This window comes from Streptosporangium sp. NPDC000509 (assembly GCF_042898365.1).
Lineage (GTDB): Bacteria > Actinomycetota > Actinomycetes > Streptosporangiales > Streptosporangiaceae > Streptosporangium.
This window is the reverse complement of the sequence record NZ_JBIAYX010000014.1, coordinates 228,861-285,437: the sequence shown is the minus strand read 5'-3', so window position 1 is coordinate 285,437 and position 56,577 is coordinate 228,861. Positions and strand designations below refer to the sequence as shown.

Here is a 56,577-nt window from a genome sequence, read left to right as displayed (position 1 = left end):
CGGGGAGCCGACGACATCGGCGAGGGAACGTGGATCTCGGTCGACGGCCAGCTGGGCGAGGTGGAGGTCGGCATCGGCGAGGAGGCCGCCACCGCGGTCCAGCGCCGGGCCGAGGAAGACCGCCTCAGGAAGGCCACCAGCCGTGGCCCCGGGCGGACCTCCGACGGCCACCCGGTCAAGCTGCTGCTCAACGTCGGCTCGGCGGCCGACCTCACCCCCTCGGGCCACACCCCTTCCGCGGAGGGGGCCGGGGGATTCGACGCCGAGGGGGTGGGGCTGTTCCGCACGGAGTTCCTCTTCCTGGACCGGCGCGAGGAGCCGACCTACGAGGAGCAGGTGGCCGCCTATGCCGCGGTCCTCCGTGCCGCACCCGGCGGCGGGCACGTCGTGGTCCGTACCCTCGACGCGGGCACGGACAAGCCGCTGCCGTTCCTCGGACTGGCCGAGGAGACCAACCCCGCGCTGGGCATCCGGGGACTTCGGGTCTCCCGGGTCAGGCCGGAGGTGCTCGACACCCAGCTCGACGCCATCGCCGAGGCCGCCCGCGCGACCGGGGCCGAAGCGTGGGTGATGGCACCGATGGTGACGACGGTGGCCGAGGCCGCCGACTTCGCCGCGCGGGCACGCGCCCGGGGCATCGCGCGGGTCGGGGCGATGATCGAGGTTCCCGCCGCCGCGCTGCGCGCCGGACGCCTGCTGGAGGAGCTCGACTTCCTGAGCATCGGCACCAACGACCTGAGCCAGTACACCTTCGCCTCCGACCGTCAGCACGGGGAACTCGCCGACCTGCTCGACCCGTGGCAGGCCGCGCTGCTCCAGCTGATCGCCGACTGCGCGGCGGCCGGACAGGCGGCGGGCAAGCCGGTCGGCGTGTGCGGCGAGGCGGCGGCCGACCCGCTCCTGGCGACGGTCCTGGTCGGGCTGGGGGTCACCAGCCTGTCGATGTCCGCGCCCGGCGTCCCCGCGGTACGGGAGAGTCTGGCCGCCCACTCCCTGGAGCGGTGCCGCGAGAACGCCCGGCTCGCCCTGGCCACCGACGATCCGGGAGAGGCCAGGAAGCTGATCGCCTCGGGCCGGTGAGATCCCGTCCCGTCCAGGGCCGGGCCGCGGTGCCGGCGGCGATCCGTCTGTCGAGTCCACGCGGACCCCGCTGAGTCCGCTCCCCTTTGATCCAACGGCGACCGCATGCGTGCGGTCGCCGTTGGCATGCCGCGAAATGCCCCTGCGCTGGCTGCATATGATGGATTTGCTCCTGATTTGATGAGTTACCTCCAAGGAGCAATAGGGTTTACGGTCTATGTCCAGGAACGAAAAGAGACGTGACCCTAAGACCGTTCTGTTGCTTCTCGCGCTGAGCATCGTGGTCACGTTCACAGCCGGTGGGGCCACGGTGCTGAGCGGTCGCCTCGACCCCGTTCCCGACAGGCCCGCACCTCCCCCCGACGCCGCCCCGCCCGGCATACCGGTGGTTCCCCAGACGCCGACCCCGCCGCCTCAGCCGCAGGACACGGCCGCGCCCCTGTCACCCGCCAAGGAGCCGCTCCTGCTCGCCAACGGCCGCCAGCAGCCGCTGAGGATGAAGGTGCCCCGGGCGGCCAAGGGCCGCTACGCCGTCGCCCCCGGCGAGGCCGCCCCTCCCAAGGGGAGGAAGGGCAAGGTGATCCGGTACATCGTGGAGGTCGAGCGCGGCCTGCCGTTCGAGGCGGAGGAGTTCGCCGCCGAGGTGCACCGGATCCTCAACGACCGGCGCGGCTGGGGATACCGGTTCAAGCGGGTGCCCCGCGGCCCGGCGAGCATCAGGGTCTCCCTGAGCAGCCCGCGGACGACCGACAGGCGATGTCTGCCGATGCGGACCAACGGCATACTCTCCTGCTGGAACGGCGAGCGCGCGGTCATCAACGCGGTTCGCTGGAACAGCGGGGCACGCGGCTACGGCCGCGACGTGGCCTCCTACCGCGAGTACGTGATCAGCCACGAGGTCGGCCACGGTCTCGGCCACGGTCACGTGTCCTGCCCGGGCCGCGGCCGGCGGGCACCGGTGATGCTCCAGCAGACCAAGTCCCTGCACGGCTGCCGTCCCAACCCCTGGCCGTCCCCCCGGCGCTGACCCCGGCCTCGCGCCCGCAGAGGACGAGCACGGCGGGCATCTCGGGCAGGGCGATGGGGGCGATGGGGACACTGACGGACACCCGTGGCGGCGCGATGTCGTGCCCGCCGTGTCCGGCATCGCGCGGGCGACGGATCCCCCACCGGTCCGGCGCGACGGTCACCCAGCGCCGGATCAGCTCCCCGTACGGCAAAGCAGTCACCGGGAGGGGATTCGCCGCCCCCTCCCGGGGCACCCGGTAGGCATGCGAGTAGCAGTGGTGGGCGCGACGGGAAACGTGGGCACGAGCGTGGTGTCCGCCCTCGCGGCCGATCGGAATGTCACATCCATCGTGGGCCTGGCCCGCAGGCGACCCGAGTGGGACCCTCCCAAGACCACCTGGCGGACCGTGGACGTCGCCGGCGGCGACCTGGCGCCGCACCTGGAGGGGACCGACGCGGTCGTCCATCTGGCGTGGCTGTTCCAGCCGACCCGCGACCCCGTGACGACCTGGCGGAACAACGTCCTGGGCAGCATCAGGGTCTTCGACGCCGCCGCGCGGGCGGGTGTCTCCGCGCTCGTGCACACCTCCTCGGTGGGCGCCTACTCCTCGGCGCCCAAGGACCTGACGGTCACCGAGGACTGGCCGACCCACGGCTGGCCCGGCGCCGCCTACGGCCGGGAGAAGGCCTACGTGGAGCGGGTGCTCGACCTGTTCGAGCGCGACCACCCGGACATCAGGGTCGTGCGGCTGCGGCCGGGCTTCATCTTCAAGCGGGAGGCGGCGGTCGGGCAGCGGCGCCTGTTCGGCGGGCCGTTCGTGCCGCAGCGGCTGGTACGGCCGGGCCTGATCCCGTTCGTGCCCGACACCCCCGAACTCCGCTTCCAGACGGTCCACGGCGACGATGTCGGCGAGGCCTACCGGCTCGCGGTCACCCGGCCGGTGTCGGGGGCCTTCAACATCGCCGCCGACCCGGTGATCGAGCCCTCGGTGCTGGCCGAGCTGCTCGGTGCCCGGCTGGTGCCCGTCTCGGGCTGGGCGCTCAGGAGCACCGTCGCCGCGGCCTGGCGGCTGAGGCTGATCCCCGCCTCGCCCGACCTGGTCGATCTGGTGCTCAGGATGCCGATCATGGACACCGGCCGTGCCCGCACCGAACTGGGCTGGCAGCCGCGCCACACGGCGGTGGACGCGATGAGGGAGCTGTTCGAAGGGCTGCGAAGCGCGGAGGGCATGGACACCCCGCCGCTGTCGCCGCGCACCGGAGGTCCCGCACGTCTGGGCGAACTCGTCGGCGGCGTCGGCGGGAGGCCGTAGAACCCGGCGACGGCCCCGCCCTCGGCCGGGAGCCGTCACCGGGCGGAGGAGCGCCGGGAGCGGGAGACGCGCCGGGTCTGTCAGGGAGGACGGGAACATGGGCAGGATCTGTGTGGGCACGGCCTCGTGGACCCACCGCTCACTGCTGGAGTCCGGCTGGTATCCCGAGGACGCCTCCACCCCGGCGAAACGCCTCGCCTACTACGCGACGCGGTTCCCGGTCGTCGAGGTGGACGCCACCTACTACCATCCGCCGTCGCGGAGCACCGTGGAGGCCTGGCGTGACCGCACCCCCGCCGGCTTCACCTTCGACATCAAGGCGTTCTCCATGCTCACCGGGCACCCCACCCGGCCCGCCTCCCTCTACAAGGACCTGCGGGAGAGCCTCGGCGCGCCACAGGGGCGCAACCTCTACCCGAAGGACGTGCCACCGGAGATCCTGGACGAGGTCTGGCGGCGCTTCCTCGACGCGCTGGGCCCGCTGCACGAGGCCGGCAAGCTGGGGGCGGTGCTCTTCCAGTTCCCGCCGTGGTTCCCGATCGGGGAGGGCAACAGGCGCCACATCCTGGAATGCGCCCGGCGCTGCGCACCGATGCGCGTCAGTGTCGAGTTCCGCGACCGCACCTGGATGAGCGAGGAGAACCGCGAGGACACCCTCGCCTTTCTCGCCGGGCACGACCTCGCGTACGTGGGGGTCGACATGCCGCAGGGGCACGCCTCGTCGGTCCCGCCGGTCCTCGCCGCGACCTCCGACCTCGCCGTGGTACGGATGCACGGGCATTCCGACAAGTGGACCAGCAAGAACGTCGACGAGCGCTTCGCGTACCTGTACTCGGAGGAGGAGCTCGCCCGCTGGGCGGCGAGGGTGAAGAAGCTCGCGGAGGGCGCCGAGATCACCCATGTGCTCTTCAACAACTGCTGCGCGGACAACTCCCAGCGCAACGCCGCCCGTTTCCGCGCCCTCGTCGGCGAATCCGGAGACCGTGGCGAGGCCGAGGACCCCGAGGGCGCCGTGAGCCCGGGGAGGCCGCGGTGAACCGGTCGGCTCCGGGCGGACCGGACCGTGCGCCGGGCGGGCGGCGCCGACGGGCCCGTTGACGAGGAAGGCCGCTACCTGACCTGCCGCTTCGCCCTGGTCATGGTGGCCCTGCGCTCCTCCGGGGTGGTGCCTCCCCACACGCCGTACATCTGCTGGGTGTTCAACGCGTACTCCAGGCAACGCCCGCGCACCGGGCACAGGCGGCACACCGCCCTGGCGCGCTCGTACTGCTCACGGCCCGGCCCCTCATAGGACACGGGAAAGAACAGCTCAGGGTCCTCGCTGAGACAGGACGAACGGCGAGACCAGTGGATGATCGGAATGACGTTGCTCTTAACAGGCATGGCGATCCAATTGGGAGTGGGAACGGCTCAGATGTCGGCGTCTCGGATTGAGAACCGCGTGCCCGCTGTAATGGCATTCATACCTTTTAAGCGGAAAAATCAGGCATCCTTGACCGAGGATCTCTCCCTGGCTGAAGGTCCTGGTCGGCGGGCTTCCGGGGCGGATGGATCATCTCCCCGCGCCCGCGGGACGCCGTCCCCGAGCACCGGCTCACGCCTTCCGCCGCCGGGCCGGAGTACGGTTCGCTCCGGCCCGGCGGCGGTTCGCTAACGCTCCGCCCGCGCCCGCTCGTTGGGCACGCAGTGGGTCATCTTCATACCCTCCACCGGGCGGGGCCCGTTCTTGCCCAGTTTGGACATCCGCTCACGGTCCTCGTCACTCAGGTCCTGGCTCGCCAGCGGCTCCAGATGGGAGACGTCGTCGGAGCTGATCCCGAGCCCCTCCCCGACCCTGAGGCCGAGATCGTCCTCGACCATCAGGAAATGCCAGACCATGCGCTCCTGAACCGGGCGCGAGGCCTGGGAGATCAGGTCGACGAAGTTCCGCACGAGGTCGTCGCGCTCCCACTCCTCCATCAGCAGGTAGCGCTGGCCCGCCTGCGTGTAGTCGTTGGTACGCGGGATGCGCTTACGGGTCACCCGGCCCGAGATGAGCGGGCCCTGCTCGTCGTGGGTGGGGCTCTGCCCCTCCCTGAGCCCTCCGGTGATCGACGGCTCGTAGTTGACGTGCGGGTTCTCGCCCTGCCCGTCGACGTGGTAGGTCATCAGGCCGTCGCGCTGGTTGGTGCGCACCTCGGCGTTCTTGGCCTGGTTGACCGGCAGCTGCAGGTAGTTGGGCCCCACGCGGTAGCGCTGGGTGTCGCTGTAGGAGAACGTACGGCCCACCAGCATCTTGTCGTCGGAGAAGTCGAGCCCGTCGACCAGGACCCCGGTGCCGAAGGAGATCTGCTCGTTCTCGGCGAAATTGTTGGCCACGTTGCGATTGAGGACCATCTTGCCGACCGGCATGGGCGGGAACTCGTTCTCAGGCCACACCTTGGTGTCGTCCAGCGGATCGAAGTCCAGCTCGGGGTGGTCGTCGTCGCTCATGATCTGCACCAGCAGCTCCCACTCGGGGAAGTCGCCGCGGTTGATCGCCTCGTGCAGGTCCTTGGTGGCATGCCCGAGATCCTGCCCCTGAACGACGGCGGCGTCCTCCTCGGTCATGCTGCGCACGCCCTGCTTGGGCATCCAGTGATACTTGACCAGGTGGGTCTCGCCCTGGGCGTTCACCCACTTGTAGGTGTTGACCCCGAATCCCTGCATATGCCGGTAGTCAGAGGGGATGCCGCGTGGGCTGAACAGGTTGACGATCATGTGCATGCTCTCCGGCGTCTGCGACATGAAGTCGAAGATCCGTCCCGGCTCCTGCCTGAACGTCACCGGGTCCGGCTTGAGCGCGTGGATCACGTCGGGGAACTTGATGGCGTCCCTGATGAAGAAGACCCCCAGGTTGTTGCCGACGAGGTCCCAGTTGCCGTCCTCGGTGTAGAACTTCACCGCGAACCCGCGAGGGTCGCGGGCGGCCTCCGAGGAGTCCCTGCCGCCGATCACCGTGGAGAAGCGCACGGCCACGTCGGTCCGCTTGCCCGCCTCCTGGAAGAGCCTCGCCCTGGTGTACCGGCTGATCGGCTCGTCGCCGAGCTTGCCGTAGGCCTCGAAGTGGCCGTAGGTGGTCACCCCCCGGGCGTGAACCACCCGCTCGGGGATGCGCTCGCGGTCGAAGTGGCTGATCTTCTCCAGGAACTGGTAGTTCTCCAGCGTGGCCGGGCCCCTCGCGCCGACCGTGCGCTGGTTCTGGTTGTCGTAGACCTGGTGCCCCTGACGGTTGGTCAGGACCGGGCGGTCATCACCCGACTGGGGGCCCATGCTCGACACATCCGTCATGACAACATTTCCTTTCCCTGCCGCGGTCGCTTCGGCGTGCCAAGTACATACCGACACACGGGCTCCTTATCCGACATAAGGCGCTTTATAGCGACAAAGGAAAAAATCTTCACGAAAAAGGGCGGCGGTTTACGGGGGGCGCGCCCCTGAGCGTCCCCCGCGCGATGCCCCTGGGCCCCCGGCCGCGCCTACCCTTCCCCGGTCGCGCCGTCGGTCCACAGGTGCCCGAAACTCATCCGCCTGACCGGCGGCAGGGCGTCACACAGGCGGAACCAGGTCTTCGCGCCGTGCCGGACGAGAGGACTACGGGAGATCATGAAATTCGTGAATCTCGCGGAGGTGCGGACGGCTCCGAAGCCGTACTCACGCATCCGGGCCTCGTAGCCGCCGACGGCCTCCGCCAGGGTGCCCCGGCCCCGTTGGAACGCCACCAGCCTGCTCGCCAGCAGCGCGGCGTCGCGCAGCGCCGTGTTGGCGCCGAAGCCCATCGCGGGGGTCATGTTGTGGATGGCGTCCCCGAGCAGTGTCACCGTCGTCGTGGGCCAGCGGCCGACGGGGACGGAGGTCTTGAACGGCATCAACCGGACGCTGGCCGGATCGGCCTCGGCGACCAGGCGGCGCAGGGCGGGATGCCAGCCGGAGGTCATCGTCCCGGCCAGATCCCTGAGCCCGCCACCGTCGAGGTCCGCGGTCCCTGCCGGATAGATCCCGCGAGGGGCGACGAAGGCCCACAACACGTAGTCCTGAAGATCGTCGGCCAGAGCCCTCAGGTCGAGCCCGAACCCGGCGAGATCGGTCTCCAGGCCGGCCCCATCCCCTTCCCCGGTGGCCGGCCCGGCTCCGCGGACGAAACCGAGGCCGCTCCCCTGGGCGAGGAGGCTCTCCGCCCTGCGCCTGCCGTTGAAGGCCGCGGTGAACATCGCGCTCCCGCTCGGCGGCAGGATGAGATTGAGCCCGTCGGCGAGGTTTCGTGGCAGCCACCCACGAACCCGGTCGTCCAGCGGCAACCTGGCGCCGATCGCGAGCGCGCCGGTGTCGACGCGACGGGCCCCCGGCAGATACTGCCCGCGTACGCGCGAGTCGGCGCCGTCCGCGCCGACCAGCACATCACCGGTGGCCGAGGTGCCGTCGGCGAAGAAGGCGGTGACCCTGCCGTCCGGTCTCGTCTCGTAGCGCTGGAACGTCTTACCGTGGTGGACGACGCCCTCCAGACCGGCGAGCAGGAGCCTGCGCAGGGTGGTGCGGCTGACCGCGTACTGGCCGCCGGAAGGGTCGGCGGCCCCGCCGGTCATCACGCTCTCCTCCACGAACACGAGCTCGCGCAGCCGGTGGGTGTGGAAGCCGAAGCCGGGGCCGGGGTGACCCGAGGTGGCGAGGAACGCCTCCCACAGCGGGCGCGGCAGGCAGCGGTGCAGCGCCCTGCTGCCGATCTGGTTCATGTGGATGCGGTAACCCTGCACCCAGTCGGCGGCCTCGCGCGCACGCTCGTAGACCTGGACGTTCACACCTGAGGGCAGTAGTGCCTGAGCCAGCGCCAGCCCTCCTATGCCACCTCCGACGACGAGAACGTCGAGTGGTTCGGCGGGCATGTCAGGCTCCTCCTTCGTCTTCGTCGGGGGTGGCATCGGAGGGCGTTTCCGGGGATCCACCGGTGGCGCCGAGAAGCCGGGGCAGTTCCTCAAGCAGCGTCTCGTGCCACGTGATCTCCGCCCGCAGGCGGACGAGGGTGTGGTCGAAGCCGAGCGGTTCGAGGCCGCGCAGGTGGGGGGTGGCCGCCTCCCTCAGCCGCTGCCAGCTCTGGAGCTCGGCGGTGAGCCTGCGATGCCGGTCCTCGATGACGGCCCTCAGCTCCCGCTCGCCCATGTCGGCGCTGAGCTGAAGAGCGAGGTCCACGGGATCGGGCCGCAGCCGGGTGTCACGCAGGGCCGCCTCACGCAGCGACTCCAGCTCCAGCGCGCCGTCCTCGGTGATCGCGTAGACGGTCCGCGCCGGGAGGTTGCCCTGCTGCTCGGTGCGCACCGTCTCGATCACGCCCTCGGCCTCCATGCGGTGCAGCGCCCCGTACAGGGAGCCGACCTTGATGTCGGTCCACAACTCGGTCCGGTCCGTCTGCGCGCTCTGCCGGATCTGATGACCGTGCATCGGTCCCCGGCGAGCCAGCGCCCCCAGGATGAACAGTCGCGTACTACTCATGCGACTACTCAAACACGAGTAGGTGACATAGTCAAATATGAGTACTCGTAAGCGAGTACTAGAACGAGAGGAAACCCCCATGAGGACGTCCACCGGCTCGCTTCGGACTCGACGCCCCGCCTCACCGGGATACGCCGTCGACATCCGCGACGAACATGCCCAGATGGTCACTCACCAGGAGAAAGACCCGGCGATCTCTCCGTCCGGACACCCACCCGGCTCGCTTCAAGCTCGACGGGCGTATCCGGCCCGAGTCCGCCGGACATCCCCGGATGGGCCTCCTTAGATCGGCTCGCCCTCGTTCTCGTCGCCCCGATCCGGCCCTGGCGTTCCGGTCCCGCTCTGGTTCGGCGACGGTGACGGCGTGGGCTCGCCGGGCTCGGGTGTCGCCGGGACCGGCGGTGGGGTCGGGACGAACACCGTGGGCGGCAGCGGCCTCGGCAACGGCTCGGAATCGTCTTCCCTGCGCAACAGAAGCCAGACCATCACGGCCAGCAGCACGAGCAGCACGGTCAGCACGACCCCCGCGATGATCACGGACCGGCGGGTCTCGGTCGGCGGCGGCGCGCCCTTGGGCGGCGGTGGCAGCGCCGGGGAGCGGTCACCCACCCAGTGCGGCGCGAAGTCAGGGCCGTGCTGCTCACCGATCAGCGTGCCGCTGACCAGCACCGCCTCGAGGAACCGCTCCGCCCCCGCCCGGTCCGGCTCATACGGCGTGGCCACCCACGGGGCGCTCCCACCGTCCATCGCCAGCACCTGCGGGACCGCATCGGCCACGGCGGTACGCGTGCGCGTCGCCCAGGCCATCCAGCCCCGTACGCCGGAACGGCTCGCCGTCGCTTCGCGGACCCCGGTGACGAAACGGTCACGGGCCGCCGGGTCGAGGGCCGCTCCCTTGGTCAGCACCGCGACCGAGACGGCCCGGCCGTCGGGCGCCAACCCGAGGTAGACCAGACCCGCGGGTCCCACGCGCAGACGGGCCTGCACGACGAAGGGCCCCAACTGGGGCGGATCACCGTACTGGAGTGGAGTGGCCACGTCTGACATGAAAGCACACCCCGCCGATCACACCACGCTTCACGGGGACCGGGATCGACCACCCGACGGGACTCCGAACGGAACCCGCCGGACCTGCGGCAGGACCGGCACACGAACCCGCCGGGTCCCGCTGCGGGCCCCCTGCGGGCACTGTCAGGAAATACGGAGCGAGCCCGCCGTGCGAGCCGCCACTTCATTTGATGGAATACCGACATGACCGTCGCCGAAGAACTGCCGCGCGAGACCGACACCGGATTGCTGCGCGACGCCCTGGCCGAGGTCCGGCGGGTCATCGTCGGGCAGGAACACATGGTGGAGCGGCTGCTCGTGGCACTCCTCGCCCGGGGTCACTGCCTGCTGGAGGGCGTGCCCGGGGTGGCCAAGACCCTGGCGGCCTCGACCCTGGCCACGGTGGTCGGCGGGGAGTTCGCCCGCATCCAGTTCACTCCCGACCTGGTCCCCAGCGACATCGTGGGAACCCGGGTGTACCACCCCTCCCGCGAGGTCTTCGATGTCGAGCTCGGCCCGGTGTTCGTCAACTTCCTGCTCGCCGACGAGATCAACCGGGCCCCGGCGAAGGTGCAGTCGGCGCTGCTGGAGGTCATGGCCGAGCGGCAGGTGACCCTGGCCGGGGAGACCCACTCCCTGCCGAAGCCGTTCATCGTGCTGGCCACCCAGAACCCGATCGAGTCCGAGGGCGTCTACCCCCTCCCCGAGGTCCAGCGCGACCGGTTCCTGTTCAAGGTCCGCGTCAGCCACCCCAGCGCCCACGAGGAGCTGGAGATCCTGCACCGGATGAGCGTGACACCGCCGACCCCCAGAGCGGTGCTCGACCCCGCCCGGCTGGCCGCGCTGCAGTCCATGGCCGACCAGGTGTCGGTGCATCAGCTCGTCGCCGACTACGTGGTCAGACTCGTGATGGCCACCCGCTCCCCCGCCGACTACGGCCTGGCCGAGCTGCAGGAGAACATCGAGATCGGCGTCAGCCCTCGGGCCACCCTCGGCCTGGTCGCCGCGGGGCGCGGCCTGGCGCTGCTGCGCGGCCGTGACTACCTGCTCCCCGACGACGTGCGCGACGTGGCGGTGGACGTGATGTCCCACCGGCTGATGCTCACCTTCGACGCCCTGGCCGACGGGATCGACCCCGAGGAGGTGGTCCGCCAGATCCTCGCCGCGGTACCGCCCCCCCTGGTCGTCTGGAACCAGGGCCCCCGGTAACCCCCGGAAAAAGGCTGTAAGGCCCAGGAGGGCTGGACCGAAGAGGGCCGTGAGGCCGCGCCGGGGACTGGACTGAGGAGCGAAGGAGCGAAGCGGATGAGCGACGAGGGAAGGAGCCGGGTAAGAGCGGCCGAACCGCGACGCGAAGCGTCGCAAACAAATACAGGCCGGGTAAGAGCGGCCGAACCGCGACGCGAAGCGTCGCAAACAAATACAGGCCGGGTAAGAGCGGCCGAACCGCGACGCGAAGCGTCGCAATCGAACGCAACGTCGCAATCGAACACAGCCGAGCAGGCGTTGCGGCGGCTGGAGCTCACCATCGTCCGGCGCCTGGACGGGCTGCTGCAGGGGGCCCACCAGGGGCTCCTGCCCGGTCCGGGCAGCGAGTTCGGCGACAGCCGGGTCTACGTGCCCGGCGAGGACGACATCCGGCGGATGGACTGGGCGGTGACCGCGCGCACGACCGTCCCGCACGTGCGCGACCTGATCGCCGACCGGGAACTGGAGACCTGGGCCCTGGCGGACCTGTCGCCCAGCATGGACTTCGGCACCGCCGACATGGAGAAGCGGGATCTGGTCGTGGCCGCCGTCGGGGCGATCGGCTTCCTGTCCGGCCGGATCGGAAACCGCTTCGGCACCTACGTCCTGCATGACGAGTACGTCCACCGGATGCCCGCCAGGAGCGGCCGCCCGGCCCTGTACGGCCTGCTGCACTCGCTGATGGACGCCCCGAGGGGCCGTGCCGTCGCCGATGCCCCGGACCTGGCCGAGGCGATCGAGATCCTCGCCTCGGCGCGGCGGCGGCGCGGTCTTCGAGTGATCGTCTCCGACTTCCTCGACCCCGAGCCCACCCTCGACCCCGGACTGGAACTGCCCTGGGAGCGGCCGATCCGCCGGTTGGCCGCCCACCACCAGGTGCTGGCCGTCGAAGTGATCGACCCTCGCGAGCTGGAGCTGCCACCGGTGGGGCTGGTCACCATGACCGACCCCGAGACGGGCAGGAACCGCCAGATCCAGCTCACCCCCAAGGTCCGCCACGCGTACGCGGAGGCCGCCGCCGCGCAGCGGATGACCAACCGGATGGCGCTGCGCCGCTGCGGGGTGGCCCACCTGGTGCTGCGCACCGACCGCGACTGGGTGTTCGACATCGCCCAGTTCGTGCTGCGGCAGCGTCGCATGGCACACCTGACCCATCGGCCCCCAAGATCGGGAGCGACCCGGTGACCTTCCTCTCTCCGGTCTGGCTGTGGCTGTTCGCCGCGCTGGCGCTGCTCGTGGCCGGCTACGTGGCCGCCCAGTTCGCCCGGCGCCGCTACGCGCTGCGGTTCACCAACCTGCCCCTGCTGGCGCTGGTGTCCCCCGCGGGGCCCGGCTGGCGGCGGCATGTGGCCCCCGCGCTGTTCCTCGTCATGATGAGCCTCCTGATCGTGGGGGCGGCCCGCCCCGCCGACTCGGTACGCATCCCCCGCGATCGCGCGACGATCATCATCGCGCTGGACGTCTCGCTCTCGATGGAGGCCGGCGACGTCCAGCCGAACCGGATCACCGCGGCCAAGGAGGCCGCCCAGAAGTTCGTCGCCGACCTGCCGGAGCGGTTCAACGTCGGGCTGGTCGCCTTCGCCCGCTCCGCCTCGGTCGTGATCTCACCCACCACCGACCACCAGGCGGTCAACACCTCCCTCGGCAATCTCAGCACCCGGGCGGGCACCGCGATCGGCGAGGCGGTCTTCAGCTCCCTGGAGTCGCTGCGCTCCTTCGACCAGCAGGCGGTGACCGACCCGCCTCCGGCCGCGATCGTGCTGTTGTCCGACGGCGACAACACCTCGGGCCGCTCGGTGGCTGAGGCGATCGAGACGGCGATGAACTCACGGGTGCCGGTCTCCACGATCGCCTACGGCACCCAGGACGGCACGGTCTCGATCGACGGCCGCGACGTGAACGTGCCGGTGAACAAGGCCACCCTGCAGACCCTGTCGGACGGCACCGGCGGCCGGGCCTACGAGGCGGAGTCGGGCAGCCAGTTGCGGCAGGTGTACGAGCAGATCGGCACCTCGCTGGGTTACCGGACGGTCAACCAGGAGATCACCCAGTGGTTCGTGGTGGCGGCGATCCTGGCCGGGCTGGTGACCGCCGGAGTGGCCTTGCTGCTGGGGTCGCGGATCCCCTGATCTCACACGTCGGGGCGGACGTACGACTGGGGCGGCGGGTGAGGGCGGGCGCTCCCGTCTCCGCCGACCGGCCGGGAGCGGGGCGGGTGTACGGGGTGGTCCCGCGCCTTCGGCGTCGTGGCCGCCCTGAGCCGGTCCCCGCCGTTGGTAACGTTCTACGACGTGGCACATTACTTCGAGGAGCGTCCGGAGACCGCGGGCCGTCCCGGCTCGGTCACGCTCGTGCTCCCCGACCTTCATCTGAAGCTGGAGACCGACAGCGGGGTGTTCTCCGCCGAGCGTGTCGACCAGGGCACCCGGATCCTGCTGGAGAGCGTCCCGCCTCCCCCACCGAGCGGTGACCTGCTCGACCTGGGCTGCGGCTACGGGCCGATCGCGCTGACGATGGCCTCGCGTGCCCCGGAGGCGACGGTCTGGGCGGTGGATGTCAACCGCAGGTCGGTCGAGCTGTGCGCGAGAAACGCCAGAGCCGCCTCCCTTGACAAAGTAAGGTCGATGCATGTCGACGAGGTCCCTCCGCAGGTGCGGTTCTCCGCCATCTGGTCCAACCCCGCGATCCGCATCGGCAAGGCCGCGATGCACGAGATGCTGACCCGCTGGCTGTCGCGTCTCACCCCCGACGGCGTCGCCCACCTGGTCGTCCAGAAACACCTGGGCTCCGACTCCCTGCAGCGCTGGCTGAACGAGCGGGGCTGGCCCACCGAGCGCGTGGCCTCCCGCTCCTCGTACCGGATCCTCCGGGTGGAGGCGCGCCCGGGGACGGACCCCGCGCCGTGAGCGGCCGTTCTCCGGCGGGCGTCAGGGACGCCGAGGACGCCGAGGGCGCCGACACCGGATGGCACCGGGTGGCGGCTGAGCGGCACCGAGCGGCACCGAAGTGGCGAGACGCGACAAGACACGGTCACCGCGGACAGAGCGCGGAACGACCCCTGAACGAACTCTGAACGAACCCGGAACGAACGAGGAACGACGAGAAACAGTGAACGACCGATGACGGCGAATCCGCGCAGGCAACTGCGCCCGACCGATGTCAAACGCCTCAACCGCACCTGGCGGAGGAACACCGAAGGGCGGCTGGCTCTGATCCTGGAGTCGGTGACCGGCCCGTTCAACGTCGGCTCCATCTTCCGCACGGCCGCCGCCTTCGGTGTGGAGCGGATCTGGCTGGCGGGCAACGCCACCCCGCCGACCAACCCCAAGGCGCAGAAGACCGCGTTGGGCACCGACAGGCTGGTGGCCTGGGAGGAGCCGGTCCCCGTCCTGGAGGCCGTACGGGCGGCGAAGGAGGATGGGTTCGCCGTGGTGGCGGTGGAACTCACCGGCGACGCGGTGCCTCTGTCCGAGGCCAGGCTCGACGGCGACGTGTGCCTGGTGGTGGGCAGCGAGGACCACGGCTGCTCCCCCGCGCTGCTGGAGGCCGCCGACGGCGTCTGCTACATCCCTCAGGTCGGCCGGGTCGGGTCGTTCAACGTCGCGGTGGCGGCGGCGATCGCGATCGCGGAGGCCCGCCGCCAGGAGTGGTCGGGCAAGGTGCCCGCCGAGGAGTGACGGTCCTCGACGGGCGGGGTGCCGCCCGAGGAGCGACCGCCCCGGCCGGTCACGGCGACCTCTTCTCCTCCGTTCCGCGGCCGACGGCCGCGCGCCCGGCGCGGTCGCGCCCGTCGTGCCCGCCGCTCCCCTCACGCCCTCCACGCCCGTCGTGACCGTCGTGATCCCCGTCGCCGAGCGGGACCTTCTCGCCGCCGTACGCCCTGCTCATCCTGGCGCGGAGTTCACGCAGCGGGTGGTGCTTCCCTCCGCGCGGCGGGGCGCCGTCCCCGCCGCCCTCCTCGGCCGCCCCTTCGAGGATCGGGACCGGCTCCTTGCCTCGGACCTGGGCCTCGATGGATTCGAGGGAGGGGACGTGGACCTCGAAGTACTCACCCGTGGGCCGGCGCTTGATCACACCGGTCTCCACGCCGTGACCGAGGGCGTCGGCGTCGCGACGCTGCAGCCCCACGCAGATCCGGTAGGTGACGAGGTACGCCAGTGCCGGGCCGAGAAAGACCAGGACCCGGCCAATGTAGATCATCTTGTTCAGCGAGAGGTGGAAGACCGAGGCGATCACGTCGTTGGAGGCCATCAGCCACAGGACGCCGTAGAACGTGACCGCCGACACGCCGATCGCGGTGCGGTGCGGGTTGTTGCGGGGACGGTCCACGATGTGGTGCTCGCGGCGGTCCCCGGTGACCCACTGCTCGACGAACGGATAGAGCGCCAGGCCCGTCAGGATGATCCCCAAAGGGACCAGCGCCGGGATCAGCACGCTCATCGGCAGCGTGAAGCCCAGGAAGTTGATCTCCCAGGAGGGCATCAGGCGCAGCGAGCCGTCCAGGAGCGCCAGGTAGAAGTCGGGCTGGGTACCCGCCGAGATGTCGGACGGCACGTAGGGGCCGTACAGCCAGACGGGGTTGATCTGGGCGAAGGTGCCCAGCAGCGCGACGACGCCGAAGGTGAACATGAAGTAGGCGCCTGATTTGATCATGAAGGAGGGGTAGGTCGGCGCGCCCACCACGTTGTCGTTGGTGCGGCCCTTGCCCGGCATCTGCGTGTGCTTCAACACCCACGTCAGGATCAGGTGGGCGGTGATGAGTGCCAGCAGTACGGCCGGGATGAGCAGGATGTGGATCGAGTAGAAGCGCGCGATGACGTCCTGGCCGGGATACTCACCGCCGATGAGGAAGAAGCTCAGCCAGGTGCCCACCACCGGCAGCGACTGCGCCACACCGGCGGTGATCCGCAGACCGGCGCCGGAGAGCAGGTCGTCGAGCAGGGAGTAGCCGGTCAGGCCCTCGAACAGCGCGAGAGCGAGCAGGGCGACGCCGATCAGCCAGTTCAGCTCGCGCGGCTTGCGGTAGGCGCCGTTGAAGAACACCCGCAGCATGTGGATCATCATGCCGCCGATGAACAGCAGGGCCGCCCAGTGGTGCATCTGCCGCATCAGCAGACCGCCGCGCACGTCGAAGCTGAGGTCCAGCGAGGAGGCGTACGCCTCGGACATCGTGACGCCCCTGAGCGGCGAGTAGGAGCCGTTGTATACGACCTCGTTCATGCCGGGCTTGAAGAAGAACGTCAGGAACGTGCCGGTCAGCAGCAGGATGACGAACGAGTAGAGAGCGATCTCGCCCAGCAGGAACGTCCAGTGGTCGGGAAAGATCTTCCGCATGTTCCGCTTGAGGAATGTCGCCGCGCCGAGGCGATCGTCGAGGAAGACGCCCACGCGCGCCAGGCGTCCGGGAGTGCTTCCCGTGCTCATGCGCGGCCTCCGTTCTCACAACCAGGGCCTCGACGCCACCTGCCCCCGAAGAAGGAAAAACCGGGCGTAACGGCGAGACACCCCGTGGACAACCAGGTGTTTTTCCATCATCCACGGCGATGGGCAGGCCAGGGCAAAGCCTTGCCCCGGGTCAGGTCGGCGCCGGGCGGCCGCTGTCACGCCCTCCGTCCCGCTCCGCCCGTCCCCTCCCGTTCAGGGCCTTGTGATCCAAACGTTCACCTGCCCGCGATGACGCGCCCGGCCCGCAGGGGGCATACTCCTGCACGTGCAACGCCGTTACGCCTTCCTCGACCATCCCGGCCCGCTGCCCTTCGCGCACAGGGGTGGTGCCGCCGAGGGCAGGGAGAACACCTTCCCCGCCTTCGAGCGGGCCGTCGAACTCGGTTACACGTATCTGGAGACCGACGCGCACGCCACCTCCGACGGCGTGCTGCTCGCCTTCCACGACCACACCCTGGACCGGGTGACCGACCGCAGGGGCAGGATCGCCGGACTGCCGTACCGGCTGGTGCGCGAGGCGCGGATCGGCGGCGTGGACGAGATCCCGCTGATGGAGGACCTGCTGGGCTCGTGGCCCGAGGCGCGCTTCAACATCGACGTCAAGGAGTCGGCGGCCATCGCGCCGCTCGCCGCCGTGGTCAGGCGGACCTCCTCCCACGACCGGATCTGCCTCACCTCCTTCTCGGAGGAGCGGCTCGCCAGGGCCCGTGCCGCGATCGGCCGTGACGTGTGCTCATCGCTCGGCCCGCGCGGCGTGGCGACCCTGCGCGCCGCCGCCTCCACCTCCGGCTACGGCCGCCTGCTCGCCCGCCTGGCCCGCGCCGGGGTGCCGTGCGCGCAGGTGCCGGTCGGCTTCCGCGGCCTGCGGATCACCACGCCCGCCCTGATCCGCACGGCGCACGCGCTCGGCATGCAGATCCACGTGTGGACCGTCAACGACACCGGGGTGATGGAACGCCTGCTCGACCTCGGCGTGGACGGGCTGATGACCGACAACATCTCAGGGCTGCGCGGCGTGCTGGAGTCTCGCGGCCAGTGGTATCCGGGCCGTCTCGCCGCGTAAACCGTATCCCCGCGATCCCCGCGATCCCAGCCGTCCCCGCTGTCCCCTCTCCTCTCCCCGCCTCCCCCTCCCCCCGAAAGACCGAGGACCGCCCATGACCTCAGAACAGGTCGTCGAGGACTCCCCCCAGTCCCGCCGCCGCGAGCAGCGCGGCTGGTACTTCTACGACTGGGCGAACTCCGCCTTCCCGACCACCATCCTGACGGTCTTCCTCGGCCCGTACCTGACGACGATCGCGGAGACCGCCGCCCAGGGGCGCCCGTACGTGGACGTGATCGGGTTCGACGTGCGGCCCAGCGCCTACTACTCCTTCGTGGTGGGCTGTGCGGCCATCCTGCAGATCATCCTGATGCCCGTCGTGGGCGCGCTGGCCGACCACACCGGCAGGAAGAAGGAACTCCTCGGTCTCTTCGCCTACCTCGGCGCCGGCGCGACCGTCTGCTTCTGGTTCGTCGCCGACGGACGCTACCTGCTGGGCGGCGCGCTGTTCCTGGTGTCCAGCGTCGCCTTCGCCGCCGCGTTCGTGATCTACAACTCGTTCCTGCCGGAGATCGCCACGGCGGACGAGCGCGACAAGGTCTCCGCCAGGGGCTGGGGCTTCGGCTATCTCGGCGGTGGCCTGCTGCTCGCCGTCCACCTGGCCCTGTTCCTCTATCACGAGTCCTTCGGCATCGCCGAGGGCGATGCCGTGCGCATCGCCCTGTCGTCCGCGGGCCTGTGGTGGGGCGGGTTCACGATCATCCCGCTGCTGCGGCTGCGCAACCGGCGTGCGCTCCCCTCCGGCGCGGAGAACGTGGGCCAGGCCGTGACCGGCAGCTTCCGGCAGCTGGGCCGCACGATCAGGGAACTGCGACGCTACCCGCTCACCCTGGGTTTCCTCGTCGCCTATCTCATCTACAACGACGGCGTGCAGACCGTCATCTCCTTCTCGGCCACCTACGCCGACAAGGAGCTCGGGCTGGACCAGAAGGTACGAATCGCGGCGATCCTGATGGTGCAGTTCGTCGCCTTCTTCGGCGCCCTGCTGCTCGGCAGGTTCGCCGCCTCGTACGGGGCCAAGCGGGTCGTGCTGGCCGCGCTGATCGCCTGGATCGCCGTGGTGGCCGTGGCCTACTTCCTGCCCAAGGGCGCGGCCCTGCCCTTCTTCGCGCTGGGATTCGCCATCGCGATCGTGATGGGCGGGACACAGGCCCTGTCGCGATCGCTGTTCTCCCACGTGATCCCGAAGGGCAAGGAGGCGGAGTACTACAGCCTGTACGAGATCAGCGACAAGGGCTCGACGTTCCTCGGCTCGTTCACCCTCGGCCTGGCGCTCCAGCTGACCGACAGCTATCGCCTGGGAATCATCTCTTTGGTGATCTTCTTCGTGCTCGGATTCGTGCTGCTCGCCCTCATCAACCTGCCCAAGGCCATCAGAGCGGCCGGAAACCAGGTGCCGGAACGCATCTGAGAACCCCAGAAAAAAGGGTCCTTCGCAGACCGGGTCAAGAACGTGCGATTGGATCACCCTGTCTGTGGGAATCCACACACGGTACCAAGCGTTGTACGCCGTGGGAGACGAACCCCTCACGACGGGGCCCTCAGGAGGCATTCAGACATGGGCGAGCGTGCGCTACGCGGCACCAGACTCGGGGCGACCAGCTACGAGAACGACCGCAACACCGATCTGGCCCCGCGCCAAGAGGTGTCCTACACCTGCCCGAAGGGCCATCGATTCGACGTTCCGCTTGCCGCTGAAGCAGAGATCCCGGCGACCTGGGAGTGCCGCATGTGCGGCGCGACCGCCCTCCGGGTGGACGGCGAGCAGCCGGAGGCCAAGAAGGCCAAGCCCCCGCGAACGCACTGGGACATGCTGCTGGAGCGCCGCACGATCGAGGACCTGGAGGAGGTGCTCAACGAGCGCCTGGCGATTCTACGCGCCCAGCGCCGCAAGAGCGCCTGACCGAATTCGGAGAGTTGGCGACCCCCGGCCCCGCGAGGGCCGGGGGTCCGTTCTTTCCCGTCCCCGGCCTCTCCCCCCGACCGTCGCTTCCCCCACTCGCCCCGAGGCTTCCAAGAGCCTCACCCTCCCGCTCGGAAAGAGCGTCCCCGCCTCGAGGGTCGTCCGGCTCTTCCAGGCGGCGAACGAGGCGAAGTGGCCTAACCGGCTGGTTGGGAATTGGTGCTTAAGGTCGATCCACTTCCCGGCTAGGGTCGCTTCCATGACCATTTCCACCAGTGAGGACACCGGCGGTTCCGCGCCGACGACGGCCCATGAGAAAGCCACGGCGCTACGGGCGCTGCACGTACCCGGCCGTCCGCTGGTAGTGCCCAACGTCTGGGACGCCGCGTCGGCCCGTGCGGTCGAGGCGGCGGGCTTCCCGGTGATCGCCACCGGCAGCGCCGCGATCGCCCCGGTGCTCGGCTACGACGACGGCGAGGAGACCCCGGTCGAGGAGATGCTGGCCGCGATCGCCAGGATCAGCCGCTCGGTCGGCCTGCCCGTCACCGCCGACATGGAGCGCGGCTACGGGCTTGAGCCCGCGGAGCTGGTCGAGCGGCTCGTCGCCGCGGGGGCGTCAGGCTGCAACCTGGAGGACTCCGACCCCCGTACGGGCGCGATGATCGACGTCGACGAGCAGATCGCCTTCCTCTCCGCCGTCAGGAGTGCCGCGACCGACGCGGGCGTGGACCTGGTGATCAACGCCCGAGTCGACGCCTACATGCAGGGGCCGGGAAGTCCCGAGGAGCGGCTGACCGAATCGGTGCGGCGGGGGCGCGGTTACCTGGAGGCGGGCGCCGACTGTGTCTATCCGATCTTCGTGGCCGAGGCGGAGGCCGTTCGCGCGCTGGTCGAGGGGATCGACGGGCCGATCAACATCCTGTTCCGTCCCGGCACACCGTCCATCGGCGAGCTCGCGGCCCTCGGGGTGGCCCGCGTGAGTTTCGGCCACGGCCTGCACAAGGCTGTGCAGGCGTACGCGGCACGGATGCTCGCGGCGATCCGGGACGGCGAGAGCCCTTATCCCTCCGAGCCTCCCACCCCCTGACTCCGATGGCCCGGGCCCTGGAACCGTCTGATCTCGACGGTCCAGGGCCCGGTGACCCGTCCGTCCCCACGGGGCCCGGCGCCCTCCGACCTTGGCACCCGGGCCCCCTTACGCCTCCGCCCGAGGGTGGCCATCACCACTCGTCGGCGGGCAGGTCGACGCCGTTGACGCGGTCGTAGATCACTACCCCGTCGGACAGCCTGACCACGCGCACCCTCCTGGCGAGCCCTGCCGTCTCCAGGCTGCGCGCCGAGTTCACCGCGTACTTCGGGAAGTGATAGCGGTCGTGGGTGCCGCCGTGCGGCTCGTCACGCTCGCAGACCACCTCGTAGCGGTCCTCCGGCCATACCGGAGGCGGCGGCGTCTTCTGTCCTCGACCGGCGAGCCTGCTCATCGGCCCGCCTCCTCTCCTGGGATGTTCACGTCAAGTGAGTGAGACAGTCACCGCGTGCTTGGTTTAGACATTCGTAATCACCCCATTATGGCCATGCGCAACCGAAGAACTGTAAGGTGAGCTCCCCTCGTAGTGATTGGCCGATCAACCAGTCACTCCCGAACCACCCCACGGCCACCTCATGGCCATCCCACGACCACCCCCGCACGCCAGCCCGGCCTGACCCCGTCCTGGCACGTTCCATTACCCCCGCACGCCAGCCCGGCCTGACCCCGTCCTGGCACGTTCCATTGCCCTCCCGCATGCCAGGAGTTCGTCATGTCCCCCATCGACCATTTCGCCTACGGGCTCGTCACGCCGGTCGCCTCGTACATCATGTCGAGCACCGGATCCCTGCTGGGACTGCTGTTCGCCGCGCGGGCCCGAGGGGCGGAGGGCAGCTCACGCGCGCTCTGGCTCGGTGGCGCGGCCCTGTCCATCGGCGGGACCGGCATCTGGGTGATGCACTTCATCGCGATGATGGGCTTCGACGTCATGGGCACGTCGATCCGCTACGACGTCCCGCTCACCATCGCGTCCGCACTGCTCGCGATCGTCGTCGTCGGCGCCGGCCTGTTCCTGGTCTCACACCGGGAGAACAGCACCGGCGCGCTTCTCGCCGGCGGGCTGCTGACCGGCGTGGGCGTGGCCGGAATGCACTATCTGGGCATGGCGGCCATGAACATGTCCGCACACGTGAGCTACGACCCCCTCCTGGTCGGACTGTCGCTGATCATCGCGGTGGTCGCGGCGACGGTGGCACTCTGGTTCAGCGTGCGCGTGCGCGGGGCACTCGCCACCACCGGCGCCGCCCTGCTGATGGGCTTCGCGGTGAATGGGATGCACTACACCGGTATGTTCGCCATCGGGGTCGAGGTGCACGACACCTCCGCCCCGACGAGCGGGGCACAGGGAATGGACTTCATGCTGCCCCTGCTCGTCGGGATCAGCATGCTCAGCCTCGGCCTGCTCCTGGCGATCTTCCTGTCCCCCTCGGAAGAGGAGATGCGCGAGGACGCGAGACTCCTGTCCCAACTGCGGCGCGATCGCCCGAGCGAGAACCCCCGGCCCGCCGGGTCGATGGAGCCCCACGCGCGGCCGGCCCGGCGGCACGAGCCCTCCCTCTTCGACGACCACGGCTCCGGGCACTGACCGAGGACCGGCCACCCGGGCCCGGCAGTGCCGGCCCTCGTCCTCCTCTGCCTCGGCCCCGGGGAAAACCCATGGCACCGGCCGCTTCCCCTCGGGCACACTGCCCCCGTGAGCGAAACATCGGGCCGCACGGTGAGCGTCCTCGTGACGTCGGGCACCGAATGGCTGGGAACCGTGGGCCCGTTCCCCGTGGCCGAACCCTGGTGGGCCGAGGTCGGTTCGGTCGTGACCCATCTGGAGGGCGTGCTCGGCACGCCCGTGGTGGTACTGCGCCTGGTCGACGTCGAGAACGGCGGCGGCCCTCGCGATGGCCCTCGCGACGGTCACACGACCTATCACGTCGAGGCTCTGGACCGTCCCGCGGCCGGTCCGGCCGACCTACGGCCCGGCGCCCCGGACGTGACCGGCAGGCCGGTCCCGGGAGATCTGGCCGGCCCCGTGGCGCACCGGGCGGAGTGGGCGAAGGCGTCCGGAGTGCGCGAGGCACTGGCCTGGGCCCAGGCCGCGCTGCGTGAGGCGGGCAGACCCGCCGAGGGTCCCGTCCGGCAGGTGAGGACCTGGAACCTGGCGGGGTTGTTCCGCATCCCCACGCGCCCGGGACCGGTCTGGCTGAAGATCACTCCTGGGTTCGCCTCCGACGAGGCCCACGCGATCGGGATGCTCGCGGCGAAGGATCCCGGCCTGGTGCCCGCGATCGTGGCGGCCGACACCCCGAACCGGCGGGTGCTCCTGGAGCACGTGCCCGGCGGCGACTGTCACGGAGCGTCGCGGGAGATCGTCGTCGAGGCGGTGAGCCGCCTGGCGAGGGCACAGGCGGCCCTCGCCGAACACGGGTGCGCGCCACCCGACGGGCTTCCCGACCGCACCCCCTCGGCTCTCGCCGCGCTGGTGGGCGGACTGCTCGACGGTGAGGCGGCCGACGACCTGAACACCGGGGAGTTGCGCCTCGCCCACCGGCTCGCCGGTCGTCTGCCGTCGCTCGCCGCCTCGCTGGAGTCATGCGGCCTGCCGTGCACGCTGGTGCACGGCGACTTCCATCCGGGCAACTGGATGGCGGGACCGCGCGGCACCGTCGTGCTGGACCTGGCCGACAGCCACTACGGCCACCCCGTCCTCGACGGCCTGCGCCCCCGTGACTTCCTGCCCGCCGACCTCTGGGAAGCGGCCGCGGAAGCCTGGCGCGAGACGTGGGCCGCGGCCGTCCCCGGCTGCGACCCGGCCCGCGCACTGGTCCTGGCCGGACCCCTGCAGCACCTCGCGTACGCGGTCCGCTATCAGGAGTTTCTCGACAACATCGAGCCCAGCGAGCGGCGGTACCACGAGGGCGACCCGGCGCAGGCCGTCCGCGCGGCCGTGACCGCCGCCGAGGCGATCGGCGTCCTCTGAAGCTGGGGGACGCTGGGGGACGCCGAAGAACACCGAGGGACGCCTGTTTCCGAGAGGGCCTCCCGCCGGGAGGTCACCGGGGACGGCGCCGCCGGACCTCTCCGCGCCCGCGGGCCGTTTCCCTGCCGGCCGTTCGATCGCCCGTCACTCACCCGCGCACAGGGCGGGAGCCTTCTGGTGCGGGTAGACGTGGTCCAGATCGTGGTCAGGAGGCAGGACGCAACGGCGCTCGCCGCCCTCGGTGTGCGGGCACCGCAGCGCGTCGCTGCGGCGCGGCAGCGTCGTCTCCTCGCTCCGGGCGTCGGTGACGACGGCTTCGTCAGTCATGGTGCGTGTCCTTCTGTGGCATCCGGGCGGCGACGGCCGGATGGTGAGTGGCCTGGACGACGGCCCGCGCGGGGCGTGCCCGGGAGAGGAGGGGAACGGGCGTCGTGAGGGCCCCTCTCCACCGATCGGCCGCACGTGCGGCGCGGCGATGCGTCCTCGCGAGTTCCGGATGCACAGAACAAGTCATTGACGCTGCTCCGTTTGGTCACTGTTGGTAACTGTCGAGAATCGGCACCTGTGCCCCGAAGGCGCGGTGACCAGTCTTTCAGAGTCCCCCCCGACCGCGCGAGTAGGGGGAGCACCCTGATCGTCCATCACTCCCCGCCGTTTCGGCCATATTCCTGGACTGTTTAGGTCGCATCACCTCTCCGGGAGGAAGGTGTTCGCGAGCACCGCGCCCTCCACCTCACCCCAGGCCCGAAGGTGATCAAGCCCCCATAACATCGCGATAGGGATTTTTTGGGAGATCCCCCCGCATGCTTCTCACCAATACCTTGACATCACCCCTCACAAGGAGTGTGCATGTTACGTCGAGGTACTCTTCTGGCTGGAGCCGCCACCGTGGCTCTGTACCTGGTCGCCACCGTGTCGCCCGCCGTCGCGACAACCGCCCCCCCTGCCCCCGCCCCCCAGCCTCCGGCCGCGATGCTCGAGGCTCTCCAGCGCGACCTCGGCCTCACCGCCGAGCAGGCCGTCCAGCGCCTGGCCAACGAGCACCGCGCGGCCGCCTCGGAGTCCGCCCTGACCCGGGAACTGGGCGCCAAGTACGGCGGCGCCTGGCTCAACGGCGACGCCTCCCAGCTCTCCGTGGCCACCACCGACGCCTCCGCCGCGGCCGCCATCAAGGCCAAGGGCGCGCAGCCCGTGGTCGTCAGCCGCTCCCTCGCCGACCTCGAGGCCGTCAAGGCCAAGCTCGACGGTGCGTCGGCGGAGGCGAAGGCCGGCGCCTCCCTCTGGTACGTCGACGTCACGACCAACAGCGTCGTCATCCTCACCGGCGACCAGGCCGCGGGCGAGGCCCTCGCCGCGGCCGCGGGCGTGGACAAGGGCGTCGTGAAGGTGACGCTCTCCGCCGAGAAGCCCGAGCCCTTCATCGACATCATCGGCGGCAACGCCTACTACATCGGTGGCAGCCGCTGCAGCATCGGCTTCTCCGTGTGGCGGGGCAGCACCCCCGGCTTCGTGACCGCCGGTCACTGTGGCAGGGCGGGCAACACCACCACCAGCCCGTCCGGCACCTTCCAGGGCTCGTCGTTCCCCGGTAACGACTACGCCTGGGTCGCCACCCCCGGTCACACCCCGCGGCCCTGGGTCCGCGGCTCCGGCGGGGCCAACGTGGTCGTCCGCGGCTCCACCCAGGCCTCGGTCGGCTCCTCGATCTGCCGCTCCGGCTCCACCACGGGCTGGCGCTGCGGCACCATCCAGCAGCACAACGCGAGCGTCACCTACGCGCAGGGCACGGTGAGCGGCCTGACCCGCACCAGCGCGTGCGCCCAGCCAGGCGACTCCGGCGGCTCCTTCATCTCCGGTAACCAGGCACAGGGCGTCACCTCCGGCGGCTCGGGCAACTGCTCCATCGGCGGTACCACCTACCACCAGCCGGTCAACGAGATCCTCTCGGCGTACGGGCTGACACTCGTCACCGGCTGATCTCGCCTCCTCACCAGCCTGCTCCCTGTGAGCAACCCCCCGATGGCCGAGGAGGCCCGCCAGAAATGTCAAGGATCATTCGCTCCGGCGTCGCCCTCATCCTGGGGCTGGCCTTCCTGGTGACGGTCACCCCCGCCCAGGCCGCGCCCGCCCACGCGGCGGACGCCCGCACGGCAGCGGTTCGCGTGCTCAGGTATGACGCGAGCAGGGCCGCGGAGTTCCGATCCGCCGTCGACCAGGCGGCCCAGATCTGGAACTCCAGCGTCTCGAACGTACGACTGGTGGCCGGCAGCCCCGCGGACTTCGTGGTGCTCGCCGACAACGGCTGGCCCCGTGCGCAGCCCACCAGCCTGGGCCGCGGAACCGTGTGGATGGGCCGGCAGGCGACCGCGGAGGGTCACAACCCACTGCGGATCGCCACCCACGAGATCGGCCACATCCTGGGCCTGCCCGACCGGCGTACCGGCCGGTGCACGGACCTGATGTCCGGCGCGAGCGCGGGTACGAGTTGCACCAACGCGAACCCGAACGCGGCGGAGAAAGCCGAGGTCCAGCGCAATTTCGCCGGATTCGCCCCGGCGGTCGACTTCGGCCGGATCTACGTCGACAGTCCCGAGCACGCGGCGTCCTAGACCCCGCGAGCACCTCGCCGGCCCGGCCGTCCCCTCGGCCGGGCCGGCGAACCCGTGTCCGTGCGACCGCCCCGGCACGGCCCCGGCGCCCCGGAGAGCCGCCCTTCGCCGCGAGCGAGAGGGCGGATCAAAGAGGCTTCTGGAAGCAGAGGGAGCCCGGGAGACGGTCGTAGGGCGGGAAGACCGGGACGGGCGTGTAGCCCTCCCGCTCGTACATCCTCACCGCGTCCGGCTGGCGGGGGCCGGTCTGCAGGACGACCCGGGGCGCGCCCAGCGCGCGGGCGGCGTCCTCGGCGGCGGCCAGCAGGGCCCGCGCCACGCGGGTACCCCGATGGGACGGGGTCACGAACATCCGCTTGAGCTCCAGGTCGCCACCGAGCCTGCGCAGCGCCACATGCCCGACCGCGACGTCTTCCGCCACGTAGGCGACCCCGGTGTAGGCGACGGTCTCCGGCTCGACGTTCATGCCATCGGGCACGAGGCCGATGACGGCGAGCAGGTCGGCGTAGCGGGCGTCCATCTCCTCCGTCATCGCTCCGCGGAGCGCCACGGCCGCCGCGTCGTCCCAGCCGACCGGCCTGACCTCGACCAGGTCGGCTCCCTGTGCGAACGCGGTCATCGCGAACCCGCCCCTCTCCACGCTCTCCTCGGTGTCGTTCTTCCCGCCGCGAACCGTCCCGGGCGCGCCGTGCGTCACGTCTTCGCCCTCTCACGGTCCACAGTCACACTAAATCCCGACCCAAAAAGGAGAAAAGCGAGATTCCTCCAGCACCTTCGTCGGCGCCCGTCATCGTCCACGGCAGGATCTCACGGGCACGGGGGCACGGGGGCACGGCGAGGTGTCCGGAGGGTCGGCCGGCGGAGACGGGGAAGGAACCGGGGATGACCCGTTCCCACATCAGCGTCTCCGTGGACGCGCACGCCCGGCCCGAGCAGGTGTTCTCGGTCCTGACCGACTGGCCGAGGCACCACGAGTGGATGGTCCTGACCCGGGCGCACGTCACCGCCGGAGACGGTCGCGGCGCCGGGAGCCGTCTGGAGGCCTTCACCGGGGTGGGACCGGCCGGGTTCCTCGACACCATGGAGATCACCGAGTGGGATCCGCCGAGGAGCGTGGGAGTCCGCCACACAGGACGACTGGTGCGCGGCACCGGGGTTTTCCGCGTGCTGCCCCGCGAGGGCGGCGGCAGCACGATCGTCTGGAAGGAGGACCTCGACGTGCCGTTCGGCGCGGCCGGGCGGCTCGGCTGGCGGGTGATCAAACCGCTGAACGCGGCCCTGTTCCGGCTCTCGCTGCGCCGCCTGGCCGCGCTCAGCGACCGATGATCCCCCGGTCGGAGTCCTTGGTCCCGCCTGGGCCTCCCGCGTCCCCCGGCTCGTCGCGGATGACCTCGCCGTGGACGACCGGCCCGGAACCCGGGGGCCTCCCGCCGTCGCGCAACACGTCGAAGGGCGAACCCGCGCCGAACGGCGAGCCGAGCCCGGCACCACCCGCGTTCCTCTCGACGAGGGTGCGGATCCGGCGGGCGAGAAGCCAGGATCCGAGCCCGCGGACCATCGGCCGGGTGAACGGCAGCAGGCACAGGAGACCGAGAACGTCCGAGAGGAATCCCGGAGCGATCAGCAGCATGCCGCCCACAAGGGTCAGCCCGCCACCGGCGAGCTCGCGCTCGGGTGCCCGGCCGCTCTGCAGCGCTTCCTGGAGTCTGCGCCAGGCCCGGCGGCCCTCGCGGCGCACGATCCAGGCGCCGAGCAGGCTGCCGGCGAGCAGGAGGGCCACCGTGGGCCACCCGCCGATGAGCTGACCGACCTGGATGAGCACCCATATCTCGAGGAACGGCACCACGAGAAAGGTCAAGAACAGCAGAATGCGCATTTTTCGCCTCAACTCGTGCGACAGCCGTACGACATGAACAACGTCCCGAAGCGGCGGCGCGTTCCGCGTTCGCTCAGCGTGGACGGTTTCCTCAGGTCCTCAGGTCTTCAGGTCCTCAGCCGACTCTCAGGGCGGTGCTCCCCTCCGAGCCGGGGGCGGCCTCACGGAAGCGGCGCGGGCGGCCAGGATCGGCCGGGCGCGCCACCGCGGGGCCAGGGGTCAGCGATCTCGGCGGCGGCGCAGGCGGGCGGGCAGACCGGTGACACCCCAGACGGTGACCCGCCACAGCGCCTCGACCACGATGCCGCGGCTCATCTTGCTCGCCCCGACGGTGCGCTCCACGAAGGTGATGGGCACCTCGGTGACGCGCATCCCGCCGCGAGCCGTGCGCAGGGTCAGGTCCACCTGGAAGCAGTAGCCCCGCGACTCGACGTCGTGCAGGCTGATCTTCTCCAGGGCCGAGGAACGGTAGGCGCGGAAGCCCGCCGTGGCGTCTCGGACCGGGAGGCCCAGCATCAGCCGGGTGTAGACGTTCGCGCCGCGCGACAGGAACTCCCGCGAGACCGGCCAGTTGACGACCTTGCCGCCGGGCACCCACCGGGAGCCGATCGCCAGATCGGCCCCCTCGGCCAGCGCGTCCAGCAGCTTGGGCAGCTCTTCCGGCTGGTGGGATCCGTCGGCGTCTATCTCCACGAGAACGCCGAACCCCTCCTCAAGACCCCAGCGGAAACCCGCGATGTAGGCGGCGCCCAACCCCTGCTTGCCACCCGGCCGGTGCAGCACGTGGACGTGGTCGTCGTCGGCCGCCAGCTTGTCGGCGATCGCTCCCGTGCCGTCGGGGCTGTCGTCGTCCGCGATCAGGAGGTGGGCGTCCGGGACGGCCTCGCGCAGCCGCCGGGTGATCAGCGGCAGGTTCTCCCGCTCGTTGTACGTCGGGACGATGACGAGCACCCGACCAAGCATCCGCTCCATCACGCGTCTCCCACCTGCTGATCGTCCTCCCGGTTCGCGAGGTGCCCCGCACCGGGCGTCCGGCGCCGCCAGGCGGTGGCCACCGCGCCCGCACCCACAAGTATCAAGGCCCACTCGGGCAGCGCACCCACGCGTGTGGCGATGGTCTGCGCGGTCCTGACCGGAACGGTCAGGACGTTCATGGCGGGAACCAGCTCGCCGGTGCGCCAGGCGATCGAACCATTCGGTGTCACATATGCCGATATACCAGTAATTGCGGAAGTGATCACAGCCCGATTGTGCTCCACGGCCCGCAACTGGGACATGGCGAGTTGCTGCGACGGCAGGTTGGTCAGGGCGTAGGTGGCGTTGTTGGTCTGCACCACCAGCGGCGTGGCACCCGTCCTGGCGGTGTCGCCCACGATGCCGTCGAAGGCCACCTCGTAGCAGTTGATCGCGCCGACGGTCACCGGCCCCAGCCTGAGGTCGCCGTCGCGGGTGCCCGCCACCGACTGCTTGCCGACCAGGGAGGCCCGCTCGAACAGGGCGAGCACGAGGCCCTGGAGCGGGGTGAACTCCCCGAAGGGGACCAGCTGCTGCTTGTCGTAGTGGGCGCCGGGGCCGGTGACCGGATCCCAGACGATGCTGCGGGTCGCCCGGTTGTTCTCCCCGATCCCGACCACGGCGCCGACCAGGACGGGCACCCCGATGTCCTTGACCGCCGCGTCGATCTCGCTCCGGGCGAACTCGTTGCGCAACGGGTCGATGTCGGTGGAGTTCTCCGGCAGCACGACCAGGTCGGGACGGGGTGTCCTGCCCTCTCGCACATCCCGTGCCATCTGGTGGAGCATCCGGGTGTGGTTGCCGAGGACCACGGCGGGCTCGTCGCCCAGCGGGTGCATGCCACGGCCGGGAACGTTGCCCTGGATGACGCCGACGGTCACGCTCCTGCCCTCGTCGCCGTACCGGGGAACGGCGAGGGCCGCGACCGGCACGGCCAACGCCCCGGCGAGCGGCAGGGCCAGTGCCCGCCCCCAGCGCGGGCCCCGGACACGGCGGGGGCCGGGAACCGCGGGAGAGCCGGAGGACCCGGGCGGAACCTCGGCCGAGGCCGGGACCTGAGCCGAGGCCGTGCTTGGGGCCGAGGCCGTGGTTGGAGCGGGGGCCGGGGCCGGGGCCGTGGTTGGGGCCGGGGCCGGGGCCGGGGCCGGGGCCGGGAAAAAGCGCAGCACCGCCAGGGCGAGCAGGCCACCGCACAAAGCCACCGCGAAGCTCACCAGCGGCGCCCCGCCGAGCGCGGCGTACGGGGTGAAGATCGACTCTCCCTGGCTGAAGGCCACTCGCGCCCAGGGAAATCCGCCGAAGGGGAACTGCCCCCGCGCCCACTCGGCCGCCACCCAGAGCGCGGCGCCCCACAGCGGCCACAGACGCAACCGGGTCACCACCGCGACGCCCGTCCCCCACGCGGCGTAGAAGGCGCTCTCCATGGCGACCAGCCCCAGCCAGGCGTCGGTGCCGATCGGGCTCACCCAGTGCAGAGCGGGCAGCAGCAGTGCGAGACCGGTGAGGAGGCCGAGCCACGTGCCCCGGCGCGGGCGGGTGCCACGTACGGCCAGGATCGCCGAGGCCATGCCGAGCGGCGCGAGGAACCAGAGCCCGAGCGGCGGGAAGGCGAGGAACATCAGCAGGCCGCCGGCCACCGCGCCCGCGGCCCGGGCGAGCGGCACCAGGCGTGAGCCGGGGGACGAAACCCCCGCGCCGAGCGGGCCGCCCGCGACACCGTCCACCGAACCGTCCGCCGGCACGGCCGCGGCACCGTCCGCCGGGCCGTCCGCCGGGCCGGTGGTCGCCCTCCTCGCGGGACCGGTCACCGAGCCGGTCACGGAACCGGCCGCCGCACCTCCCGCGGGAACGCCCTGCGCGGGCCGCTCCGGTACCGGAGCGGCCGTCTTGTCCTGCACCACGGGCGAGGCTCCTTGCGATGTCGTGCGGCGGGTGACGTCTGGCCTTCCTGACCGGTCTTGCTAGCCGGAACGCTACCGCCCAGCGGGCACGCCCCAAAAATTCTCCGCCACATTAATCAGAAACAACACCAAAGCACTTCAAACCCAGCAAAACCCCGACGCTTGCGGCGCTCGCACGGGAGCGGGAAGAGGGCCCGGACGACCCTTCGGACCGGTTCCGTCCCGTCGGCGGCGAGCGCGGATTGCCGTTGTCTACTGGGTGCCCGGACCCCTCCTGGGTCCAACCCCCCGCCCGGAAGGAGTGCCCCGCCTCGACGGACTGCCGGCCCTGCGCCTGGCTGTACGGACGGGGAAGACCCCCGTCACGGGCGCAGGAGACGGCGATGTCGAAAAGCGGCCGACCGGCCAGTCCCGTGCTGGACTGGGCAGCAAACTACCGAGCCCAGCGCAGATGTCAACCGTGTCACTAACAGCGGAAACATCAAGTTTTCGCAGCTGGGACATGATCGACGAGAGCCGTCAATGCTCTCATGTGATCCGATGTCGCTCAAGTCGAGCGAGGGCACCGGGAAGCGGGCCGTCGTGTACGACGCCAAGCCGCTGGGTGGCGCGGGTCAACGCCACGTAAAGATCGCTCGCCCCGCGTGGGGACTCGTCCAGGATCAGCTCCGGTTCGACCACGACGACCGCGTCGAACTCCAGCCCCTTGGCCTCGGCGACGGTCAGCACCGCCACCTGCGCGTCCAGGGCCGCCGCTCCCGGTCCGGCCACCGCGCCGTCGACGGAGCGGACCACGATCGCCCCGAACTCCTCGGCGCGCGACTCGGGAACGATCACGACGAGCCGTCCGCCCTCGACGACCTCGGCCTTGACGACCTCGGCGAGGGAGTCCGTCGGGGAGGCCGCCCACGGCCGCGCCCCCGTCTCCCGCACCGAGGCCGGGGCGCTCAGCGCCGGATCCACCAGGGTGAGCACATCGGCGGCCACGGCCATCAGTTCGGCCGGGGTGCGGTAGTTGACGCTGAGGGTCTCCTCACGCCAGCGTCCCGCCACGTACGGATCCAGGACCCGGCCCCAGGAGCGCGCTCCGGCCGACGAACCGGTCTGGGCCAGGTCGCCGACGATCGTCATCGACCGCGTCGGGCAGCGGCGCATCAGCATGCGCCAGGCCATCGGCGACAGTTCCTGCGCCTCGTCGACGATGACGTGCCCGAAGGCCCAGGTGCGGTCGGCCGCCGCGCGCTCGGCGGTGGTCAGGAAGACGTCGTCACCGAGGTGACGGGCGGCGAACTTCTCCGCGTCCATGATGTCGGACAGTCCGGTCAGCTCCAGGACCTCCTTGGCGTAGGCGAGCTGGTGCTGTCGTTCGTCGAGCGCGGCGGCGCGCTGCGCGGCCTGTTCCTCCTCGGCCATCCACGCTCCGGCCCGCAGCACGGCGGGGTCGATGTCGCCGAGCAACTCGGCGGCCTCGTCCAGGAGCGGCACGTCGGACTCCGACCACCAGTCCTCCCCCTTGCGAGGCGGCTCGCGCAGCATCAGCTCGCGCTCGGCCGCGCCGAACTCGGCCGCGGCGTGGTCGAGGCGCTCGCGGGAGGTGAACAGGCCGATCAGGAGCTGCTGCGGGGTGACGTAGGGCCACAGCCGGTTCAGCGCCGCCTTGACGGGCCGCTCGGTGCGGAGGTCCTCACGGATGTCGGCCAGCTCGTCGTCGTCGATCATCCCCTTGCCGAGCTGCCTGGCGGCCTGCCGGGCGAGCGCGTTGAGCAGGTGGCGGACGAAGACCGCGCGGGCCTCGTTGTGCGCCCTCTTGGAGCGGGCCGCCCGGCTGCGGGCGGCCTCCAGGACGTTCCCCTCCAGCTTGAGGGTGTAGCGGTCGAGCTTGATCTCGATCGGCTTGCGCGGCACCCGCTGCCGCTCGCGCACGGCCCGCGCGACGACCTGGGCCATCCGGACGTCCCCCTTGACCGCGGCCACCTCCGCACGTTCCCTGCGGCGGGGGACGACTCCCGGGTACAGCTCGGAGACGGTCGACAGCAGCACGTCGGTCTCGCCCAGGGAGGGCAGCACCTGCTCGATGTAGCGCAGGAAGGTCAGGTTCGGACCGAGGATGAGCACGCCCCTGCGGGCCAGTTTCTCCCGGTGGGTGTAGAGGAGGTAGGCGGCGCGGTGCAGCGCGACCACGGTCTTGCCCGTGCCGGGACCACCCTGCACGACCAGCACCCCGTTGAGGTCGGAGCGGATGATGCGGTCCTGTTCCGACTGGATGGTGGCCACGATGTCACGCATCCGGCCGGTGCGCCTGGCCCCGAGGGAGGCCAGCAGCGCGGCCTCCCCGTTGAGGGTGGCCACGTCCTCCTCGGTGAGGCTGTCGAGGTCGAGGAGGTCGTCGTCGATCCCGATCACCGTACGGCCCTTGGTCTGCAGGTGCCTGCGCCGGGTGACGCCCATCGAGGCCGCGGGGGTGGCGCCGTAGAAGGGCTGCGCCACCGGCGCCCGCCAGTCGATCAGCATCCGGCGCTGGTCGTCGTCGGCCATGCCGATGCGACCTATGTAGAGCGAGGTGTCGTCGGCGTTGTCGAGCCGGCCGAAGCACAGGCCGTTCTCGACCGCCCACAGACGGCCCAGGCGTTCGGCGTACATCCCCGCGAAGCTGTCGCGCTCGGAGCGGTTCTGGTGCGTGCCGCCACTTCCGCCCTGCGCGAGAACACTGTCCAGCTGTCGCTGAGTGCGCTCGCGCAGCAGATCAAGCCGGGCATAAAGGCGGGAAACGTACTCCTGCTCCCTGGCCAGCTCGATTTGACGGGTTGCCGTCGCTCCATTATCGTTACTAGTAATGGGATACTCCGGGCCATTGCACTGGTTGTTATGACAAACCATCACCCTAGCAGGTCCGTCGAGAAGTTTACCCGTCCCGCCGTCATCACAGCTTGATTGCGGCCTCCCCTGCCTGCTTGACGAGAATCCGCGGGGCTCCTTACATTCACTCGAAGTTAGGAAACTTTCCTAACTTCGCCGCGCAGGTGGACGCGAGGACGTACGCGGAGGACCAGTGACCCAGCCGACGCCCGGCACCCCCAGCCTGCTGCGCGCGATCAACGACCGCGCCGCCCTGCAAGCGCTGCTGGAGCGCGGCCCGCTGACCCGCCCGGAGATCGGCACCCTCACCGGTCTGTCCAAGCCCACCGCCTCGCAGCTCCTCATCCGCCTGCAGGAGGCGGGCCTGGTCGTGCTCGACGGCATCCGCGAAGGGCTGCCCGGCCGCACCGCCGAGGTCTACCGGCTCAACCCCGCCGCCGCGCACGTCGCCGCGCTGGACGTCACGCGCGCGGGCATCGACGTCAGGGTCGCCGACATCACCGGCACCGTGACCGGCGAGCACCGTCTGCCCAGCCCCGGCCGCTCCGGCGGCGACGCGCTGGAGCGGGTCCGTGCCGCGCTGGAGGGCGCGAACGCCCCCGCGGCGCTGCGGCGCGTGGTCATCGGCGTGCAGGGCACGATCGACCCCGGTACGGGGAAGATGGCGTACGCCACCAGCAAGGACATGCCCGGCTGGCACATCCCCGACCTGGTCCGCACCCTCGGCGACGGCCTCGGCGTGCCGGTCTCCGTGGAGAACAACGTCAACCTCGTCGCCCAGGCCGAGCAGGCGCACGGCGTGGCCCGCGGGCACGCCGACTTCGTGCTGCTCTGGGCCGACGAGGGCCTGGGCGCCGCACTGGTCCTCGGCGGCCGGCTGCACCGGGGTGCCACCGGCGGTGCCGGGGAGGTCGGCTACATGCCCACCCCCGGCGCCCCGACCGCCAGGGACACCGGCCGCTACGCCAACCACGGCTACCAGGCCCTGACCGGCGGCCCGGCGGTACTCAAGATCCTCAGATCGTACGGCGTGCGCGGCACCACGCCCACGCAGGCGGTGTTGAACGCCGTGCGGGCCTCCACCTCCACCGGCAGGCGTGCCGACGACGCCCGCGCCGGGCTGCGCGACATCGCCTCCCGGCTGGCCGTCGGACTGGCCTCGATCACCTCGGTCGTCGACCCCGAGATCATCGTGCTGACCGGCGGAACCCTCCTCTCCGGTGGCGACACCCTGCGCGAACTCGTCGAGCACGAACTCCACGCGCTCACCATCCCCCGGCCCCCGCTGCTGCTGTCGACCGTCGAGGGCAACCCCGTCCTCGCCGGCGCGCTCGACCTCGCCCTCGCGACCGCCCGTGACGAGGTCTTCGGCTCAACCGTCCCCTCCTGACCCTTCCCGGCCTCGGCCGCCCTTCCCCGACCCGCACGAAACTCCCCGAGAACGCCCCCGGATCCACCGCCCTCAGGAGGCAGCCGTCGTGCACCGACGCCTTCCCACCTTCGCCCCGACCCCCCTCACGGAGAAAAAGAACCACACGTTCCTTCCCTGGCCGGTGTCCTCGCGAGCACCGCGCGGTGTGCGGTGGAACCTCACCGGGGTGACACCCCTGCTCGTCACGGCCCCGGCGATCGTCGTGTTCCTCCTCGCCCAACAGGTCCTCATCGAGAGCGTCACGCTGACAGGAGCAAAAGGGTGAAACTCGCCGTTGTCGGAGGCGGTTCGACATACACGCCGGAGCTGATCGACGGTTTCGCCCGGCTGCGCGACGAGCTGCCGCTGAGTGAGATAGCGCTGGTCGACCCGGACGCCCGGCGGCTGAGGTCGGTGTCCGGCATGGCGCGCCGGATGCTGGCGCGGGCCGGGCACCCGGCCACGGTCGTCGCGACCTCCTCGGTCGAGGAGGGCGTCACCGGAGCGCACGCGGTCCTGCTGCAGCTGCGCGTCGGCGGCCAGGCGGCGCGCGACGTGGACGAGACGCTGCCGCTGGAATGCGGCTGCGTCGGTCAGGAGACGACCGGTGCCGGTGGGCTGGCCAAGGCGTTGCGCACGGTGCCGGTGGTGCTGGACATCGCGGAGAAGGTCAGAAGGCACGCGCCCGGCGCCTGGATCGTCGACTTCACCAATCCGGTCGGCATCGTCACCAGAGCACTGCTGGAGGCGGGGCATCGGGCCATCGGCCTGTGCAACGTGGCCATCGGCTTCCAGCGTCGCTTCGCCGCCACCCTGGGCGTCGCCCCCGCGAGGATCTCGCTGGGCCACGTCGGTCTGAACCACCTCACCTGGGAGCGGGCCGTCCACCTGGACGGGGTGGACGTGCTGCCCAGGCTGCTGGAGAGCCACGCCGAGGAGATCGGCGGGGACGTCGGCCTGCCCGCCGCGCTCATCCGCCGCCTGGGCGTGGTGCCCTCCTACTATCTACGCTACTTCTACGAGCACGACCTGGTGGTGGAGGAGCAACGCGGCAGACCGTCGCGCGCGGCCGAGGTCTCGGCGATGGAGACGGCGCTGCTCGAGCTGTACGACGACACCGCGGTGGACACCAAGCCCGAACTGCTGGGCAAACGCGGCGGGGCCTTCTACTCCGAGGCGGCGGTGGCGCTGATCGCCTCGCTGACCGGCGACCGCGGCGACACCCAGGTGGTCAACCTGCGCAACGACGGCACGCTGCCGTTCCTGCCCGACGAGGCGGTCATCGAGGTACCGGCCACGATCACCTCGGCGGGCGCGGCCGCACTGCCCGTCGACCCGGTGGAGCCCCTCTTCACCGGGCTCATCGCCCACGTCACGGCGTACGAGACGCTGGCGCTCGAGGCCGCGCTGCACGGCGGCGAGGACCGCGTCGCCGACGCGCTGCTCGCCCACCCGCTGATCGGCCAGGCCTCGCTCTCCGGCGACCTGGCCAGGCGCCTGGTCGAGGCCAACCGCGGGCACCTGTCCTGGGCGACCGCGTGAGAACGGTCCTGGCGGTCGACGGCGGCAACAGCAAGACCGACGTCGCGCTGGTCGCGGAGGACGGCTCGGTCCTCGCCACCGGACGCGGCGGCGCCTTCCAGCCGCAGACCACGGGGGTGGGCGTCGCGATCGACGTGATCGGCGACACCGTGCGCTCCGTACTCGGGCCGGGAACGGTCACACCGTACGCCGACCACGTGGCCGCCTACGTGGCGGGCGCGGACCTGCCCGTCGAGGAGGAGGCGCTGTGCGCGGAGATCCTCTCCCGGGGGTACGGCAGGCGGGCGAGCGTCGGCAACGACACCTTCGCGCTGCTGCGCGCCGGGGCCTCCGGGCCCGCGGGAGTGGCCGTGGTCTGCGGCGCGGGGGTGAACGCGGTCGCGGTCTCCCCCTCGGGGGAGGTGGCGAGATACCCCGCGCTGGGACGGATCACCGGCGACTGGGGTGGCGGTCTCGGCCTCGGCGAGGAGACGCTCTGGCACGCCGTGCGCGCCGAGGACGGCCGGGGCCCGGCCAGCGCGCTGGCCGTCGTGGTCCGCGAGCACTTCGGCACCCGGACCGTCGAGGAGGTGTCGCTCGCCATCCACTTCGGCGAGGTGCCCCACGGCAGGCTGAGCGAGCTGGTCCCGGCGCTGATGGCGGTCGCGAACCGGGGGGACGCGGTGGCCCGATCACTGGTGACGCGGATGGCCGAGGAGGTGATCGTGCTCGCGGTGGTCGCGATGCGACGCCTGGACCTGCTCTCCGTCCCGACGGAGGTGATCCTGGGCGGAGGCGTCCTCACCGCCCGCGACCCGCTGATGAGCGAGCTGCTGGAGCGAGGCTTCGCCGAGCGCGCCCCGCAGGCCAGGCCGATCGTCTCCGACGTCGCACCCGTCATGGGCGCCGCCCTGCTGGGTCTGGACGCCCTCGGCGCCACCGAGGAGGCCAGGGCCCGCCTTCGTGCCCACTTCCACGCCCTGCCCTGAGGCTCCGCCCCTCCAAAGCGGCCTCAGGACTCGATGGACTCGGCGACTCCGGCGTAGACGGTCAGCAGCAGGTCCCAGAAGCGGCCCACGTCGAGGGAGGTGCCGACCAGGGCGTTGGGAACGCGGCCCCGGAGGGCGAAGTCGGTCACGGTCATCCCCGCGGTGAAGCGGCCCGCCGTCTCGACGTCCACGACGGCGGGCTCGAGGGTGATGAGCGACGGATCGATCAGGTGAGCGATCGCGCAGGCGTCGTGGATCGCGGGGCCGTCCTCGGCGGTGATCATGCCGTAGAACCGCACGCACGGCAGGAGCAGGTCGGTGCCGAGCCTGCCCATCGCCGCCATGCGCTCCGCCACCGCCTCCGTGGTCACGGCGCCGCGGCTCACGTCGAGACCGATCATGGTCACCGTCCAGCCCGCGCCGAAGACGATCGCGGCGGCCTCGGGGTCGGCGGCGATGTTGAACTCGGCCGCGGGAGAGAAGTTGCCCCTGGTGTAGGACCCGCCGAGGATCGTGAGCCCGCGCGCCCAGTTCACGATCGCGGGCTCCCTGAGTACGGCGAGCGCCACGTTGGTCAGCGGGCCGATCGCGACCAGGGTCACCTCGCCAGGGTCGGCCCTGAGCGTCTCGATGATGAAGTCGGCCGCGTGCCCGGCGGCCGGCGGGAGCGACGCCGTGGGCAGCAGCGCGTTCCCGAGACCCGAGCCTCCGTGCACGCCCGCCGCGTCCACCCGGGGGCGCAGAAGGGCACCCGCGCTGCCCGCGACGACCGGCACCTCGCCGAACCCGAGGAACTCGCGGAGCCTCAGCGCGTTGTCGGTGGTCCTGGCCAGTTCGACGTTGCCGCCGACCGTGGTGATCCCCAGGATCTCCAGCTCAGGGCTCCCGTGGGCGAGGACGAGCGCCAGCGCGTCGTCGATTCCCGGGTCGCAGTCGATGATGATCTTTCTGGGAGGCACCCGTCCAGCTTGAATCAATTGCCTCACCCCGGCAAATCAGGAGCAACCCCCCAAACAGGAGAGCGAACCGGTCAGCGCGCCCGGAAGAACCCTCGGCGCCCCCTCATCACACGAGAGGACGAGCCCATCCGGGACGACCTCACCCCTGGGAAAGGTCAGGCGCGCTCCTCGGGCTTCCCTTCGTCCTGACCCGCCGGCTCAGGGGCGCGATGCTCGTACGGCGTGCTGAGCACGACCGTCGTGCGGGTGGAGACGTTGGCGGCGGTGCGGATCTGGTTCAGCAACTCCTCAAGCGCGATGGGCGAGGCCACCCGCACCTTGAGGATGTAGCTCTCGTCCCCGGCCACACTGTGACAGGCCTCGACGGCGCTCAGGTGGGCCAGCCGCTCCGGCGCGTCGTCGGCGGCGGCCGGGTCGATCGGCTTGATGGAGACGAACGCGGTGAGCGGGAGCCCGATGGCGTCGTAGTCGACCAGCGCGGCGTACCCGCGCAGCACCCCGCGCTTCTCCAGCCGGCGCACCCGCTGGTGCACCGCCGACACCGAGAGCCCGGTCTCCCTGGCGAGATCGGTGAAGCTCATCCGGCCATCCCTGGCCAGTAATGTGACGATACGGCGGTCGATCTCCTCCATCCGGTAAACGGTAACGGCATTCGGGTCGGCGCGCGCCGTCCACGTGTCACGGCACGGTCCCAACCGTGATCTCCGAAGAGTCCTCCCGCCCGCTCTCCTCCTGCCGCTCCGGCGCGACGGCCTCGGCGGGGAACGTGATGACGAAGCGGGCGCCCTCGTCGTACTCGGTGTCCAGCCTGATCGTGCCGCCGTGCTGCTCCACGATCTTCCTGCAGAGCGCCAGGCCGATCCCCGTGCCCTCGTAGGCGTCCCGCTGGTGCAGCCGCTGGAAGATGATGAAGATCTTTTCTGCGAAGGTGGGCGAGATGCCGATGCCGTTGTCGGTGACGGTCATCCGCACCTCCCCGTCGATCCGCTCGGACTCGATCGTGACCCGGGGCGCGCGGTCGGGGTCGCGGAACTTCAGGGAGTTACCGATCAGGTTCTGCCAGAGCATCACGAACTGGGTCCGGTCACCGACGACCGCGGGCAGCTCACCGACCTCGATCTCGGCCCCTGACTCCTCCACCGCCGCGGAGAGGTTGGACAGAGCCCTGTCGATCACGTCGTTCAGGTCCATCTCGACGGGTTCCCTGGTGATCCGGCCCACCCGGGAGAAGGTCAGCAGCTCGTTGATGAGCACCTGCATGCGCTTGGCGCCGTCCACGGCGAAGTCGATGTAGGTGTTGGCCCTCTCGTCGAGCTGGGAGGCGTACCGCTGCTGGAGCATCTGACAGAAGGAGGCGATCTTCCGCAGCGGCTCCTGCAGGTCGTGTGAGGCCACGTAGGCGAACTGCTCCAGCTCCGCGTTGGAGCGCTTCAGCTCCTCGGCCTGGGCGGCGATCCGCAGCCGGGAGCCGCGTGCCTCCTCCAGTTCGTTGACGATACGCCCGCGCATCGCCTCCATGTCGTCGGCCAGCTCCGCGAGGTCGGCGGGGCCGCCGGTGTCCACGTGGTGCGCGAAGTCCCCCATGGTGACCCTGCGGGAGGCCTCGCGCAGCCGGGCCAGAGGGCCGAACACCGCGATCTTCAGCAACACCGCCACCGTGATGATGGTGATCAGGAAGGCGGCCAGGATGCCGAAGAAAGTGGCGTCCCTGACCGCGTGGGCGGCCTCCAGATCGGCACGGGCCGACTGCCTCGCCTGGCCCCAGGCGGTGTTCTGGACGTCGATCGCCTTTCTGACGGCGTCGAAGGAGCGCTTGCTCTCCTCCGACTGCTCGGCGCTCACGCTCTTGGGACTCTCGTCCCTGACCTTGGCGATCATCGGTTCCGCGTAGCGGGTCCGCCACTCGGCGGCCAGCCGTTCCACCTCCTGGAGCGCGCGCAGCGGTTCCGCGCCCGGCGCCAGCCGCCCGATCTGCGCCGACACGGCGAGCTCGTCGCGCCGCCCGTCCAGGTACGGCTGCAGGAACTCCTCCTTGCCGGTGAGGACGAAGCCACGTACCCCGGTCTCCTGGTTCAGCAGGGTCGCCTGCAGGCGTTCGGCCTGGATCCTGCCCACCGAGATGTGGTCGATCAGCCTGGTGGACGCGGCCGCCGCGTTCCGCAGGACCGTGGCGCCGATGATCGCCGACAGCCCGAGCAACAGGGTCATGGCGAGCAGTACGACGTTGAACCACGTCTGCGCGCTCCAGCGGCTTTTGCGAGATCCGCTCGGAGGTGTCTCGGTGGTCATGCGGCCTCTCACTTCACGCGATGTCCGTCCCACCGGGGCGGTGGGCGACCGTTGGGGTGGACGAAAGATACCGGAACCGGGCGCCGACCACGCACATGATCCTCACTCGGGGATTGTGCCACCCCGTGCCCGGCGGGACCGGATCGCACCGTACATTCGCACAATGAGCAACCTGGAAACGGATCCGCGGGAGTCGGCCTGCGGCGGCCTCGCGGACGTGTCGGCGAAACCGGTGAACGAGCTGCTGACCGGCCGGGACGTGGTGCTGGGCGGGCCCCGGGCGATGAAGGTCACCAGGACCCTGCCGAACCGGGACGTCAGGATGGTCGGCGCGTGGTGCTTCGTCGACCACTACGGTCCCGAGCGGGCGACGATGCACGTTCCCCCGCACCCGCACACCGGCCTGCAGACCGTCAGCTGGCTCGTGGAGGGCGAGGTCCTGCACCGCGACAGCCTCGGCAGCGAGCAGCTGATCAGGCCGGGCCAGCTCAACCTGATGACCGCCGGGCGGGCCATCTCCCACGCCGAGGAGTCGTCGGCCGAGGCCGTGCTGCACGGGGTCCAGCTGTGGGTGGCGCTCCCCGCCGCCGCCCGCGAGACCGCCCCGGCCTTCGAGCACCACCCGGCGCTGCCCACGCTGACCGCGGCGTCGTCGCCGGGCGTCACGGTGACCGTCATCATGGGCGAGCTGGGCGGTGTCACCTCCCCGGCGACGGTCCACACCCCGCTGGTCGGGGCGGAGATGACGCTGGAGGCGGGCGCCGGGACCTCGGTCCCGCTCCGTCCCGGCTTCGAGTACGCCGCGCTGGCCCTGTCCGGAACGGTACGGGTCGGCGAGACGGATCTCGCCCCCGGCCCGCTGCTCTACCTGGGCAGCGGGCGCTCGGAGCTGGCCGTGAGCGCCGAGGTGCCCGGGCGGCTGCTGCTCCTCGGCGGCGAGCCGTTCGAGGAGCGGATCGTCATGTGGTGGAACTTCGTCGGCCGCAGCCACGAGGAGATCGCCGGGTTCCGGCGGGAGTGGATGGAGGGCGAGGGGTTCGGCACGGTGCCCGGCACGGGAGCCGCCCCGCTGCCCGCCCCCGAGCTGCCCCTCACCCCCCTCAAGGCGCGCGGGCGCCGCCGCTGACCCCGCTTTTTCACACATCCCCCTGATCTACCTGGAACGACCGGAACGGAGGACAGGGCCGGAAGCGGAAAAGCCGGGGAAAGGCCGGACGGCCCGCGCACGAAGGCGACCCGCCCCGGACCCGCCGCGGTCCTGAAGGCGTGACTGCGGCCGAGGGGTGCGAAGCTGGTACGACCGGCGTCGCCGGAGGCGGCGCGCGGTCGATGGGCCGGTTCTCTCTGGGAGGTAAGTCGTGTCGGACGAGTTCGACGTGGTGGTTGTGGGCGCGGGCCCCGCGGGCGAGAACGTCGCCGACCGCGCGGTCAAGGGAGGACTGACCGCCGCGATCGTCGAGAGGAACCTGGCCGGTGGCGAGTGTTCCTACTGGGCGTGCGTCCCCAGCAAGGCGCTGCTGCGCCCGGTGGAGCTGGTCGCCGAGGTCTCCCGGGTGCCCGGCCTGACGCTGGGCCCGATCGACACCGCCGCCGTGCTCGCCCGGCGCGACGAGGCGGTGTCCCACCTCGACGACGGCGGCCAGGTCGAGTGGATCAAGAGCGTGCCGGCGGAGTTCGTCCGCGGGCACGGGCGGCTGGACGGTCCCAAACGGGTCGCGGTCACCGCGAAGGACGGCTCGGTCCGCACGCTGACCGCCCGGCGGGCGGTCGTGCTGGCCACCGGCAGCGGCGCGGCCGTCCCGCCGATTCCCGGCCTGGCGGAGGCGTCACCGTGGACGAGCCACGAGGTGACGGCCGCGACGAGCGTTCCCGGACGGCTGGTCGTGCTGGGCGGCGGCGTGGTGGCCTGCGAGATGGCCCAGGCCATGCACGGGCTCGGCGCCCGGGAGACGACGGTGCTGGCGCGCGGCGGGCTGCTCGGCAGGATGGAGCCTTTCGCGGGTGAGCTGGTGGCCGAGTCGTTCGCCGAGGCGGGCATCACGGTGCGCACGGGCGTCCAGGTGACGAAGGTCGAGCGGCCCACGCCCGGGGGTCCGGTGACCGTCCACCTGTCCGAGGGCCCGCCCGTCGAGGCCGACGAGCTGCTCGTGGCCACCGGCAGGCGTCCGGCGACCGGCGACCTCGGCATGGAGACCGTCGGTCTGGAGGCCGGGCGCTCGGTGGAGGTCGACGACAGCATGCGTGCGACCGGCGTCCCCGGTGACTGGTTGTACGCGGTGGGCGACGTCAACGGCCGCGCCCTGCTCACCCACATGGGCAAGTACCAGGCACGGGTGTGCGGCGACGTCATCGCGGCGCGGGCCAAGGGCGAAACCGACGACCTGCCGGGCCTGCGCGACGTGGCGGACGCGTACGGCGCGCCGCAGGTGATCTTCACCGACCCGCAGGTGTGCTCGGTCGGCCGGACCGAGGCGCAGGCCCGCGCCGAGGGGTTCGACGTCCGCGCGGTCGAGTACGACCTGGGCAGGGTGACGGGGGCCTATCTGCAGGGTGACGGCTACCGGGGCAGGGCCAAGGCCGTCGTGGACGAGCGGCGCCGCGTGCTTCTCGGGGTGACCTTCGCCGGTCCGGCGGTGGGCGAGATGCTGCACTCGGCGACGATCGCCGTCGTCGCCGAGGTGCCCCTGGAGCGGCTCTGGCACGCGGTCCCGTCCTTCCCCACGGCCAGCGAGATCTGGCTGCGGCTGCTGGAGACCTACGGGCTCTGACCTGGCGTCCCGGCCGGGAGCCGACACGCTCCCGGTTCGGACCGCCGCCGGGACCGTGCGGCCGGTCACCGGCGCGCGGACCGCTCCGCCCTAGACGACCACCAGCTCGCGCGGGCGGTGGTTGACCCGCTCGCCACCCTCGTCGGTGCAGACGAGGATGTCCTCGATGCGGGCGCCGTGGGCTCCCGGCAGGTAGATGCCCGGCTCGACGGAGAAGGCGAAGCCGGGCGCCAGCGGCTCGGCGTTGCCCGTGACGATGTAGGGCTCCTCGTGGGTCTCCAGGCCGATGCCGTGACCGGTGCGGTGGATGAAGTACTCGCCGTAGCCCTCGGCCGTGATCACCTCTCGCGCGGCGGCGTCGACCGCCTCGCACGGCACCCCGGGGCGCACGGCGTCGCAGGCGGCCTGCTGAGCGCGCCTGAGCACCTCGTAGTACTTCAGGAAGCCCGCCGGAGGCTCGCCGACGGCGTAGACGCGCGTGGAGTCCGAGCAGTAGCCGTCGGGCATCTGGCCCCCGATGTCGACCACGATCGGCTCGCGCTCCCGCACGACGCGGTCCGACAGCTCGTGGTGCGGACTGGCGCCGTTGGGCCCTGAGCCGACGATGACGAAGTCGACGGTGGAGTGACCGGTCGCGAGGATCGCCTCGGTGATGTCCCTGCCGATCTCGCGCTCGGTCCTGCCCGCCCGCAGGAAACCGGGCACCTGGGCGTGGACGGCGTCGATCGCGGCCCCCGCCCTGCGCAGCGCCGCCACCTCTGCCGGGGTCTTGCGCATCCTCAGCCCGCGCAGGACGGTCCCGGCGAGCACCTGCTCGGCCCCGGGGATCGCGTCGCGCAGGCGCAGCGACTGCATCGCCCACATCCGGTCGGCGAGGCCGACCTTGCGGACCGGGCCCAGCCGCCGGCCGACGACCGCGTACGGATCGTCGGTCTCGTCCCACGGGACGAACTCGACGCCGAGCCGCGACGCCGGGGAGCGCTCGGCCGCCGGCAGCTCCAGGCGGGGCACCATCAGGAACGCCTCGCCCTCGGCCGGCAGCACCAGGCAGGTGAGCCGCTCCAGCGGCAGCGCCTCGTAACCGGTCACGTAGCGAAGGTCGGGGCCTGGCGTGAGCAGCAGCGCGTCGAGCCCGGCGGCGGCGGTCGCCTCGCGGACGGCGGCCAGGCGGGTCACGGGATAGAGATCAGAGGGCTCCGTCGTCACGCCGACCAATCTAATCCCCGGCGGAACGGCGACGCATCCGGGCCCCGCCCCGGAACCGAAAGTCGGGGAAAGGAAGGCACGAGAGCAGCCTCACCACTACAATCTGTTGAAGTACGATCACACTTTGTTGGCAAAGTATCCATAAAGCCACACATCGAGAGCGAGCTACATGGTCGGCGTAGTGGGCGGCCACCAGCCACCCCTCCACCCACGAAACGACCAGGTGACCGGTCCGGCCTCATCGACCGCCGCTGAGACGGCACAGCGGTCACGCGGTGAACCGGACGAGCACATGGCCGTTGAGCGACACCTCCTCACCGCACGCCTCGCGCACGCGGAGCGCATGGGTGAGATGGGCTGGGCCGAGTGGGATCTCCAGACCGGAGAGTCCACCTGGTCCGATCAGGCGTACACCATATTCGGCCGCGCCCCCGGCGACGGCCCGATCCACCTGCGTGACCTGGTCGGTCACGTCGAGGTGGCCGACCGGCCCGACCTCGACCGGCTGCTGTGGTCCGTCGTGCACCGGGCCCAGGCCGGGGAGGCCGAGTTCCGCATCCGCCGCCGCGGTGAGCTGCGCCACCTACGCGCCGCGCTCGACCCCGTCGTGAGCGACGGGCATCTCAGCGTGCACGGCGTCGTCCAGGACATCACCGGCCGCCGCCGCGCCGAGCGGATCATGTCGGAGTCGCGCAGCAAGCTGCTGCGGATCCGTGAGCAGGTCGCGGAGGAGCACGACATGAGCGTGACCCTGCGCGAGGCGATCATGCCGGGCCTGGGAGACAGCATCGACCTGCCGCACGCGCGCATCGCGGTCCGCTACGTCGCGGCCGGGGTCGACCCCGGCCTGGGCGGCGACTGGTACGACGCCGTTCCCCTCGCCGACGGCAGGGTGCTGCTCGCCATCGGCGACGTGTCCGGACACGGGATGCCCGCGATCTCCCAGATGGCCCAGCTGCGCCACGCCCTGATCGGCCTCGCGATGACCGGCCACTCCCCCGCCAGGCTGCTCGCCTGGCTCAACGACCTCGTGCTGCACCGGATGCCCGAGACGACGGCGACCGCGGTCGTCGGCCATCTCGACCCGGACACCAGGACGTTCACCTGGGGGCAGGCGGGACACCCCGCGCCGATCCTGGTCCGTGAGGGGACGGCCACCCAGCTCGACCCGCCCGCCGGGGTGCTGCTGGGCGCCACTCCTGACGAACCGTACGAGACGGCCGGGGTCGAACTGCGGGAGGGTGACCTCCTGCTGCTGTTCACCGACGGGCTGGTGGAGCGGCGCACCCGCGACATCGACGAGGGACTCGCGCTGACCATGGAGGCCGCGGCCCTGCTGCGAGGAGACCCGGACAACGAGCTCGACCGGCTCATCGAGGTGATCGGCGGCCCCAACCCCGAGGACGACACCTGCGTTCTGGCGATCGGAGTGCTCGGCTGATTGGTTAAATGGTCGCCATGCCCGGCCTGATGCTCCTTGACACCCCCTCGCTGTACTACCGCGCCTTCTACGGCATCCCCGAGTCGATGACCGCCCCCGACGGGATGCCCGTCAACGCGGTGCGCGGCGTCATCGACATGATCGCCATGTTGGTCCGGCGGCACTCCCCCACCGAACTCGTCGCCTGCATGGACGCCGACTGGCGCCCGGCCTTCCGGGTGGCGGCCATCCCGACGTACAAGACCCATCGGCTCGTCGAGGGCGGTGCCGAGGAGACTCCCGACACGCTCGCCCCGCAGGTGCCGGTGATCGAGCGGGTGCTCGACGCGGTGGGCATCGCCCTCGTCGGTGTTCCCGGCTACGAGGCCGACGATGTGATGGGCACGTTCACCACGCGCGCGAGCGGTCAGGTCGACGTCGTCACCGGCGACCGCGACCTGTTCCAGCTGGTCGACGACTCCCGGCCGGTCCGGATCCTCTACACCGCGAGGGGGGTCAAGAACCTCCAGCTGGTCGACGAGGCCGCCGTCACCGAGAAATACGGTGTCCCGGGCCGCTCGTACGCCGACTTCGCCACCCTGCGCGGCGACCCCAGCGACGGGCTGCCGGGCGTGCCGGGGGTGGGCGACAAGACCGCCGCGGCCCTGATCACCCGGTTCGGCTCGCTGGAGGCGCTGCTGCGGGCCCTCGACGGGGGCGAGGGAGGCGGCGACCTGACCGCCGGGCAGCGCGCCAGGCTGTCGGCGGCCCGCGACTACCTGCGGGTGGCCCCCGAGGTGGTCCGGGTCGCCCGCGACGTCCCCCTTCCCGAGGCGGACATCGCGCTTCCCGTCAAGCCCCGTGACCCGGAGGCGCTCGCCGCCCTGAGTGAGCGCTACGGCCTGTCCGGGCCGCTGGAGCGCCTGACCTCGGCGCTCTGACGGCTCATCCCCCGCCTTCCCGCCTCCGACCTGCTCTTCCGCCGTGCCGATCACCGTCGCCCCGACCGGCCGGTGAGGAGTCCGCCGCGAGCCGGTAGGTTGCTCCCTGTGCCTCACAAGAGCATCCTGGTGCCCGAAGGGGCCCATCCACGGCTCGGCGACGGTTTCGAGCGGATCCGCCGTGAGATGAAACTGCCCGACGGATTTCCCCGGGCGGTGATCGACGAGGCCGAGTGGGTCGCCGAGGTGCCCGCCCTGCCCCGGCTGGACCGTACCGACCTGCCCCTGATCACCATCGACCCTCCGGGCGCGATGGACCTCGACCAGGCCGTGCACCTGGAGGAGCGGTCCGGCGGCTACCGCGTCTGGTACGCCATCGCCGACGTCGGGGCGTTCGTCAGGCCCGGTGGCGCGATCGACGCCGAGGCCCGCCTTCGCGGCGAGACGGTCTACCTGCCCGACGGGCGCGTGCCGCTGCATCCGCCCGTCCTGTCCGAGGGTGCCGCCAGCCTGCTGCCGGGGGTGACCCGGCCCGCCGCGCTGTGGTGCGTCGACCTGGACGCCGAAGGCCTGATCGTCGGCGCGGACGTGAGCAGGGCACTGGTACGCAGCCGCGAGCGGCTCGACTACGACTACGCGCAGGCCGCGGTCGACACCGGCACCGCCGACGGCACTCTTCGACTGCTGGCCGAGATCGGCCGGCTCAGGCTCGCCCAGGAGCGGGCCAGGGGCGGCGTGACGCTGCCCACCCCCGACCAGGAGGTCGTCCCGGAGAAGAACGGCTACCGGGTCGAGTTTCGCGCCCCGCTCGCCGCCGAGGCGTGGAACGCGCAACTCTCACTGCTGACGGGCATGGCCGCCGCCTCCATGATGCTGGACGCCGAGATCGGCCTGCTGCGGGTGCTGCCGCCCGCCCCCGCCGAGAGGATCGTCCAGGTCCGCCGGGTGGCCGCCGCGCTGGGCGTGCCCTGGCCCGAGGGTGCCGGGTACGGCGACGTCGTCCACTCCCTCGACCCGAGGATCCCCGAGCAGGCCGCGTTCCTGCAGGAGTCGACGGTGCTGCTGCGCGGCGCCGGATACGTCGCCTTCAACGGCGAGCCGCCCGCGCAGGCGGAGCACGCCGCCGTAGGGGCACCGTACGCGCACGTGACCGCTCCGCTGCGCCGCCTCATCGACCGCTACGCCACGGAGATCTGCCTGGCCATCGCGGCGGGCGAGCCGGTGCCCCAGGAGATCCAGCGGACCATGGGCGAACTGCCGGAGATCATGCATGCCACCGGGCGTCGCGCGGGCAGCGTCGAGCGGGCGTGCGTGGACCTGGTGGAGGCATTCGTCCTGCGCGAGCGGGTGGGCCAGACGTTCGACGCCGTGGTGATCGACGTGGCCGAGGACCGGCCGTGGGGTCAGGTGCAGGTCACCGACCCCGCGGTGGTGGCCCGCTGCGACGGCGAAGGGCTCCCGCTGGGAGAGGCCGTACGCGTGCGGCTGACACGCGCCGACCCAGCCACCCGCGAGGTCCGCTTCAGCCTGGCCTGACCCGTTCCCGGGCTCGACCGAGATCCCGCGAAGCTCTCCACCGGGCCTCCGCGGCGGGTTTCCGGCCGCGGAGGCCCGCCGGAGAGGAGGGAAACAGGTCGGCGGCAGGAGCTCAGGTCAGGGACGAGTAGGCCACCACCCCGCGCCGCAGGGCGTCCATCGACTTGCCCGCAGTCTGCTTCACCTTGCTCCCCGCCGGGGCCGCGTCGGAGATCTGACCGAGGAGGTCGAGCAGCTGCTTGGTCCAGCGGACGAAGTCTCCCGCGGCCAGTTCCGCGCCGGGCACGCCGTCACGGAGCACGGCGTCCAGGCTGTGACCCTTGGCCCAGCGGAAGGCCGCCCAGGCGAAGCCGAAGTCGGGCTCCCTGATGAACGACAGGCCGTGGTCGCTCTCGATCGAGTCCAGCTCACCCCACAGGCGCACCATGTCCGCCAGCGTCTTCTGAGCCGCTCCCGCGGGGATCCTGGGCTGGCGGGCGTCGTCGGCCTGCCGCGACTCGAAGACCAGCGACGACACGCACGCGGCCAGCTCGGCCGGGTCCAGGTTGTTCCAGAGTCCCGCGCGCAGGCACTCGGCGGTCAGCAGGTCCAGCTCGGTGTAGAGCTGGGCCAGGCGGCGGCCCTCCGCGGTGACGCTCTCACCGTCGAGGTAGCCGAGCTGGTCGAGCACCCCGCAGACCTTGTCGAAGGTGCGGGCGATGACGTGGGAGCGGCCCTCGACCCTGCGGCGCAGGCCCTCGGTCTCGCGGAGCAGCTTGTAGTAGCGCTCGGCCCAGCGGGCGTGGTCCTCGCGCTCGTCACACCCATGACAGGGATGCCGGCGGATCTCGGTGCGCAGCCGGTTGATCTCGTCGTCCTCCGCGGCGTGGTCGCGTGCCCGCACGGGCTTGCCGAAGTCACGGTCGCCGATCTTGGCGTGCACCGAGGAGACCAGGTTGGCCCGCTCCTTGGGCGAGCGGGCGTTGAAGTTCTTCGGGATGCGCAGGTGCTCGACCGGCTCGACCGGGACGGGAAAGTCGGCCGGTGACAGCTTCTTGACCTGCTTGCCGATGGTCAGCACCAGCGGGGAGGGCCCCTCTCCCCGGGAGTTGAGGCCGGGGTCGAGGACGACGGCCAGACCGGCCCTGCGCCCGCCGGGCACCCTGATGATGTCACCCGGCTTGAGCGCCTCCAGCGAGCGCAGCGCCTGCGTCCTGCGTGCCGCGCCGCGCCGGCGCGACAGCTCGGCCTCCCGGTCGGACAGGGCCCTGCGCATCGCGGCGTACTCCTCGAAGTCGCCCAGATGGCAGGTCATCGCCTGGCGGTAGCCCTCCAGGGCCTCCTCCGCTCGGCGCACCTGCTTGGCGATGCCCACCACGGCCCGGTCGGCCTGGAACTGCGCGAACGAGGACTCCAGGAGGGTTCTGGCCCGCTCCCTGCCCACCTGGCCGACGAGGTTGACGGCCATGTTGTAGGAGGGACGGAAGCTGGAGCGCAGCGGGTAGGTGCGGGTGCTGGCCAGGCCGGCGACCTGGAGCGGGTCGGTGCCCGGCTGCCACTGGACGACCGCGTGGCCCTCCACGTCGATGCCTCGACGCCCGGCCCGTCCGGTGAGCTGGGTGTACTCGCCGGGGGTGAGGTCGGCGTGGGTCTCGCCGTTCCACTTGTCGAGTTTCTCGATCACCACGGAGCGGGCGGGCATGTTGATGCCCAGCGCGAGCGTCTCGGTGGCGAACACTGCCTTGACCAGGCCCCGGGTGAACAGTTCCTCGACGACCTCCTTGAAGGCGGGGAGCATCCCCGCGTGGTGGGCGGCCAGGCCGCGCTCCAGGGCGTCGCGCCACTCCAGGTAGCCGAGCACACCCAGGTCCTCGTCGGGCAGGTGCGCGGTGCGCTCGTCGACGATCTGCCGGATCTCGTGACGCTCGGCGTCGGTGGTGAGCCGGATGCCGTCGTGCAGGCACTGCATGACGGCGGCGTCGCAGCCCGCCCTGGAGAAGATGAACGTGATCGCGGGCAGCAGGGCGTCGGCGTCCAGGCGCTCGATGGCCGCGGCACGGTCCGGCGGACCGTTCCTGCGAGGCCGTGAGTAGCCGCGGCGCCCTCTGCCGTACGCCTGGCGCTCCTCGTCCTTGGCGATGCGCAGGAGGTTGGGGTTGATCTGGGGGCGCCGGTCGTCGTCTCCGGTGACGAACAGGTCGTAGAGGCGGCTGCCGACGAGCATGTGCTGCCAGAGCGGGACCGGGCGGTGCTCGTCGACGATGACGCTGGTGTCGCCGCGGACCTCGCCCATCCACTCGCCGAACTCCTCGGCGTTGCTGACCGTGGCCGACAGGGCGACCAGGCGCACCGACTCGGGCAGGTGGATGATCACTTCCTCCCAGACCGCGCCGCGGAACCGGTCGGCGAGGTAGTGGACCTCGTCCATGACCACGAAACCGAGCCCCGCCAGGGTGGAGGACCCGGCGTAGAGCATGTTGCGCAGCACCTCGGTCGTCATGACGACGATGGGGGCCTCGCCGTTGACGCTGTTGTCGCCGGTGAGCAGGCCCACCTTGTCGATGCCGTATCGCTTGACCAGGTCGTTGTACTTCTGGTTGGACAGCGCCTTGATCGGGGTGGTGTAGAAGCACTTGCGGCCCTCGCGCAGGGCGAGATGCACCGCGAACTCGCCCACGACGGTCTTGCCCGAGCCGGTGGGCGCCGCCACGAGGACTCCGTCACCGGCCTCCAGGGCCCGGCAGGCGTCGAGCTGGAAGTCGTCCAGCTCGAAGTCGTAAAGACCGCGGAACGAGGTCAGCGCCGGCCCGCTCTCGGCCTGGCTCTGACGGAAGGCAGCGTATCGTTCCGCTGGGGTCGTCATGGCTCCAGCCTACCGATATCGGGATTCCGGCCCGTCCCCCTTCTCCCCGGATCCCGTCGATCGCGCGGGCCACCCCGGCGGGCCGTCCGGGCGGCGCCGCACGGTCCTCGTCCAGGACCGTCGGCGTACGTCGGCGGCCCTAGACGAGGACCGCCAGCGCGCCGGGGACGATCTCGCATGTCAGCGGGGTGGGGCCGATTCGCTCGCCGTCGGCGTAGGCGATCACTCCCTGGGCCTCCAGGGTCACCCGGCGGGCGCGGAGCATGGTGACGGCGGGATGGGCGCCGTGGGAGCCTCGGTAGACGCGGGGGAAGGTGCGCAGGAACTCCATCTTGGGGATGGCCCCGAGGATCGTCACGTCCAGCAGGCCGTCGTCGGGGACCGCGCCGGGACACACGCGCATGCCCGCGCCGTAGGAACGGGTGTTGCCGACCGCGACAAGCATCGCCTCACGCTCGACGATCTCGTCGTCCAGGCCGATCCTGAACGGGATGGGCCGAAAGGAGCGCAGCTCCTCGGCGAGGGCGACAAGATATCTCGCCATACCGGGCGGCCAGGTCATGGTGTTGGCCCGCTCGTTGACCCGGGAGTCGAAGCCACAGGCCAGTACCCCGGCGAACCACTCGTCCTCGCCCGCCTTCACGGCGTCGACCGTGCGCACCCGCCCGCGCAACACGGTGTCGGCCGCGGCGAGCGGCGCCTTCAGCGGGATGCCGAGCGCGGCGGCGATGTCGTTGCCCGTGCCCACGGGGATGACGCCCAGTGGTACGCCGCTGCCCGCGGCCGCCTGGACGGCGAGGTGGACCAGGCCGTCGCCGCCGAAGGCCACCAGCGCCTCCGGCTCCTCGGCGACGGCCGTGCAGGCGCGTTCCAGCGCGTCGGAGGCGGAGTCTCCGAGGATCACCGAGACCTCGCGTCCCCCCTGCCGCAGGCGGTCGAGCACCGGGGAGAGCAGTCCCCGGGAACGGCCGCCGCGGGCGGCGGGGTTGACGAGGACTGCGATCTCTGCGGGCACAGACCGGAACTTATCCGCTATTTGCCGGGATCGGGGTCGGTCGTTCTCGAATCGATAGGAGCCGGATCGTCGACCGGGGTCACGGCGCCCACGGACGAGACGTCGTCGTCGAGCGAGGAGGCCTCGTCGTCGGAGAGGTGGGAGAAGTCCTCACCCTTGGGTTGTCTTCTCTCCCTGAGATACATGAACCCCTCGGCCAGGCCGAACAGCAGCACCATCGGCAGGGCGAGCGCGATCATCGTGAACGGGTCGCCACCGGGGGTGGCGACCGCGCCGAAGACGAACATGAGGAAGATGACCATGCGGCGGTGCTTGGCCACCAACGAACGCGGCAGCACCCCGATGATGTTCAGGAACACCATGAGCAGCGGCAACTCGAAGGAGATGCCGAACACGATGATCATGATCAGCGCGTAGCTGAGATACTCGTCGATCGTGAGGCCGACCACCGATCCCGGCGGGGCGAAACCCAGCAGGATCGACAGGCCCGTGTCCATCACGAAGTAGGCCAGGGCGGCGCCCGCGAGGAAGAGCGGGACGGCCAGCACCATGAACAGGATCGAGTAGCGCTTCTCGTTGCGGTACAGGCCCGGGGTGACGAAGCCCCAGATCTGCCAGAGCCAGATCGGCGAGGAGGCCACGAGGCCGAACATCGCGGCGACCTTGAGGTTCACGAAGAAGGAGTCGAAGACCCCGAGGATCAGCATCGTGCACTGCCCGGACCGCAACTCCTGCGCCTGCGGGAGCCCACAGTAGGGCGCCGACACGAACTGCCAGATCGGATCGAAGAAGATGAAACCGACGATGGTGCCGGCGACCAGGCCGAGCAGGGCGATGACCAGCCGGTTACGCAGCTCGCGCAGGTGCTCCATGAGCGGCATGCGACCGTCGCCCGCCTCTGCGGGCGACGGTGCCGCCCCGTTCCGGCCCGATTTGGGCCACTTCAGCAGCGCCATTCGCGAATCCTGGGGTGACGAGTCGAGTGATGGGGGTAGATCTTCAGGCTACCGCCGATCACTGCTGCTTGGGCGCTCCGGCCTGGGCGCGCAGCCGTGCGGCCTGCTCCTCGAGGCGGCGGGCCTCCTCCTCGACGCTCAGCGCGGGAGCCGGAGGCTGCGTCGCCGCCGGGATCGACTGCGGAGCCGGGGCGGCGGGCTGGGGCTGCGCCTGGACGACCGTGGCGGTCGCGGTCTCCGTCTCGTCCTCGTCGCGGAGCTTGGCGGTCTCCGACTTGAAGATGCGCAGCGACCGGCCGAGCCCGCGGGCGGCTTCCGGCAGCTTCTTGGCACCGAAGAGCAGCACCAGGATCAGGCCGATGATGATCAGCTCAGTGGGTCCGAGGTTGGGCATTACACATCCTTACGCCGGGCGACGTGCGGTCTTTGCCTCCGATCGTACGCTCCCCCGGCGGCAGACTCATCCCTTTGGCCCCGCGCGATCGCCGTACGCTCGCCGAACAGGACCCGAACGGGCTCCAGTCTCCCCTCCGTCCGATCGACCTCACGGCTCAGCGCGGCGGCCGCACGCAGCACGCGAACGGCGAGGAAACCCAGCAGGGCAAGCCCTCCGAAGGCGAGTGAGACCGCGGCGATGATCCAGCTCATGTCGGGAGACTCCGGCTTCGTACATCAGGAAAGCGACTCATAACGATTCAGCGCGGCGGTGGCCGCGGCCCGGACGCTCTCGTCCAGCGAGGCCGGAGAGACCACCCTGCCGGTGTCCCCGAGGCGCAGCGCCAGGCGTACCAGCCACCCCTGGTCCCTGGCCCGCAGGGCCACCCGCACACGGCCCTCGCCGAGCTCGGTGACCCGCTCGCACGGGTAGTACTCGGCGACCCAGCGGCCCGCGGGGGTCAGTTCGAGCTCCACCAGCTCGTCGGTCGGCGAGGGCCGGAACACCCCGGGCGTCACCTCGTCGGCCACGGCGTCCGCGGGCGGGTCGGCGGGCACGTCGAGCACGTCGACGGAGAGCATCCTGTCCAGCCGGAACAGCCGGACCGCCTCGGCCCGGTAACACCAGCCCGACAGGTAGGGGCGGCCGTCCACGACGACCAGGCGCATCGGATCGACCTCACGCGGGGTGATCTCGTCGCGTCCCGGCACGTAGTAGCGCAGCGACAGCCGTCTGCCGCGCCGCAGCGCCTCGTTGACGACGGGCAGCGCGTCGGGCGCGGCGTCGACCTCCACCGCGACCTGGCTGCTGACCGCCGCGGCGCCCTCGCCCGAGGCCCGCTCGAACTTGGCGATGACCCGGGCCAGCGCGTCGCGCTCGCCGAACTCCGGCATCTCGGCGAGCAGGCGCAGGGCGACCAGCAGGGCACTGGCCTCGTCCACGCCCAGCCGCAGCGGGCGGGCGATGGTCTCGGCGTTGTCGATGACGATCTCCCCGCCGTCCCACGACACGTCGATCAGGTCGCCGGGGGTGTGGCCGGGCAGCCCGCACATCCACACCAGCTGCAGGTCGTCGATGAGCTGTTTCTCGCTCAGCCCGAAGATCTTCGCGACCTCGGGCACCTGGGCCCCGGGGTGCGACATCAGGTAGGGCACCAGTGCGAGCAGCCTGGGCAGGCGGTCGGCCGTGCTCACGCGAGAGCTCCCTTCAGGCGGCAGATGACCGCGTCACGGGCGTCCGGGGGGCCGACGACCTCCGCGTCCGCGGCGAAACCCACGATCCATCCGGCCAGCCTGCCGGGGTCGGTGAAGTCGACGTCCAGCTCGTCCCAGTCCTCGCCGGCGGGCCGCACCGCCTTCGCCACCTGGCGCAGCCCCTGGCAGGTGTCCCGCCTGACCCGGATGAGGGCGGTGCGCTCGCGCACGGCGGCGTCGCTGTAGACGACCATGGACTTGATGTCGACGTCCTCGGGCACCACCACCGAACCCGGGCGGCCGAGGGTGGTGACCGGCCCGCTGATGCGGCTGAGCCGGAAGACCCTCGGCGCCTCCCGGTCGCGGTCGTGGCCGACCATGTACCAGCGGCCCCGGCGGCTGACGACGCCCCACGGCTCCACCGTGCGGGTCAGTACGTTCTGGCTCGCCGCCGCCCGGTAGGCGAAGCGGACCGCGCGCCGGTCGCGCACGGCCTCCCACAGCGCGGGAAAGGACGGGTCCTGGGTGTCGACACGCAGCTCCAGCGCGCCGCCGAGCACCCCGTGGGCCTCGTCGGTCTGCACGCCTCCCGCGCGCAGCTTCAGCAGGGCCCCGCTGGCCGCCTCGGCCAGGCTGGCCCGCTGCCACACCTGTGCCGCCAGGCCGACCACGGCGGCCTCGTCGGGCTCCAGGGTGATCTCCGGCAGCTCGTACGCCGAGCGGACGATCCGGTATCCGGGATCCTCCTCCCACGGGTCCTTGTGGACCTCGATCGGGATGCCTATCTCCCGCAGCTCGTTCTTGTCCCGCTCGAACATCCGCTGGAAGGCCTCGTCGTTGTCGGCGTCGTAACCGGGCACCGCCTGGCGGATGTGCTCGGCACTGAGCGGCCGCCGCGTGGCCAGCAGGCAGATCACGAGATTGAGCAGCCGCTCGGTCTTCCGGCGCGACATCCGGCCTCCTTCCTGTTCGAGTGACGCTACCCTTCCCCCGTGATCAGATGGCGCAGGGGCGAGGTCGTACGGATCCGGCGCGAATGGCCGGGGGCGGTGGAACTCGACGTGACCACCGAGGACGGTGAGGCGCGTGCGCTCGCCTACCCGGCCCTGGTGGGACGTCCCGAGCCCGGTGAC

At 71.1% G+C, this 56,577-nt stretch carries 51 protein-coding genes (2 of these 51 running past the window's edge); 28 read left to right on the top strand and 23 right to left on the bottom strand.

Translation table 11 applies throughout. The features are described from left to right. The 4 genes from ptsP to ACFY3D_RS26055 form a co-directional block, all read left to right on the top strand. A protein-coding gene (gene ptsP, locus ACFY3D_RS26070) for a phosphoenolpyruvate--protein phosphotransferase (RefSeq protein ID WP_362897205.1) crosses the window boundary here: on the top strand, positions 1–1,080 show its 3' portion. It extends 603 nt beyond the left edge of the window; 1,080 of the gene's 1,683 nt are visible here — the last part of the coding sequence; the start codon falls outside the window, past its left edge; the stop codon is at positions 1,078–1,080. Positions 1,081–1,339: 259 nt separating this feature from the next. Continuing rightward, on the top strand, positions 1,340–2,107 hold the full coding sequence (locus ACFY3D_RS26065; RefSeq protein ID WP_362922629.1) for a DUF3152 domain-containing protein: 768 nt from the start codon (positions 1,340–1,342) through the stop codon (positions 2,105–2,107). A gap of 244 nt (positions 2,108–2,351) precedes the next feature. Continuing rightward, positions 2,352–3,401: an NAD-dependent epimerase/dehydratase family protein gene (locus ACFY3D_RS26060; protein WP_389983639.1), complete on the top strand. Its 1,050-nt coding sequence runs from the start codon at positions 2,352–2,354 to the stop codon at positions 3,399–3,401. Between the two features lie 97 nt (positions 3,402–3,498). Next, positions 3,499–4,437, top strand: coding sequence for a DUF72 domain-containing protein (locus ACFY3D_RS26055; protein ID WP_389983636.1), 939 nt, complete (start codon positions 3,499–3,501; stop codon positions 4,435–4,437). Positions 4,438–4,511: 74 nt separating this feature from the next. On the opposite strand, the gene ACFY3D_RS26050 is transcribed toward ACFY3D_RS26055, so the two are convergent. The 5 genes from ACFY3D_RS26050 to ACFY3D_RS26030 all read right to left on the bottom strand — a co-directional run bounded on the left by ACFY3D_RS26050 (position 4,512) and on the right by ACFY3D_RS26030 (position 9,950). Further along, positions 4,512–4,784: a WhiB family transcriptional regulator gene (locus tag ACFY3D_RS26050; protein WP_350948354.1), complete on the bottom strand. Its 273-nt coding sequence runs from the start codon at positions 4,782–4,784 to the stop codon at positions 4,512–4,514. A 267-nt stretch (positions 4,785–5,051) separates the two neighbouring features. Further along, complete coding sequence (locus ACFY3D_RS26045) at positions 5,052–6,710, bottom strand: catalase (protein WP_389983633.1); 1,659 nt, start codon at positions 6,708–6,710, stop codon at positions 5,052–5,054. A gap of 188 nt (positions 6,711–6,898) precedes the next feature. Beyond that, a complete protein-coding gene (locus ACFY3D_RS26040) occupies positions 6,899–8,299 on the bottom strand; it encodes an FAD-dependent oxidoreductase (protein ID WP_389983630.1) in 1,401 nt (466 codons plus the stop codon). Position 8,300: 1 nt separating this feature from the next. Next, positions 8,301–8,903, bottom strand: coding sequence for a PadR family transcriptional regulator (locus tag ACFY3D_RS26035; protein WP_389983627.1), 603 nt, complete (start codon positions 8,901–8,903; stop codon positions 8,301–8,303). Between the two features lie 282 nt (positions 8,904–9,185). After that, on the bottom strand, positions 9,186–9,950 hold the full coding sequence (locus ACFY3D_RS26030; protein ID WP_389983624.1) for a hypothetical protein: 765 nt from the start codon (positions 9,948–9,950) through the stop codon (positions 9,186–9,188). Between the two features lie 204 nt (positions 9,951–10,154). Between ACFY3D_RS26030 and ACFY3D_RS26025 the strand changes: the two genes are divergently transcribed. The 5 genes from ACFY3D_RS26025 (at position 10,155) to ACFY3D_RS26005 (ending at position 14,875) form a co-directional block, all read left to right on the top strand. Continuing rightward, the gene (locus tag ACFY3D_RS26025) at positions 10,155–11,159 is read left to right on the top strand and encodes an AAA family ATPase (RefSeq protein ID WP_389983621.1); all 1,005 of its coding nucleotides are present in this window, start codon (positions 10,155–10,157) and stop codon (positions 11,157–11,159) included. A gap of 297 nt (positions 11,160–11,456) precedes the next feature. Continuing rightward, the gene (locus tag ACFY3D_RS26020; RefSeq protein WP_389983618.1) at positions 11,457–12,383 is read left to right on the top strand and encodes a DUF58 domain-containing protein; all 927 of its coding nucleotides are present in this window, start codon (positions 11,457–11,459) and stop codon (positions 12,381–12,383) included. Continuing rightward, complete coding sequence (locus ACFY3D_RS26015; RefSeq protein WP_362922636.1) at positions 12,380–13,327, top strand: VWA domain-containing protein; 948 nt, start codon at positions 12,380–12,382, stop codon at positions 13,325–13,327. The genes ACFY3D_RS26020 and ACFY3D_RS26015 overlap by 4 nt, the downstream gene beginning before the upstream one ends. Positions 13,328–13,489: 162 nt before the next feature. After that, positions 13,490–14,104 carry a methyltransferase gene (locus ACFY3D_RS26010; protein ID WP_350948346.1) on the top strand — a complete coding sequence of 205 codons (615 nt, stop codon included), beginning with the start codon at positions 13,490–13,492 and terminating at the stop codon, positions 14,102–14,104. A 213-nt stretch (positions 14,105–14,317) separates the two neighbouring features. Next, the gene (locus ACFY3D_RS26005; RefSeq protein ID WP_389983615.1) at positions 14,318–14,875 is read left to right on the top strand and encodes a TrmH family RNA methyltransferase; all 558 of its coding nucleotides are present in this window, start codon (positions 14,318–14,320) and stop codon (positions 14,873–14,875) included. Between the two features lie 49 nt (positions 14,876–14,924). Here ACFY3D_RS26005 and ACFY3D_RS26000 read toward each other — a convergent pair whose 3' ends face one another. Next, positions 14,925–16,622: a cytochrome bc complex cytochrome b subunit gene (locus ACFY3D_RS26000; RefSeq protein ID WP_389983612.1), complete on the bottom strand. Its 1,698-nt coding sequence runs from the start codon at positions 16,620–16,622 to the stop codon at positions 14,925–14,927. Between the two features lie 286 nt (positions 16,623–16,908). Between ACFY3D_RS26000 and ACFY3D_RS25995 the strand changes: the two genes are divergently transcribed. The 4 genes from ACFY3D_RS25995 to ACFY3D_RS25980 all read left to right on the top strand — a co-directional run bounded on the left by ACFY3D_RS25995 (position 16,909) and on the right by ACFY3D_RS25980 (position 20,735). Beyond that, the gene (locus ACFY3D_RS25995; RefSeq protein WP_389983609.1) at positions 16,909–17,706 is read left to right on the top strand and encodes a glycerophosphodiester phosphodiesterase; all 798 of its coding nucleotides are present in this window, start codon (positions 16,909–16,911) and stop codon (positions 17,704–17,706) included. 94 nt (positions 17,707–17,800) lie between these two features. After that, a complete protein-coding gene (locus ACFY3D_RS25990) occupies positions 17,801–19,156 on the top strand; it encodes an MFS transporter (RefSeq protein ID WP_389983606.1) in 1,356 nt (451 codons plus the stop codon). Positions 19,157–19,303: 147 nt separating this feature from the next. After that, positions 19,304–19,648, top strand: coding sequence for an RNA polymerase-binding protein RbpA (locus ACFY3D_RS25985; protein ID WP_350948341.1), 345 nt, complete (start codon positions 19,304–19,306; stop codon positions 19,646–19,648). A 259-nt stretch (positions 19,649–19,907) separates the two neighbouring features. Further along, positions 19,908–20,735 (top strand): isocitrate lyase/phosphoenolpyruvate mutase family protein, encoded by an 828-nt coding sequence (locus ACFY3D_RS25980; RefSeq protein WP_389983603.1) that lies wholly within the window; start codon positions 19,908–19,910, stop codon positions 20,733–20,735. 133 nt (positions 20,736–20,868) lie between these two features. Here ACFY3D_RS25980 and ACFY3D_RS25975 read toward each other — a convergent pair whose 3' ends face one another. Further along, positions 20,869–21,129 (bottom strand): hypothetical protein, encoded by a 261-nt coding sequence (locus tag ACFY3D_RS25975; RefSeq protein ID WP_350948339.1) that lies wholly within the window; start codon positions 21,127–21,129, stop codon positions 20,869–20,871. Positions 21,130–21,447: 318 nt separating this feature from the next. Here ACFY3D_RS25975 and ACFY3D_RS25970 point away from each other — a divergent pair, with 318 nt between their 5' ends. Together ACFY3D_RS25970 and ACFY3D_RS25965 are read left to right on the top strand one after the other, a co-directional pair. Continuing rightward, positions 21,448–22,320 (top strand): MHYT domain-containing protein, encoded by an 873-nt coding sequence (locus ACFY3D_RS25970; RefSeq protein WP_389983600.1) that lies wholly within the window; start codon positions 21,448–21,450, stop codon positions 22,318–22,320. 108 nt (positions 22,321–22,428) lie between these two features. Then, positions 22,429–23,706: an aminoglycoside phosphotransferase family protein gene (locus ACFY3D_RS25965; protein ID WP_389983597.1), complete on the top strand. Its 1,278-nt coding sequence runs from the start codon at positions 22,429–22,431 to the stop codon at positions 23,704–23,706. A gap of 144 nt (positions 23,707–23,850) precedes the next feature. Here the strand turns inward: ACFY3D_RS25965 and ACFY3D_RS25960 are convergent, their stop codons facing one another. Further along, positions 23,851–24,033: a hypothetical protein gene (locus tag ACFY3D_RS25960; RefSeq protein ID WP_389983594.1), complete on the bottom strand. Its 183-nt coding sequence runs from the start codon at positions 24,031–24,033 to the stop codon at positions 23,851–23,853. A 522-nt stretch (positions 24,034–24,555) separates the two neighbouring features. Between ACFY3D_RS25960 and ACFY3D_RS25955 the strand changes: the two genes are divergently transcribed. Together ACFY3D_RS25955 and ACFY3D_RS25950 are read left to right on the top strand one after the other, a co-directional pair. Next, positions 24,556–25,683 (top strand): S1 family peptidase, encoded by a 1,128-nt coding sequence (locus ACFY3D_RS25955; protein WP_389983591.1) that lies wholly within the window; start codon positions 24,556–24,558, stop codon positions 25,681–25,683. Positions 25,684–25,748: 65 nt separating this feature from the next. Further along, on the top strand, positions 25,749–26,315 hold the full coding sequence (locus ACFY3D_RS25950) for a snapalysin family zinc-dependent metalloprotease (protein ID WP_362897221.1): 567 nt from the start codon (positions 25,749–25,751) through the stop codon (positions 26,313–26,315). Between the two features lie 127 nt (positions 26,316–26,442). Here ACFY3D_RS25950 and ACFY3D_RS25945 read toward each other — a convergent pair whose 3' ends face one another. Beyond that, a complete protein-coding gene (locus ACFY3D_RS25945) occupies positions 26,443–27,012 on the bottom strand; it encodes a GNAT family N-acetyltransferase (protein ID WP_389983588.1) in 570 nt (189 codons plus the stop codon). A gap of 185 nt (positions 27,013–27,197) precedes the next feature. On the opposite strand from ACFY3D_RS25945, the gene ACFY3D_RS25940 reads away from it, so the two are divergent. After that, the gene (locus tag ACFY3D_RS25940; protein WP_389983585.1) at positions 27,198–27,641 is read left to right on the top strand and encodes an SRPBCC family protein; all 444 of its coding nucleotides are present in this window, start codon (positions 27,198–27,200) and stop codon (positions 27,639–27,641) included. Here ACFY3D_RS25940 and ACFY3D_RS25935 read toward each other — a convergent pair. The 4 genes from ACFY3D_RS25935 to ACFY3D_RS25920 all read right to left on the bottom strand — a co-directional run bounded on the left by ACFY3D_RS25935 (position 27,628) and on the right by ACFY3D_RS25920 (position 33,983). Then, the gene (locus ACFY3D_RS25935; RefSeq protein WP_362897222.1) at positions 27,628–28,191 is read right to left on the bottom strand and encodes an FxsA family protein; all 564 of its coding nucleotides are present in this window, start codon (positions 28,189–28,191) and stop codon (positions 27,628–27,630) included. The genes ACFY3D_RS25940 and ACFY3D_RS25935 overlap by 14 nt on opposite strands. A gap of 219 nt (positions 28,192–28,410) precedes the next feature. Beyond that, entirely contained in the window at positions 28,411–29,163 is a 753-nt protein-coding gene (locus ACFY3D_RS25930) for a polyprenol monophosphomannose synthase (RefSeq protein WP_389983582.1), read from the bottom strand. Beyond that, positions 29,163–30,824 (bottom strand): apolipoprotein N-acyltransferase, encoded by a 1,662-nt coding sequence (gene lnt / locus ACFY3D_RS25925; RefSeq protein WP_389983694.1) that lies wholly within the window; start codon positions 30,822–30,824, stop codon positions 29,163–29,165. Before lnt ends, ACFY3D_RS25930 begins: the two co-directional genes overlap by 1 nt. Before the next feature lie 810 nt (positions 30,825–31,634). Next, entirely contained in the window at positions 31,635–33,983 is a 2,349-nt protein-coding gene (locus ACFY3D_RS25920) for a HelD family protein (RefSeq protein WP_389983691.1), read from the bottom strand. A gap of 172 nt (positions 33,984–34,155) precedes the next feature. Between ACFY3D_RS25920 and ACFY3D_RS25915 the strand changes: the two genes are divergently transcribed. The 4 genes from ACFY3D_RS25915 to ACFY3D_RS25900 all read left to right on the top strand — a co-directional run bounded on the left by ACFY3D_RS25915 (position 34,156) and on the right by ACFY3D_RS25900 (position 37,883). Beyond that, positions 34,156–35,352 (top strand): ROK family protein, encoded by a 1,197-nt coding sequence (locus tag ACFY3D_RS25915; RefSeq protein ID WP_389983579.1) that lies wholly within the window; start codon positions 34,156–34,158, stop codon positions 35,350–35,352. An 88-nt stretch (positions 35,353–35,440) separates the two neighbouring features. Continuing rightward, positions 35,441–35,659, top strand: coding sequence for a hypothetical protein (locus ACFY3D_RS25910; RefSeq protein ID WP_389983576.1), 219 nt, complete (start codon positions 35,441–35,443; stop codon positions 35,657–35,659). Beyond that, positions 35,656–36,915: a 6-phospho-beta-glucosidase gene (locus ACFY3D_RS25905; RefSeq protein ID WP_389983573.1), complete on the top strand. Its 1,260-nt coding sequence runs from the start codon at positions 35,656–35,658 to the stop codon at positions 36,913–36,915. Before ACFY3D_RS25910 ends, ACFY3D_RS25905 begins: the two co-directional genes overlap by 4 nt. Continuing rightward, complete coding sequence (locus ACFY3D_RS25900) at positions 36,912–37,883, top strand: N-acetylglucosamine kinase (protein WP_389983570.1); 972 nt, start codon at positions 36,912–36,914, stop codon at positions 37,881–37,883. The genes ACFY3D_RS25905 and ACFY3D_RS25900 overlap by 4 nt, the downstream gene beginning before the upstream one ends. Positions 37,884–37,906: 23 nt before the next feature. Here the strand turns inward: ACFY3D_RS25900 and ACFY3D_RS25895 are convergent, their stop codons facing one another. From ACFY3D_RS25895 to ACFY3D_RS25885, 3 genes are all read right to left on the bottom strand, one after another. Beyond that, entirely contained in the window at positions 37,907–38,842 is a 936-nt protein-coding gene (locus tag ACFY3D_RS25895; RefSeq protein ID WP_389983567.1) for a nucleoside hydrolase, read from the bottom strand. A 155-nt stretch (positions 38,843–38,997) separates the two neighbouring features. Further along, positions 38,998–39,474: an Lrp/AsnC family transcriptional regulator gene (locus tag ACFY3D_RS25890; RefSeq protein ID WP_362897229.1), complete on the bottom strand. Its 477-nt coding sequence runs from the start codon at positions 39,472–39,474 to the stop codon at positions 38,998–39,000. A 46-nt stretch (positions 39,475–39,520) separates the two neighbouring features. Then, on the bottom strand, positions 39,521–41,131 hold the full coding sequence (locus tag ACFY3D_RS25885; RefSeq protein WP_389983564.1) for an ATP-binding protein: 1,611 nt from the start codon (positions 41,129–41,131) through the stop codon (positions 39,521–39,523). A gap of 163 nt (positions 41,132–41,294) precedes the next feature. On the opposite strand from ACFY3D_RS25885, the gene ACFY3D_RS25880 reads away from it, so the two are divergent. Both ACFY3D_RS25880 and ACFY3D_RS25875 read left to right on the top strand, forming a co-directional pair. Beyond that, a complete protein-coding gene (locus ACFY3D_RS25880; RefSeq protein ID WP_389983561.1) occupies positions 41,295–42,257 on the top strand; it encodes a pirin family protein in 963 nt (320 codons plus the stop codon). 232 nt (positions 42,258–42,489) lie between these two features. Further along, a complete protein-coding gene (locus tag ACFY3D_RS25875; protein WP_389983558.1) occupies positions 42,490–43,899 on the top strand; it encodes a dihydrolipoyl dehydrogenase family protein in 1,410 nt (469 codons plus the stop codon). Positions 43,900–43,989: 90 nt separating this feature from the next. On the opposite strand, the gene ACFY3D_RS25870 is transcribed toward ACFY3D_RS25875, so the two are convergent. Beyond that, positions 43,990–45,105: a M24 family metallopeptidase gene (locus tag ACFY3D_RS25870; RefSeq protein WP_389775455.1), complete on the bottom strand. Its 1,116-nt coding sequence runs from the start codon at positions 45,103–45,105 to the stop codon at positions 43,990–43,992. 292 nt (positions 45,106–45,397) lie between these two features. Here ACFY3D_RS25870 and ACFY3D_RS25865 point away from each other — a divergent pair, with 292 nt between their 5' ends. The 3 genes from ACFY3D_RS25865 to ACFY3D_RS25855 all read left to right on the top strand — a co-directional run bounded on the left by ACFY3D_RS25865 (position 45,398) and on the right by ACFY3D_RS25855 (position 49,002). Beyond that, positions 45,398–46,546 carry a PP2C family protein-serine/threonine phosphatase gene (locus ACFY3D_RS25865; RefSeq protein ID WP_389983555.1) on the top strand — a complete coding sequence of 383 codons (1,149 nt, stop codon included), beginning with the start codon at positions 45,398–45,400 and terminating at the stop codon, positions 46,544–46,546. Between the two features lie 8 nt (positions 46,547–46,554). Continuing rightward, the gene (locus ACFY3D_RS25860) at positions 46,555–47,466 is read left to right on the top strand and encodes a 5'-3' exonuclease H3TH domain-containing protein (protein ID WP_389983552.1); all 912 of its coding nucleotides are present in this window, start codon (positions 46,555–46,557) and stop codon (positions 47,464–47,466) included. Between the two features lie 108 nt (positions 47,467–47,574). Further along, positions 47,575–49,002: an RNB domain-containing ribonuclease gene (locus tag ACFY3D_RS25855; protein ID WP_389983549.1), complete on the top strand. Its 1,428-nt coding sequence runs from the start codon at positions 47,575–47,577 to the stop codon at positions 49,000–49,002. Between the two features lie 112 nt (positions 49,003–49,114). Here the strand turns inward: ACFY3D_RS25855 and ACFY3D_RS25850 are convergent, their stop codons facing one another. The 6 genes from ACFY3D_RS25850 to ACFY3D_RS25825 all read right to left on the bottom strand — a co-directional run bounded on the left by ACFY3D_RS25850 (position 49,115) and on the right by ACFY3D_RS25825 (position 56,397). Further along, positions 49,115–51,844 carry a DEAD/DEAH box helicase gene (locus ACFY3D_RS25850; RefSeq protein WP_389983546.1) on the bottom strand — a complete coding sequence of 910 codons (2,730 nt, stop codon included), beginning with the start codon at positions 51,842–51,844 and terminating at the stop codon, positions 49,115–49,117. A gap of 139 nt (positions 51,845–51,983) precedes the next feature. Beyond that, entirely contained in the window at positions 51,984–52,859 is an 876-nt protein-coding gene (locus ACFY3D_RS25845) for a YegS/Rv2252/BmrU family lipid kinase (protein WP_362897238.1), read from the bottom strand. Between the two features lie 17 nt (positions 52,860–52,876). Continuing rightward, positions 52,877–53,815, bottom strand: coding sequence for a twin-arginine translocase subunit TatC (tatC, locus tag ACFY3D_RS25840; protein WP_389983543.1), 939 nt, complete (start codon positions 53,813–53,815; stop codon positions 52,877–52,879). 58 nt (positions 53,816–53,873) lie between these two features. Next, entirely contained in the window at positions 53,874–54,209 is a 336-nt protein-coding gene (tatA, locus tag ACFY3D_RS25835) for a Sec-independent protein translocase subunit TatA (protein WP_350948313.1), read from the bottom strand. A gap of 278 nt (positions 54,210–54,487) precedes the next feature. After that, positions 54,488–55,444, bottom strand: coding sequence for a WYL domain-containing protein (locus ACFY3D_RS25830; protein ID WP_350948311.1), 957 nt, complete (start codon positions 55,442–55,444; stop codon positions 54,488–54,490). Continuing rightward, positions 55,441–56,397, bottom strand: coding sequence for a WYL domain-containing protein (locus tag ACFY3D_RS25825; RefSeq protein WP_350948310.1), 957 nt, complete (start codon positions 56,395–56,397; stop codon positions 55,441–55,443). The genes ACFY3D_RS25830 and ACFY3D_RS25825 overlap by 4 nt, the downstream gene beginning before the upstream one ends. A gap of 39 nt (positions 56,398–56,436) precedes the next feature. Here ACFY3D_RS25825 and ACFY3D_RS25820 point away from each other — a divergent pair, with 39 nt between their 5' ends. Further along, positions 56,437–56,577, top strand: partial view of a DUF3866 family protein gene (locus ACFY3D_RS25820; protein ID WP_389983537.1) — the start only. It continues 975 nt past the right edge of the window; the window shows 141 of its 1,116 coding nt (coding positions 1–141); the start codon lies at positions 56,437–56,439; the stop codon falls past the right edge of the window.

Coding starts and splice junctions, on each gene's coding strand:
- ACFY3D_RS26060 (WP_389983639.1), top strand. CDS start 2,352: ATGCGAGTAGCAGTGGTGGGCGCGACGGGAAACGTGGGCACGAGCGTG.
- ACFY3D_RS26000 (WP_389983612.1), bottom strand. CDS start 16,622: ATGAGCACGGGAAGCACTCCCGGACGCCTGGCGCGCGTGGGCGTCTTC.
- ACFY3D_RS26050 (WP_350948354.1), bottom strand. CDS start 4,784: ATGCCTGTTAAGAGCAACGTCATTCCGATCATCCACTGGTCTCGCCGT.
- ACFY3D_RS25890 (WP_362897229.1), bottom strand. CDS start 39,474: ATGGAGGAGATCGACCGCCGTATCGTCACATTACTGGCCAGGGATGGC.
- ACFY3D_RS25825 (WP_350948310.1), bottom strand. CDS start 56,397: ATGTCGCGCCGGAAGACCGAGCGGCTGCTCAATCTCGTGATCTGCCTG.
- ACFY3D_RS26045 (WP_389983633.1), bottom strand. CDS start 6,710: ATGACGGATGTGTCGAGCATGGGCCCCCAGTCGGGTGATGACCGCCCG.
- ACFY3D_RS26055 (WP_389983636.1), top strand. CDS start 3,499: ATGGGCAGGATCTGTGTGGGCACGGCCTCGTGGACCCACCGCTCACTG.
- ACFY3D_RS25980 (WP_389983603.1), top strand. CDS start 19,908: ATGACCATTTCCACCAGTGAGGACACCGGCGGTTCCGCGCCGACGACG.
- ACFY3D_RS25880 (WP_389983561.1), top strand. CDS start 41,295: ATGAGCAACCTGGAAACGGATCCGCGGGAGTCGGCCTGCGGCGGCCTC.
- ACFY3D_RS25860 (WP_389983552.1), top strand. CDS start 46,555: ATGGTCGCCATGCCCGGCCTGATGCTCCTTGACACCCCCTCGCTGTAC.
- ACFY3D_RS25940 (WP_389983585.1), top strand. CDS start 27,198: ATGACCCGTTCCCACATCAGCGTCTCCGTGGACGCGCACGCCCGGCCC.
- ACFY3D_RS26005 (WP_389983615.1), top strand. CDS start 14,318: ATGACGGCGAATCCGCGCAGGCAACTGCGCCCGACCGATGTCAAACGC.
- ACFY3D_RS25935 (WP_362897222.1), bottom strand. CDS start 28,191: ATGCGCATTCTGCTGTTCTTGACCTTTCTCGTGGTGCCGTTCCTCGAG.
- ACFY3D_RS25955 (WP_389983591.1), top strand. CDS start 24,556: ATGTTACGTCGAGGTACTCTTCTGGCTGGAGCCGCCACCGTGGCTCTG.
- tatC (WP_389983543.1), bottom strand. CDS start 53,815: ATGGCGCTGCTGAAGTGGCCCAAATCGGGCCGGAACGGGGCGGCACCG.
- ACFY3D_RS26030 (WP_389983624.1), bottom strand. CDS start 9,950: ATGTCAGACGTGGCCACTCCACTCCAGTACGGTGATCCGCCCCAGTTG.
- ACFY3D_RS26025 (WP_389983621.1), top strand. CDS start 10,155: ATGACCGTCGCCGAAGAACTGCCGCGCGAGACCGACACCGGATTGCTG.
- ACFY3D_RS25990 (WP_389983606.1), top strand. CDS start 17,801: ATGACCTCAGAACAGGTCGTCGAGGACTCCCCCCAGTCCCGCCGCCGC.
- ACFY3D_RS25960 (WP_389983594.1), bottom strand. CDS start 24,033: ATGACTGACGAAGCCGTCGTCACCGACGCCCGGAGCGAGGAGACGACG.
- lnt (WP_389983694.1), bottom strand. CDS start 30,824: ATGTTCCTCGCCTTCCCGCCGCTCGGGCTCTGGTTCCTCGCGCCGCTC.
- ACFY3D_RS25970 (WP_389983600.1), top strand. CDS start 21,448: ATGTCCCCCATCGACCATTTCGCCTACGGGCTCGTCACGCCGGTCGCC.
- ACFY3D_RS25930 (WP_389983582.1), bottom strand. CDS start 29,163: ATGGAGCGGATGCTTGGTCGGGTGCTCGTCATCGTCCCGACGTACAAC.
- ACFY3D_RS25985 (WP_350948341.1), top strand. CDS start 19,304: ATGGGCGAGCGTGCGCTACGCGGCACCAGACTCGGGGCGACCAGCTAC.
- ACFY3D_RS25975 (WP_350948339.1), bottom strand. CDS start 21,129: ATGAGCAGGCTCGCCGGTCGAGGACAGAAGACGCCGCCGCCTCCGGTA.
- ACFY3D_RS25865 (WP_389983555.1), top strand. CDS start 45,398: ATGGCCGTTGAGCGACACCTCCTCACCGCACGCCTCGCGCACGCGGAG.
- ACFY3D_RS25885 (WP_389983564.1), bottom strand. CDS start 41,131: ATGACCACCGAGACACCTCCGAGCGGATCTCGCAAAAGCCGCTGGAGC.
- ACFY3D_RS26035 (WP_389983627.1), bottom strand. CDS start 8,903: ATGAGTAGTACGCGACTGTTCATCCTGGGGGCGCTGGCTCGCCGGGGA.
- ACFY3D_RS25950 (WP_362897221.1), top strand. CDS start 25,749: ATGTCAAGGATCATTCGCTCCGGCGTCGCCCTCATCCTGGGGCTGGCC.
- ACFY3D_RS25920 (WP_389983691.1), bottom strand. CDS start 33,983: ATGGTTTGTCATAACAACCAGTGCAATGGCCCGGAGTATCCCATTACT.
- ACFY3D_RS26040 (WP_389983630.1), bottom strand. CDS start 8,299: ATGCCCGCCGAACCACTCGACGTTCTCGTCGTCGGAGGTGGCATAGGA.
- ACFY3D_RS25850 (WP_389983546.1), bottom strand. CDS start 51,844: ATGACGACCCCAGCGGAACGATACGCTGCCTTCCGTCAGAGCCAGGCC.
- tatA (WP_350948313.1), bottom strand. CDS start 54,209: ATGCCCAACCTCGGACCCACTGAGCTGATCATCATCGGCCTGATCCTG.